The organism is Nocardiopsis rhodophaea (genome assembly GCF_039530945.1).
Classification (GTDB): Bacteria; Actinomycetota; Actinomycetes; order Streptosporangiales; family Streptosporangiaceae; genus Nocardiopsis_C; species Nocardiopsis_C rhodophaea.
The window spans coordinates 113702-163477 of sequence record NZ_BAAAPC010000016.1; the positions used below are offsets into that span (position 1 = coordinate 113702).

A 49776-nucleotide genomic window follows, 5' to 3' on the forward strand; every position below is an offset into this window, starting at 1 on the left:
TGCACCGATGCGGACACGTACCGCGGCAGCGGTGTGCACGCCACGGGGGCCACGGGGGTCGTCGAGGCGACCGCGCGCGAGTGGAACGGCCAGCCGGCGTCGGCCGTGGTGACGCTTCCGCCCCTGGCGACGGTGTGGCTGGTGCCCGACTGACGGACCGCATCACCACCGTGGGAAGGCCGGGCAGCGCGCCCGGCCTTCGACTTTCGTGGCCTCCCCACAGCCGAAAGGCGGACCCTCCCCACCTGTGCCAACCACCCGATCGGCCGATGTCGGACCGCCCCTGATCTCCCTAATCTCGCAGGGTTCGTCCACAGACCAATGCCGACACAGGGCGAGGTCACAACGCGAGGGAGAAGGAAAGCCGCATGAGTCATCGGGAAGGCGGGAGCGTCCCCGAAAGCCGGGGGAAGCCCCGGATCGACGCGCTAGACGTGCTGCGCGGGTTCGCGCTGTGCGGCATCCTGCTGGTCAACATCGGACCCATCACAGAGATGGGCTACGAGGCGACCAAGGCCCTGGGGCCCGACGACCCCCGGCCTCCAGTGCACCCGGCCGAGAACATCCTGCACATGTTCGTCGACGGCCGGTTCATGCCGATCTTCGCGTTCCTCTTCGGCATCGGCTTCGCCCTGTTCCTGGAGTCGGCCGACTCCCGTGCGGACCACCCCCGGCTGCTGCTGGTGCGCCGCCTGGTGATGCTGGCGGCCCTGGGCGGGCTGCACATGCTCCTCTACCCGGGCGAGGTGCTCCTCAGCTACGCGATCGTCGGACTGGTGGTCCTGCTCCCCGCGACGTACCTCCCCCGCTGGGCGGTGCTGATCGGCGGTGTCGCCGGATCCATCGCGGGGGTGACACTGGTCCACGGCGGCCCGCTCTTGATTCCCGGACTTTTCCTGCTCGGCCTCGGCGTCGCCCGCTACGGCATCCCCCAGACCCTCGACCAGCGCACCGGCCAGGTGGCCATCGCGTTCGCGCTGTTCGCGGCCGCGTCGGTGGCCGCCGTGGTCTGGCAGCTCAGCGACGGACTGACCAACACCGGTTTCACCACCTCCAGCGTTGTCGCCGGACTGCTGATGGCCGCCGCCTATGTCACCGCGATGTGCCTGCTGATGCGCACCCCGCTGCAACGCGCCCTGCACGCCGCCTTCGCCCCGCTGGGCCGGATGGCGCTGACCAACTACCTGAGCGCGACACTGGTCGTCCTGTTAGCGGGCTGGCTGCTCGACTTCTCCTCGCACGACCAGTACGGCGCGCTCTTCGCCCTGGCCGCCGGGCTGCTGACCGCGCAGTGGGCGTTCAGCACACTATGGCTCCGGCGCTTCCGCTACGGCCCCCTGGAGTGGGCGTGGCGCTGCGTGACCTGGTGGGAGATTGTTCCACTCCGCCGTCAGCCTGAGCGCACCATCGGCATGGCCGCCTGATTCGACAGCGCAGGAGAGCACCGCACCCACCGGGGATGTGGTGCTCCTCCGGCAGGTGCGGCGACCCGCCGCCTGCCCGGTTCCTTCCACGGCCGGAATCAGCTCGCCGGAGCCTCCGTGTCCGCAGCGGTTTTCGTCCCTGACACGGACCGCCCGCTATCGGAATCCGGTTCCGTCGGTTCCGTGACCTCCGCGGATGCCGCGTGGTCGGGAGGATCCGCGGCGTCCGTGGACTCCGCGTCGACGTCCAGCCGAGCGGTCTCTTCGGGTCGTGCCTCCACGCCCGACTCAGCGGGGGCGTTCAGCCCCAGGCGGAGCAGGATGGTCTCGGACAACCCGGCGATGGTGCCACCGGTGTGCAGCAGCTCCAACGGCGGGATGTCGAAGCTGTACTTCTGTTTCACCATGGTCAGCAACTCGGCGGTCATGAGCGAGTCCATTCCGTACTCGTCGAGGCGCCGGTACGGATCGAGGCGATCGGCATCCATGTGCAGCACGTCGGCGAGGTGCATGGTCAAGCGCTCGATCATCCAGGCACGGGCCTCGGCAGGGGGAAGCTTGCCCAGCTCCGCCGCGATGGCCTCCTTCGTGGTCGCGCCGTCAGTGGCGTCGCCACCGAAGACAGGCCCGAAACGCGGGGACGCGAGAGACGGGAACACACTCCGGGCCCTCGGTTTGTCGCTGCGATGGACCACGACAACCTCGGCGGTGTGATCCCCACCCACCAGACCGTCGAGAACGCGCAGCGCTTCGGCCGAGGTGATCGAGTCCATGCCCATCCGGTCTGCCACCGGGACGAGGCCGTGGCGGGCGACGTATCCCACATCGCTGATGTGGCCCCACGCCATCGCCCATCCCGTGCGCCCCGCCCTCCGGCGGTTCCGGATGAGCGCTTCGGTGTACAGGTTGGCCCCGGCGTAGTTGGACTGGCGGATCTGGCCGACACTGGCGGACTGCGACGAGTACGTGCAGAACATGTCGAGATCGTGATGCCGGGTCAGGTCGTCCAGAACGCTGAGTCCGCCCATCTTGGGACGCAGCACCGCACTGAAGCGGTCATCGGTCAGCTTGGCGAAGGCGGCGTCGTCCACATCCATGGCGGCGTGCACCACGGCGCGCAACGGGTACCCGCCCTCCCCGATGCGCCGCAGCACATCCGCCATGGCGTCGGCGTCGGAGCAGTCGGCGGCGTAGGCCGTCGCCTGGACGCCCTGCTCGGCGAGGTCGGCGAGCAGCTGAGGCGCCTCAGGCGCCCTAGCGCCGCGACGGGAAACGAGCGCGAGGTGGCGCGCCCCACGTTGGGCCAGGTGCCGAGCGGTGGCGGCACCGAAACCGCCGAGCCCTCCGGTGACCAGGTAGGTACCGCCGGGGTCCAGGCGGGGCGGGTCCGCGGGGCACGGGCGTACGGGAGTGGGCAGGCCTTCGTCGTCGAAGGTCACGATGACCTTGCCGATGTGCCGCGAGTGCTGCAGGAGGTCGAACGCCTCCCGCACCTGTATTGCGGGGTAGGTGGTGTGGGGGAGGGGGCGGAACCGGCCGTCGTTCAGCCCTTCGACCACCTCAGACCATACGCGGCGGGCGATATCGGGGCTGTTGAACAGCGCGTTGAGGTCGACACCGCAGAAGGTGAGGCTGTTGTGGAAGGTGCGCAGCGGCAGCGAGCCGCCCGCCATGATGTCGCGCTTGCCGAGCTCGATGAACCGGCCTCCGGGCTTGAGGAGGTCGAGTCCACGACCGATGGCCTCGCCGGACAGGGAGTTGAGCACGACGTCCACTCCCTGTCCTCCGGTCAGTTCCATGACGTCTGGGACGAAGTTCAGGTCGCGGGAGTCCAGGATGTCGTCTATCCCCAGGGCGCTCAGGAAGTCGCGCTTGACCTCGCTCCCGGCGGTGGCGATGACCCGCGCTCCCCGATGGCGCGCGTACTGGAGAGCGGCCAGGCCGACACCTCCGGCGCCTCCGTGCACCAGGACCGTCTCCCCCGGGCCGAGCTGGGCAAGCTCGCCCAACGCGTACTGCACCGTGGTGAACACGACCGGCACGGTGGCGGCCTCGGCGAAGGTCATGTGATCGGGCAGGTGGCCGACGACCTGTGCGGCGGTCTGGGTGTGGGACGCGAGTGAACGCGGAGCCACGGCGAGCACGCGGTCACCGGCCTTCACATCGTCAACGCCGTCCCCGACCGCTACGACCACTCCGGCGCATTCCAGGCCCAGGCCCTGCTCGGTGAACGTGCCTTCGATGGCTTCGGCCGGGAGCAGCCCGGTGGCCTGCATGATGTCACGGTAGTTTAGGGCGGCGGCTCGAACCTCGATGCACACCATTTCGGGGGCAGGCTCGGGGATGTCGGACTCAATCCACTCCGTCCGATAGCTCAGCCCTATGTCGCGCACGTTGATCTTGTAGGCGTCGACCGCCGCCGCCGTGAGCATGAGGGGGTCCTCGGTCTCACGCGGGACGAACCGTCCGCCGCGCGTGAGGACGATCTCGTCCTCGGCGGACTCCGTGGACAGCTCGGCCGCGAGCCGACAAGCGTCGGCCGCGGTGTCGCCGGTGCGTTCCAGACTGATGCGGGTGATCGGCAGGTCAGGGCACTCGTTGACCAGCGAGCGGGTCATCCCCCAGACGGCGGCATCACCGGGGACATCGGGCTTCTCCGGGGTGGGGAGGGCCCCGCTGGGTCGAGTGACCAGGACCAGACGGCGTATCCGGCTCCCCTCGTCCGTGGCGCGACCGACGAGGAGCCGACGCAGCAGCGCCGCCCTCTGGGTGGCTCGCCGCACGCCATCCTCTCCGTGGTCCGGCTCCCCCAGGATGAGCGTGATGGAGATTTCCCTGTCCCGACCGTCGGGAGGGTCGGTCCCCGCCCTAGTCTCGGCGGTGCCGGCGACAACGCTCGACCTGCGGCCTCGCGCCTCTTCGAGCTCCGCCACCGCCCGTGCCAGCGGAAGCTCCCCCTCACGCTCCGCAACGAGGAGGTGGTGGCACGTATCCGTGTCCGCCGCCGGGTCCTCCCCGTCCGTCTCGGGAGCTGGCAGGGCACCGACCGACGCGACGGTCGTCTGCCCGTGGGTCGACGCGAGGATGATCGAGAAGTCGTCGTGCGCATGCGCGTCCTCGCTGCCGGTCTGGACGACATGCTCGAAACCGCACCAGCGCAGCAGTTCGAGCCACTGTTCCCGGGAGAGGAACTTTCCGTCAGGGCGGAGATCGGTGTCGGCGGCGTCCCAGAAACTCTCCAGGATGCCGAATATCGCCGCCCCCAGAACGTTGTTGTGAAACTCGGCGGCCAGGAGGTGTCCGCCGGGGGCGAGGAGGGACGCCACCCTGGGCATCGCCGCCGCCATGTCGCTCGCGGTGTGCAGGGAGTTGGCGGCCAGGACGATGTCGTATCCGCCGCGGGTGAAGCCCTGATCCGCGGGGTCCGTGTCCAGATCCAGGAGACGGTAGTCGACGAAGTCGTAGTCCGCGAGGCGCTTGTCCGCCTCGGTAAGGAAGAAGGGCGAGATGTCGGTGAACGTGTACCGGGTGAGCTCTGGCGGGAAGAGGGGCAGTACTGCCTGGGTCAAGCCTCCCGTCCCCGCTCCAACCTCGAGTACGCGCAGCGGCCGGTCGGTCGGCCAGTCGGCCATGATCTGCTCCAGCAGCGCCCGGGCCACCCGCTGGCAGAATCGCATGTGGGGCGAGGTCGCGTAGATCTGACGCACCAGCTCACCCGTGTTCTCGTTGGCGAGCATCTCCAGCGGGTCGCGTTCCCCGCGTAGGAGCTCCGGGAGACGGTGCGTGTGATGGAGGATCACCGCCATCTCGTTGGTGAACGACGACAGGTCGTGAACGACGTCGTGGCCGGGTGGCAGTTCTGGGAGGACACGCGCGGGAATCCGGTACCCGCCGCCGGGGACCGGCTCCAGCAGGTCCGCTGACTGGAGCGCCCGCACTATCGTCTCCTGGAAACGCACGAGGTGGCCTGATACCCGACTGGGCGTGTCCTCCCCGTCGACGCGATCGGCTGCTTCCGGCCCCATGGCCAGCATCACCTTGGCCAGGTGCCGCGCGACGAGCGTCGGAAAGCGCTCCGTGAACCGGGCGTAGTCCTGAGCTCCCCAGGTCCGTCGTACCTCGTCGATGCGCCGAGCCGCACGGTCGACGATGCGATCCGGCGCGGGCAGCGGTGACGGGGCGGCGGGCTGGTCGAGGCGGGGGGCAGAGCGCATGACGGTACGCTGCAACGTCAGTGGCCGCCGCTGCTGGACGGCCAACCGCCGCTCTCGCACCCCGTACAGCTCCACGGTGACGGCACCGTGCGCGTCGGTCACCGTGATGTCCCAGCACAGCTCGTGTGGCACGCGTGTGCGGTCACGGGCCCAGATCCACCCCTGTCGGGTCGGGGCGCGCCAGGCTTTCACGGCACCCATCGCAGCGGGCAGAAAGACATCCCCCGTCTTGAGGAGCATTTCCGCCAACGGAATGACGGACTGCAGTGCTCCGTCCAAGACAGCCGGGTGCACCAGCAGGCGGTCGTCCAGGTCGTCGGTCCGGTAGGCGGCGATGACCTCGCCTTCACCCACCCACAGATCCTGGAGGACCCGGAAGCCGGGGCCGTATTGCAGCCCCACGTCGTCGAGCCATTCGTAGTGCTCGGTGCCGCCGACGTGACGGGGATACCGGGCGCGGACCCCGGCCACGTCCACCGGACGGGGTGCCTGTCCCAACAGGCGACGCACCCGGCCGCGGGCGTGGGCGCGCGGTTCCTTTCCCGACTGGTCGACGCTGGTGATGTGGGTGAGGCCGTCATCAGGGGAAACCGATGTCTGGACGCGCACCCTGGTCGCCTCGGGCCACGGGATCACGAGCGGCCGTACGAACTCCCAGGCGTGTGCTTCCACCGGATACCCGAGCGCTCGGCGCCCGGCGCTCAGCGCCATCTCAATGTAGGCGGTCGCGGGGACGACAACGCTTCCGGCGAGTTTGTGGTCGGCGATCCACGGGACCATCGCCGGCTCGATCGGCCCCTCCCAGGAGGGGGTGGCGGCGGGCAGCCGCGCGCCCAGCAGCGGGTGGTCGATGGGACCGGGCGGTGGTGGGGCCCAGTCGTGTGGGGCGCCATTCCAGTGGCGTTCGCGCTGCCAGGGGTAGGCGGGGAGGGTGACGACCTTTCCCGGACGGGGGAAGAAGGCGGTCCAGTCGACCTCGGCCCCCGCCCCGATGAGTGCGGTGACGGCGGTGTCAACGGCCTCTCTGCCGCCGGTGTCACGGCGCAGGGTGGCGACGAGCGGAGGGCGCTGTGGTGCGGCATGGAGGAGCCGCCGCAGGTAGGGGAGGAGGATCGGGTGCGGACCGATCTCCGCGAAGACATCGATGCCCGAGTCGCGCAGCCGCTGGGCGGCCGAGGCGAAGAGGACCGGCTCGCGAACGCCGCGCCACCAGTGCTCCGGGGTCAGCTCGGTGCCCTCGATCAGGTCACCGGTGATGGTTGAGGCCAGCGGGATGTTCCCCGGTTCCGGGGACAGTCCGTCGAGCGCTTGGAGCAGCGGCTCGCGGACCGGGTCCATGGCCGCGCTGTGGAAGCCGTAGTTCAGGTCGAGCCGCCGGGTGAACACGCCGCGCCGGTTCAGTTGATCGGCAACGGTCGTGATTCGGTCATCCGGCCCGACCAGGGTCAGGTCGTGGTCGCTATTGACCCCGGCGACCTCCACGTCGGGGTGGGTTTCCGTCAGCTCCCGAACATCATGGGGGGAAAGATCGACGGCGAGCATCCGGCCGCTGCTCGCAGTGGGCGCCTGGGCCGCGCTTCGGGCGGCCACGATCCGCGCCGCCTGGCCGAGGCTGAGCATGCCCGCGGCCCACGCGGCGGAGGTCTCGCCCACGCTGTGTCCGATGGCGGCGGCGGGACGGATGCCGTAGGCGGCCAGGACGCGGGTCAGGCCCACCTGCACGGCGAACAGCAGCGGCTGGGCGACCTCGGTCCGGTCCAGCCGCCATTCTTCGCGCGCCAGCCCCATCTCCTCGACCACCGACCACCCGAGGTGCGGCATCAGCTCGGCGTCGGCCTCGGCCACCGCCGCGGCGAACACGGGATCGGACGCCAGCAGGTCAGCACCCATGCCCACCCACTGCGCGCCATTACCGCTGAAGACGAACGCGACCCTCCCGACGACCGCGGCGGCGGGAGCATCGGCGACGGGAGCGCTCCTCAGCCGTGCGGCCGCCTCCGCACCGTCGCGGGCGAGCACCACCGACCTGAGGGAGTGCTTTCCACGACGGACACACGAGGTGTAGGCGATGTCGTAGAACTCCCGCGCTCCGGCGGCGTCCACGCGCGCCGCCATGGCCTCGGCGGCTTGGGCGAGGGCCTCGGGGGTGCGTGCCGAGACGACAACTGGCCGTCGGGGGCGCGTGTCCGGCTCGCTGTCGGGCGCCTCTGACTCCCCCGCCACCGCCCTTGGGGCCGTGTTCGGCCGATCCGCATCGGGCAGGGGGGCGACGTCAGCGTTTCCCGCGGGCTCCGTGCTTCCCCGCCCTACCGCGGTGGGAATATTGACCGGATCTTCCCGGTGGGCTGGTGCGGCGTCGCCGGGTAGGGCGCCGACGATAACGTGCGCGTTGGCGCCGCCGAACCCGAAGGAGTTGACGCCCGCTAGGCGACGTTGGGTCGTGAGCGGCTCGACGGCGCTCGGCTCGACGGCCGGAATCAGGCCCAGCCCGTGGAAGTCGATGTCCGGATTGAGCGGGGTGGCGTGCAGTGAGGCGGGAACGCGTCCGTGTCGGAGCACGAGGAGCGCTTTGAAGAGCCCAGCCATACCCGAGGCGGGTTCGAGATGGCCCATGTTGGACTTGATCGAACCGATCGGCAGCGGCCCGGAGCGGTGTCGTCCCAGCACACGACCGATGGACCGACACTCGGCGGGGTCTCCCACGATGGTTCCGGTGCCGTGCGCCTCCACGTAGACGAGGTCGTCGGGCGTCACACCGGCACGGGCGTAGACCGTGCGGAGCAGGTCCTCCTGTGCCTCGGTGTTGGGGAGCGCCAGGCCCATGGTGCGCCCGTCGCTGTTGGCACCCCACCCCAGCAGTACGCCGTGGATGCGGTCGCCATCGGCGCGCGCCTCGGCCATGCGCTTGAGCACAACTACGCCGCCGCCTTCGGCACGGACGAATCCGTCGGCGTCGGCGGAGAACGCCGCGCACCGGCCTTTGCGCGAAAGCATAGCGGCCTGCGAAAACGCCACATAGAGGGAGGGGCTGAGCAGGACGTTGACCCCGCCCGCCAGCGCCAGCCCGCCGTCGGCCGCCACCTGGCGACAGGCGCGATCCAGGGCCACCAGCGAGGAGGAGCAGGCGGTGTCCACGGCCATACTGGGGCCACGCAGGTCGAACGCGTGGGAGACACGGTTGGCCGCGATCGAGTGCGCCCCGCCTGACGCGGTGTAGGCGTTGATGGTGTGCGGAGACGCCATCTGCAGCCCGCCGTAGGAGGAATCGGAGATGCCCACGAACACGCCCGTGTCGGTCCCGGCGATGTGGTCGGGGTCGATGGCGGCGTCATCGAGGGCCTCGGCCGTCATCTCCAGCAGCAGCCGGTGCTGCGGGTCCATCTGGGCGGCCTCCTTCGGGGAGATCCCGAAGTACTCCGCGTCGAAGCAGGCGATGTCGTCGAGGAAAGCGCCCGCGGCCGTATAGCTCCGGCCGACCCGCGGCATCGCCTCGTCCACGAACCGCTCCACCTCGAACCGGTCGTCGGGCACCTTGCCGACCAGGTCGCGGCCCGCGTCCAGGGCCGCCCACAGCGCGTCGAGGTCGTTGATACCGCCGGGCAACCGACACCCGACTCCGACGACCGCCACCGCCTGGTTTCCAACGCCGTTCTCGTCCGCGCCCATGGCCTCCCCCTCACGTAGCCCGACTTGTGACGGCCCGGTTCCGAACGACCACCGCGACCAGGATCGCCGTGCGCAATTCCAAAGTTACGCACCGGACATCCCCACCCGCAGTCCTTCTGGCAAGCCCTCGGGTGCCCCCGCTCCATCGCACCTGGTCACGGCGGCGCCCGACGGAAAGACCGGCGCGCAAGTGCGCCATACCGGACGCACCGCAACCCCCGCCGAAACCGCGAAAGTCACCCGCAGGCCGGGATCACTACATAAGGTGACTATCCGTGTACGTGAGGGCGTTCCCATCAGCCGGAGGCGGTCATCTCTCCGCTTGCCCTCGGCGGTATCAGGGGGCGAAACCGCCGCTGGGACCCCGATATCTGCGACATCAACGGAGGAGGAGCGGGGAGCCGACCGTCGGGTGAGCGCACCGGGAAGGAGGGGCCATGTTCACCGCGTGGAGCGCCCTGGTGTACCGCCTTCGATGGGAGATCATCTCCTTCACGTTCACCATGGCGGTCATCAACGGCATCTGGGGTGCCGGGGTCGCGCCCCACCTCTCCGCCGGAGGACTGGTCCCCGCAGGCACCGAATCCGACTGGGTCGCCGAGGTCACCCACCAGCAGCTCGCGGCCATCGGCGACACCGTCCTCCTCTACCAAGGGACGGACAACGGCTACGGCGATCCCGCGTTCGACGCCGCCGTGCGGTCCAGCGTCCGCGCGCTACCGCGCGACGCGGCCCCCGACACCCACACACCGTGGAACACCCCGAAGGAACGGGCCGACAGGCTCGTGTCACGAGACGGGCGATCAATCGCCGTGGTGGTACGGCTCGCGGGAGACAACGACACCGAACGCCACGCCTCGCTCCGCCGCGTCCGCCACAGTGTTGAGACACCCACCCTGCGACGCGAGGGCGTTCACGTCAGCGTCACCGGCCCGACCGCGATTCGGGCCGAGTTCCGCGAGCTGGCCATGAGCGACCTGGCCCGGGCCGAGCTGGTCGCCTTCCCGCTCCTGCTCGCTGCGCTGGTGTGGGTGTTCGGCAGCGTCACGGCCGCCACGCTGCTGGTGGCGGTCGGCGCGGTCACGGCGGCCTGCTCCACCGCGATCCTGCGCCTGATGGCCGCGTTCACCGAGGTCACCACCTTTGCACTGAACGTGGTCGTCATGCTCGGCCTTGCCCTGACCCTCGACTACGCGCTGTTCATGGTCAGCCGGTTCCGGGAGGAGCTGGCCGCCGGCCGCGAGGTCCCCGGCGCCCTGGCCGCCATGATGCGCACCGCCGGGCGCACCATCCTCGTCTCCGGGCTCATCGTCACCATCTGCGCCAGCGGGCTGCTGGTGTTCGACCTCGGGGCGCTGAGGTCGCTCGGGCTGGGCGGCGTCGCCGCCACGTTCCTGGCCATGACCGCAGCGCTCACGGTACTGCCCGCCCTGCTCGCCGTCATCGGTCGCGGTATCGACCGGTTCCCCGTCGGGCGCCGCAAGGCGCAGGTCCCCGGAACCGCCGCCACCGGCGTGTGGGCGCGTCTGGCCCGCGGCGTCATGGCGCGACCACTGGGGTGGCTAGCCGCGAGCACCGCCGTACTCGTCGCGCTGGGGCTCCCCTTCGCCGAAGCGCGGTTCACGACGACGGGCCCCGAAGTGCTCCCCGCGCACGCCGAGTCCCGAGCGGCCTACGAGGCACTGAAGGCGGACCTGCCCGAGATCACTCTGCCCGACGCACTCGTCGTGGTCACCCGCCTGCCGAGGTTCAGTGCGGACGAAACGCTCAACGCCTACGTCGAACAGGTGGAGGCGCTGCCGGGCGTACGGGAGGGGCGGGTGCTGGGCCGCGACCGCGGTCTGGGCGTCGTAGCCGTCGACTTCGCCGCCGAACCCAAGAGCGACGCGGCACGCGATGTGGTGCGGGAGCTCCGCGCCCTCGCGCCGCCACGCGGCGCCGTCACGGCCGTCGGCGGTCAGACAGCCGAGTTGATCGACACCCTGTCCTCGGTGCGCGGCGACCTGCCGGTGATGTTGGGGACGGTGGTCGGGGTGACGCTGGCCCTGCTCTTCATCGCGTTCGGATCGGTCCTGCTGCCCGTCAAGGCCGTGCTGGTGGGCGCGCTGTCGCTGACCGCGTGCTTCGGCGTGGTGGTCTGGGGCTTCCAGGACGGCCACCTGGCCGGTCCCCTGGCTTTCACCGCGCCTCCGGGAATCGACCCCAGCGCCGTCGTGCTGATCGCCGTGATCGCCTTCGCCCTGTCCATGGACTACGAGGTGTTCCTGCTCGGACGCGTTCGCGAGGAGTGGCTGCGGTCCGGCGACAACACCGCCGCCGTCGCCGCCGGGATGCAGCGTACCGCCGGTCTCATCACCCGTGCCGCGCTGCTCATGGCCATCGTGATCGGCGCGCTGGCCACGGCCGAAGCGGTCCTGGTCAAGATGATCGCCGTCGCCCTGCTCGTCGCGATCTTCCTGGACGCCAGCCTGGTGCGGGTGATCCTCGTCCCCGCGGCGATGCGCCTCCTGGGCCGCGCCAACTGGTGGCTGCCCCGCCCCTTCTCGGCCCTGCACCGCAGGATCGACGTGCTGGAGCCGCGGCCCGCCTCGTCCTCGCCCCCGGAACCGGAGGAACCTGACCGGCCCCGGATCTGACCCGCTGTCCCGCACAGGACGCGGAGGCCCGTCAGCGCTTGTACTTCTTGGTGTTCATGGACTTGGCGACCTCGTCGTACAGGGCGGCGTACTGGCTGTCGACGGACCAGACGTACACGGCGATGTCGCTGAGGGGCAGGGACCACAGCCGGACCTCGAAGGTGTCGTTGTTCTTGCAGGTCACGGTCCAGACCCGGTGGTCGGCCTTGAGCCCGTCGGCGAGCGTGACGGTGCCGTTGCCCTCCCAGCCCCGGAGCTTTTGGTCATCGACCTCGACACCGCCGTCCTCCCAGGTGGTCAGGGACCGGCAGGCCGTGGGGTCGGGGGCCCACCCGTCGTCGGAGTTGTACTTCTGGTCCTTGGTCGGCCACTGGCCGGGGGATTTCTTGGCGACCTTCGGGATCACCTTGATGGCGCCGTAGCCGCAGCGGGCCTGGCCGGGCGGGCGCATGCACAGGGAGCCGTCGGACTCCTCGGTCGCCCAGCCGTCAGGGACGTCGATGGTGATCTTCTGGATCTCGGCCTTGGAGAACCCCGTGGGGGCCGGTGCCTCGGCGGCGGGCACGACCCCGCTGTAGGTCGCGTCGGCCTTGGGCGCGTCCTGGTCGGCGCCGCCCGAGGAATCGCCGCCGGAGCATCCGGTCGCGACCAGCGTCAACGCTGCGACGGCCGCCGCGAGGGCCGGGAGCGAAAAGACCCTGGAGTGCGTGCGGCCGGACGTGTCGGACATGCGGTTCCCTCTCTTGCCGCCGGGGGTGACCTTCCGACGATATCGGGAAGACGGAGGACACCGTCGACGGCGCCATCGCCCGCGCACCACCCCAGCTACTAGCCTGTGGACATGCCCGATGTAGCGAAGCTGCTCGCCCCCGTAGCTCAGATCCGCCAGCGGCGCACCGCCCCGCTGGTCCTCGAACTCGACCTCACCGACGGCATCACCGACGAGGTCCCGGCCGACCCACTCGGCCGCATCCTGGCGAAGCGGCGGCAGCGGCTCACCGATGTGGTCGAGGGGATCCGGCGCGGCGCCCTCGATCCCCGTGTCAAGGCGCTGATCGCCAAGGTCGACGGCAGGCCGCTGGGCTTCGCCCAGGTCCAGGAGCTGCGCACCGCCGTGCGCGCGTTCCGGAACGCGGGCAAGACCGCGGTCGTCTGGAGCGAGTCGCTCGGCGAGCTGGGCCCCGGAACGGTCCCCTACTACCTCGCCGCCGCCTTCGACGAGATCGCGCTGCTGCCCACCGGCACCGTGGGGCTGACCGGTTTGAGCATCCGGACCACGTTCGTGCGCGACGCCATTGACAAGCTCGGCGTCGAGTACGAGGTGGGCGCGCGGCACGAGTACAAGAACGCTGTCAACATGTTCACCGAGCGCGGGTACACCGAACCGCACCGCGAGGCCACCGGCCGGATCGTCGCGTCACTGAGCGACCAGGTCGTCGAGGGGATCGCCGAGGGCCGCGGTATGACCCAGGAGCGGGTCCGCGAGCTGATCGGGCGCGGCCCGTTCCCCGCGTCCGAGGCGCTGGAGAGCGGGCTTGTCGACCGTCTCGCCTACCGCGACGAGATCATCGAGGATCTGCTCGGGCGCTTCGCCTCCGGCGGACCCAAGGGCGACGGGGAAGGCGCGGGCGACACCGGCCGCCCGAGGCTGCAGTTCGTCCCGCGCTATCAGCACCGCCAGGTGCTGGCCGAGCGTGTCCCGGCCGTGCGGCGCGAAGGCTTCATCGCGCTGATCAGCGCCACGGGCGCGGTGCAGACCGGGCGCAGCCGCCGTTCCCCGATGGGCGGCGGCAGCGGTATGGGGTCCGACACCATCGCGGCCGCGTTCCGTGCCGCGCGCCGTGATCCGCAGGTGAAGGCGGTGGTGTTCCGGGTGGACAGCCGCGGCGGGTCGCCCGTGGCCTCCGACATCATCCGCCGTGAGTGCAAGCTGACCAGCGAGTCCGGCACCCCGGTCATCGCGTCGATGGGCGATGTCGCCGGTTCGGGCGGCTACTACGTCACGCTGGGCGCCGACGCGATCGTGGCCCACCCGGGGACGATCACCGGGTCTATCGGCGTCTTCGTCGGCAAGCCGGTGCTCAAGGGCCTGATGGGGCGCATCGGTGTCAGTACCGACGCGATCGACGGGGGCCAGCATTCCGGCATGTTCGCCACCGACCGCGGGTTCACCGAATCGGAGTGGGAGCGCGTCAACACGCTGCTCGACACCATCTACGACGACTTCACCGGGAAGGTGGCCGAGGCGCGCGGCATGTCCCGGGAGCGGGTCCACGAGGTGGCCCGAGGGCGTGTGTGGACCGGGCGGGACGCCTACGAGCGCGGCCTGGTCGACGCGCTGGGCGGGCTGGACAGGGCGGTCCGCATGGCCCGCGCGAAGGCCGGGCTCGGCGTGTCGGCACCGCTGCGCCTGTACCCGCAGCCCAACCCGCTGGACCAGCTGGTGCCCGCGGAGTCTAGTGAGGACAAGAGCGAGGCCGGGGAGGCCCGGCTGAGCATGTGGGGGCCGCTGGCGCAGGTCGCGGAGCGCCTCGGCCTGCCCGCTGGAGGCCCGCTGGTCATGCCCGAGGTGTGGGAGATCCGGTGAACCCCGGTGAGTTCCTGGAGACGATGGCCCGCTTGCCCACCGGCGTGACGGTCGTGACGGTGTCCGACGAGCTCGACGACATCGGCAGCACGGTGAGCGCCTTCGCGTCCATCTCCGCCGAGCCGCCCATCGTCATGCTCAGCGTGATCCGGACGAGTTACCTGTGCGAGGTCATCGACCTGCGCGGGAGGTTCGCGGTGAACGTGCTCGGCGAGCGCCACCGGGCGATCGCCGGGCGGTTCGCGGCCGAGGGGCGCCCCTCGGCCCGGCTGCTGGTGGCCGCCGAGGCCCACCACCGGGGGGAGCACAGCGGAGCGCTGATCCTCGACTCGGCGATCGCCGCCCTGGAGTGCTCGGTGAGCCAGCGGGTGGAGGCCGGGGACCACATCGTCTACCTGGCCGAAGTGGAGGGGCTGCCGGACGTGGAGGGCGCCAGGGCAGGGACATCTCCGCTGATCAGGTACGGCGGACGCTACCGCGGTCTGCGGTAGGCGAAACTCTCTAGAGAGGTTGCTCCCCGCACCTTGGGGAGAGCCTTTTCCCGCCCAACCGCTAGTTTCTCCCGCGCCATGTCCGCTGTGCAATGGAAGCATGGACGGCTTCTACACGGTTCTCGGGATCCTCGTGGTCGGGTTGATCCTGGCCATGATCCTGTGAACGCATCCCCATGCCCCGATCCCGCTACCAGGACCCCACACCTGTCTCTGCTACCTCCGCTATCTCCACACCTACCACCCGACCTGCCCCCCGACCTACCTCCACATCCCGGCCGTCCGCCGGCTGCGCGAGGCCCGGTGGACGGCCGTCCACGACGCGAGGGCCGCCGGGGCCGCCGCGCCGAACACGTGCCGACGCTCCGCGTCAGGCGAGTCCGGCGGAGTCCAGCCAGTCCGCGGCGACATCGGCCGCGTTCTCGTGGTCGATGCTCACGCGCTCGTTGAGTTCGCTCAGCGTCTCGGTGGTGAGCTTCGCCGACACGGCGTTGAGCGCGGCGCGCGCCTTGTCGTCGACGGCATCGCTGTTGACCAGCGGGGTGACGTTCTGCGTGCCGAACAGGCCCTCGGGGTCGTCCAGCGGCACAAAGTCGTTCTTGACGATCGCCGGGTCGGTGGTGAACAGGTTAGCGGCCTGCACGTCCCCGTTCTTCAGCGCCTGCGGCAGCAGGGAGGCGTCCAGCGCCCGGAACTTCTTGAACTCCACGCCGTAGGTCGCGTTCAGTCCGGGGACGCCTTGGGGGCGCGTCTCGAATTCGGGGGGTCCGCCCAGCGTCATGTCCCCGGCGACCTTCTTCAGGTCGTTGAGGCTCGTCAACCCCTTCTTCTCGGCGGTCTCCCTGGTGACCGACACCGAGTCCTTGTTCTCGGCCGGGGCCGCGTCGAGGATCTCCAGCCCCTCGGGCAGGCGTTCCTCCACCGCCTTGTTGGTCTGCTCGGTGTCCGTGGCCTTGGCGTCCGGGTCGAGGTAGTAGAGGATGGCGCCGTTGTACTCGGGGAACACCGACAGGTTGCCCTCCGCGATCTGGTCGTAGTAGACCTCGCGGCTGCCGATGTTGAGCTGGGTGCCGACCTCCATGCCCTTGGCCTCCAGCGCCTTGGCGTAGATGTGGGCGAGCAGGGTGCTCTCCGGGAAGTCGGCGGACCCGACCACGATCTTCCCGCTTCCCCCGCTGCCTTGGTCCGCGCCGTCGCCGCTGTAGGGGTCGCTGCCGCCGCAGGCGGCGAGGAGCGGGAGCAGGGCGAGCCCCACGATCGCGAATCGCATCGGTCTACGCATGTCGTGCCTATCTTTCTCTTCCGTCGCGCGGTTGATGGGGATCGGGTTGGGGTGAAGGGTGCGGTGGAGGTCAACGTCCGGCCGGCGTGCCACGGCGCAACGCCGGTGCGACGAGGACCCGCCCCAGCACGCCGAACAGCGCCGTCACGATCAGCGCCAGGACGACCACCAGCAGCGAGCCGCCCAGCATCATCGGCAGGTCCTGTCGGGCCTGCCCGTCGACGATGAAGCGGCCGAGCCCGCCGATGCCGACATAGGCGGCGATCGTGGCGGTGGAGATGACCTGAACGGCCGCGGTGCGCAGCCCGAGCAGGATCAGCGGCAGCGCGACCGGGAGTTCGAGGCGGAACAGCACCTCCGTGCCCCGCATGCCCATGCCCTGGGCGGCGTCCTTGAGTTGCGGGTCGACGTTGCGCACGCCCTCGTAGGTGTTGACCAGGATCGGCGGCACGGCGAGTGCGACCAGGGCGACCATGACCGGCAGGAGCCCGATCCCGACGAGCAGCACGACGAGGAAGAGCACCCCGATGGTGGGCAGGGCGCGGGCGAAGTTGGCCAGGCTGGCGAGGAGGAACCCGCCGCGGCCGGTGTGCCCGGTGAGCAGCCCGAGGGGGACGGCGATGGCCGCCGACAGCAGCAGCGCGAGGCCGGAGTAGCCGACGTGCTCGGCGAAGCGGACCGGGATGCCGCTGGACCCGACCCACTGCTCGGGCTGGGCCAGCCACTCCAGGATCCACATGATGACGTTCATCGGCCCTCCTCCCCGCGCGTTCCGCCCGCGGGACGGTCCCGTCCCGGAGCTGCCGGTCCCGGCGTGTCGGTTCCCGCTCCCGCCCCCGCGGGGGCCGCCGCCACCGCCGCGGTGCCGGTCCCCGCCGCCTGATCGGCGGGGACTTGCTGGATCCGCGTCCGGCCGCGCGCGGCTCGCCGGCCCCGTTCGCCGCTGCCACCGCGCCGCGTCCACGGGGTCAGCAGGTACTGCAGCAGCACCAGAAGGGCGTCGGTGAGGAAGGCCAGCGCCACCGACAGCACGACACCGACGATGATCGGGGCCGGGAACTGGCGCTTGAACCCCTCACTGAGGATGAGCTGGCCGAGCCCGCCCAGGCCGACCAGGGAGGCCACGCTCACCATGCTGATCGTGGCGACCGCCGCGACCCGCAGTCCCGCGATGACGACGGGGATGGCGATACGCAGCTCGACCTGGAGCAGGCGGCGCAGCGGCCCGAAGCCCATGGCGACGGCGGCCTGGCGCACGTGGTCGGGCACCTGGTTCAGGCCGTCGACGACGTTGGGCACCAGGATCGTCAGCGTGTAAAGGGTCAGCGGGATGATCGCCGTCCACAGGCTGAAGCCGGTGTAGGGAAGCATCAGGAAGAACAGCGCGATCGACGGGATCGCGTACAGGACGTTCACGCCCGTCAGCACCGGTGGGTACAGGCGGCGCCACCGCGCACTGGCGACGCCGATCGGCAGGGCGAGCGCCAGGCCGAGCAGGATCGGCGCGTACGACAGCAGCGTGTGCTCGACCAGCCGGGGCCAGACGATCGTGGCGAAATTGTCGCAGGTCCAGGTGAGCACCGACGGCCCCTCGGCCTCCTCCGAGGCCAGGGAGCGCACCGCGGTGCACAGGCCGTCGGTCACGGCGCACCCCGATTCGCCGTGGACTCCGTGCCCTCCGCGGACGCGGCGGTGGTCCCCCCGCCGGTCCCGCCACTGTCGGGCTCGCCCACCGACCAGATGGCCGAGCCCAGATCGGTCTGCGCGACGACACCGACGACCGTCCCGTCCTCGCTCACGCCGACCGCGCGGCCGGCGGGCGAGAGGACGGCGGCGTCCAGGGCGGCGCGCAGCGAGTCGGTGGGGACGGTGAACACGTGCCCGTAGGCGACCAGCTCCAGGTCGCCGAGCTTCCGGTCTCCCTCGGTGCCGTCGAGGAGCACGGCCGAGACCCAGCCGAGCGGGTGCCGCTCGGCGTCGACGACCAGCAGCCACGGCTCGTCCAGCGTCCGTGCCAGCGACCGCGCCGCCCCCGCCGACATGTCGGCGCCGACGACCACGTCGCCGCGGAGCGAGAGTTTCCCGGCCGGGAAGAAGGAGAGCCGCCGCACGCCCCGGTCGTAGCCGATGAAGGACTCGACGAACTCGTCGGCGGGGTCGGCGAGCAGGCGTTCGGGGCGGTCCATCTGGGCGAGGCGGCCGCCGGGGCGGAACACGGCGATGGCGTCGCCGAGCTTGACAGCCTCGTCGATGTCGTGGGTGACGAAGACGATGGTCTTGTGCAGTTCGGACTGGAGCCGGAGCAGCTCTTCCTGGAGGCTGGCCCGGACGACGGGGTCCACCGCGCTGAACGGCTCGTCCATCAGCAGGATGGGCGGGTCGGCCGCCAGGGCGCGGGCCACGCCGACGCGCTGCTGCTGCCCGCCGGAGAGCTGGTGCGGGTAGCGCTTGGCCTGACCCGATTCGAGGCCCACCAGCTCCATCAGCTCAGCGGCCCGCGCCCGCGCCTCGCGTTTGGGCTGCCCGATCAGCAGCGGCACGGTGGCGATGTTGTCCACGATGGTGCGGTGGGGGAAGAGGCCCGCCTGCTGGATGACGTAGCCGATCGACCGGCGCAGCATGGCGGGGTCGCGGGAGCGCACGTCGTCGCCGTCGATCGAGACGACCCCGCCGGTGGGGTCCACCATGCGGTTGATCATGCGCAGGGCGGTGGTCTTGCCGCTGCCGGAGGACCCGACGAGCACGGTGGTCCGACCGGCGGGGACGGTCATGTCGAGGTCGTCGACGGCGACGGTTCCGTCCGGATAGCGCTTGGAAACGCCCTCGAAGGTGATCATTGTGGGTGGCCGCGTCTCTCATCCGGGCGGTGACGCCCCTGGTGGTTCATGGGCATGGCAGGGGCCGGTGCCCCTGGGAGGCGGATCGGGTCGCAATCTTCCCGGGAAAGGAGGCGGCAAACAAGCACCGGCGAACAGCGGCGCCGTTCGCCCTGTCGACCGTGTTCACGGTGATCAGCCCTGGTCGGCGATCCATCCGGGCAGTTCGTCCAAGCCGTTGAGTACGACGTCGGCGCGTTTGGCGTCCGACCGTTCGGCGTGCAGGTAGCCCAGCATGCCGCGACGAATCAGCGCCGCGCGCATCCCCGCTTCCTGCGCCGGGATGACGTCGTTGTCGATGCGGTCCCCGACGTAGAGGATCTCGTTGTGGTCGACCCCGGCCACCTCACCGACGCGGGTGAAGAAGGCGGGGTCGGGCTTGGCCACACCCCAGGCGTCGGAGACGTGGATCTGGTCGACCGGCAGGTCCATGGCCGCCAGGGCGGGGGCGGCCGACAGCGGCTGGTTTCCGGCGATGAGGACGCCCAGGCCCATGCCGCGCAGGGCGGCGAGGGCGGGACGGACGTCGGGGTACAGGTCGTCGGAGTCGAAGCTCTCGCGCAGTGAGTCGGGTTCCTCGGCACGCCAGGCGGCGGATTCGGCCTCAAGGTCGAACCCGGGCTTGACCACGCGGAACACGTCCATGAGCTCGCGTCCCTGGGCGAGCATGCCGCCCATGAGACCGAAGAAGGCCAGGCGGGGAACACCGAGCCGGTCGGCCCAGCGGGCGAAGATGCGTGTCTCGTCGATCAGGGTCTCGCCGACGTCGAACACCACACTGCGAATCGTCACGAAATGGACGCTAACACGTCCCCGACTGCGGTTTCTTCCGGCACCTGCGCACGCGGAATGGGACATCACACAGCGTGCGGCCGGCACCCGCCGCGCGTTCCCGTCGTCGCCGCCGCCACGCGCCTCGTGCGCGCCCGTCGGGCGGCGGGGAGAAAAGGACGCGCCCCGTCAAGCGCGCGCCGGGGGGCGCAGGACGGCGAAGGCGTCGGTGATCTCCAGCTGCCGGGCCCGGAAGCGGAACATCGCGGCCGGGCGCCCGCCGGAGCGGCCCGACGGCACGGACTCGCCGGTCTCCTCGATCTGGCCGCGGCGCAGGAGCACCCGGCGCAGGTTGGTGGCGGCGACGTCGTGGCCCAGCGCGGCCCGGTAGTAGCGGGACAGCTCCGACATGGTGAACTCCGGCGGGGCCAGCGCGAACCCGATGTTGGTGTAGGAGAGCTTGGCGCGCAGCCGGCGGCGGCCGGAGGCGACGATCGCGGCGTGGTCGAAGCCCATCAGCGGCAGGTCGGAGGCGGTGTGCCAGGCTGTGTCGGCGGGGATGACCGGGTCGATGTCGGCCGGAACCAGGCCCAGGTAGGCGGTGGCCAGCGTGCGCCCCTGGGGGTGGCGGTCGGGCGCGCCGCGGGTCTCCAGCTGCTCCAGGTGTGTGAGTTCGCGCACATCCACTTTCTGAGCGAGCTGGCGCCGGATGGATTCGTCCAGACCCTCGGCGTGGCCGAGCTCGCCGCCGGGCAGCACCCAGTGATGCTCGAAGGGCGGGCGGCCGCGGCGCCACAGCAGGACACTCAGCCGGTCCTGCCGGATCTGGAAGACGACGGCGAGCACCTCGTGGGCGGCGACGCCCGGCCCGTGCGGCGATTGCGGCCTCGGGTGTGTCATCGGCCGCTCCGCGCCTCCCCCGTCGTGCCCCGGCTCGTCCTTCTCGTTGATGTCCGCCTCCGCCCCGGTCCCGCGCATAGGTCACATGTTAGGCTTTGTCGAGTTTTAGCCTAGTAGGCACAAACTTGGCGTGGTCGTCACGACACGCCCCGAAACACGACGCCCGGCCCCTCTGACCGGCGTCCCCCGTCCGAACGGAAGTGCAAGGACATGGCAACGGTCACCGCCACCGCGGACAACATGACCAGGGCGGCATGGGCCGAGGAGGTCCGCCGCCTCGCGAAGGAGCGCGACGCGGTCATCCTCGCGCACAACTACCAGCGGCCGGAAATCCAGGACGTCGCCGACCACACCGGCGACTCCCTCGCGCTGTCCCGTCTCGCGGCGTCGGCGGAGGCGAGCACGATCGTGTTCTGCGGCGTCCACTTCATGGCCGAGACCGCCAAGATCCTCGCACCGGAGAAGACGGTCCTTATCCCCGACCCCGCGGCCGGATGCTCACTGGCCGACACCATCACGGCCGAGGACGTCCGGTCCTGGCGCGCCGAGCACCCCGGCGCCGTCGTCGTCGCCTATGTCAACACCAGCGCGGCGGTCAAGGCGGAGACCGACATCTGCTGCACGTCGTCCAACGCCGCCGACGTCATCCGGTCCATTCCGGAAGATAAGGAGATCCTGTTCCTGCCGGACCAGTTTTTGGGCGCGCACGTCAAGCGGATCACCGGGCGGGACAACATCCACGTGTGGATGGGCGAGTGCCACGTGCACGCCGGAATCGACGGCGGCACCCTGCGCGAACGGGCCGCGGCCGAGCCCGACGCCGAGCTGTACGTGCACCCGGAGTGCGGATGTGCCACCTCCGCCCTGTACCTGGTGGGCAGCGGGGCCGTTCCCGAGGAGCGCGTCAAGGTGCTCTCCACGGGCGGCATGCTCAGCGCCGCGGAGAACACCACGGCGGACAAGGTCCTCATCGCCACGGAGACCGGCATGCTGCACCAGCTGCGCGCGGCCAACTCCACGACGACCTTCGAGCCGGTCAACCCGCGCGCCGAGTGCCACTACATGAAGATGATCACCGCCGACAAGCTGCTCGCCTCGCTGCGTGACGGCAGCGGCGAGATCAAGGTGGACGAGGAGACCTCCGCCAAGGCCCGCCGCTCGGTGGAGCGGATGATCGCGATCGGTTCCCCCTCGCGCGGCGGCGAGTAGCGGTCCGGCACCTGACGCCATAGCGGGGGTCCGGAATTCGGCATCTGGCCTCCGAACCCCCGCCCGTCGCCTTTTCTCGTCGAGTGACAGATCTCTTACCGTCCCGCCACAGGTCGGGCATGCGGCGGACAGCGCCGTTCCCGCGTCGTTAGCGTCATCCGGACAACTCAGGCGCTATTTCCTGGTCTCAAATTCAGGGGTCCGCCGGGGACGGTGTCGCACTCAAGGAGGGGAAGTGACGACGCGAAGCGAGGCCGAGCAGCGACGGGGAGAGGGGTCCGATCCGGACTTCGCTGTGTTGCTGCGCGAGGGGCGCGGATTCGACCGCTGCTATGACACCTTCGCCCCGCGGCTCTACCGCTACTGCTGGTCGCTTGTGGAGCCCGCGCACTGGACGCACGGCGAGAAGAACACGGACGCCGACGGCGGCACTGCCGAGGAGCCCGCGGCCACGGCCGTGCGGCAGACGTTCCTCGCCGCGGCCGAGCTCATCGACGAACTGGGCGACCGCACCCTCTTTCGGCCGTGGCTGTTCTCCCTGGCACGGGCCGCGAGCCAGCGGCAGGGGTTCGCCACCCGCTCGCCCCTCGCCGACCTGGCCACGGTCCCGGTCGAGCGCCCGGCCGTGGAGGTGGCCCGCCGCCTGCCCCCCAGCCACCGCGAGCTGCTCGAACTGCACCTGCGGCACGCGCTCCCCGTCTCCGAGATCGCCAAGGTGCTCAGCCTCGACACCGACATCGCGGGGGAGCTGTGCCGCGCGGCCGTCCGCCGGGCCGCCGACGTCCTGTCCGAGTTCGCCAAGGCGCCGGGATCCGTCGTCGACATGGTCCTGTCCGCCGACGCCATGGCCACTGGCTCCACCGACACCCCGGCGGCCAACATCAGTGACGCCTCGCGGGGCAGATCCGCCCAGAGCGGCGGAGACAGACCCGCCTGGACACCGTCCGACGTCGCCCGGCTCCTAGCCGTACTCGAACCGCCCGGTCCCCCCGCGGACCTGCGCGAAGAGATCCTGGAGGCGTGCACCAGCGAGGAGCGGGCGGAACGGCGACGCCGGGCCGCCGCCGAACTTCGCCCGCTGACCACCGACGGCTTCCCCCAGCACCGCGAGCGGGCCGAGCCCAAGGCCGCGGCGTCCTCCTCCGGCACGCCCGCCCCCGCCGCGGCCTCCGCTTCCTCCGGGGCGCGCACGCCAAGCGGCACGACGGCGGGACGCCGCACCGCGGCCCACCGCCCCGCCGCGCGACGGCGCAAAGGAAACGAGAAGCGCGGGCAGGAGGCACCGAAAGGGGCCTCCGCCCGGAAGGCCGCGAAGCCGGGGGCACCACGTGACACCGCGCGCGGATCCGCGCAGCGCCGCGAACCCCGGAAGCTTCCCCGCGACCGGATCACCACCCGCGACGTCGATCGGATCTCGGCCACCGAACCGGTCGCCAAGCCGACCCGGCCGCCACGCAAGGAGGACGGCCGTTCCCCCAACGCCCGCAAGGACAAAAGAGCGCCGGAGAACAAGCGGCGCCGCTGGCCCGCGTCCGCCATCTCCGGCCTGGTCACCGTGGCCGCTTCGGTCCTGCTGTCGGCGAGCGCCGTCTTCATGAACGGCGACCCCGGCGACACCATCACCGACCCGGGTCCCCCCGGCCTGCCGTCACCGGCACCGCTGACCGATGAGCTGACCGCCGAGGACGACCCCGGCGTCGGCGGCACGATCAGCGGCACGGGCGGCGGCAGGGCCGCGGGTCCCGCGCCGGGCGGCTCGGGAGGCGGCGCGCCGCAGGGCAACCCGGCAGGGCCGGCCGTCGGCGCGGACAGCGGTACCGAGGCCGCCGACCAGCGGGAAGGTGGCGCGAAACGCGGTGACGACCGAACGGATCCGGACCCCACGGCCTCGCCCAGCGTCTCCGCCAGCCCGAGCCCTCCCGAAGACGGGACCCCGACGAAGGAGGACAGCGGCAAGGGCGGCGACGGTGACGACGGCTCCGGCGGCGGCACTATGGCGAAGTTCTTCGACGACCTGAGGAACTTCCTGGGCTGACCGGTGTGCCCGCGGCACGATGGCGCAACCGTCACCGCCGGGTACGTCGCGCGGACCGTGACCGGCCGCCCGCGTTCCCGCGGCCGCGGCCCGCTCGACACGGCGTCGGCATGGGGCGGCTACTCCCTCGCCGCAGTGGGGGCCAGCCCAATCAGGACGCGCGTTCCAGCACACTCGCGGTCGCGAGCGCGCCGCCGGCGCACATCGTCACCAGTGCGGTCGCGGCGCCGCGGCGTTCGAGTTCGTGGAGGGCGGTCGTGACGAGCCGGGCGCCGGTGGCGCCCACGGGATGGCCCAGGGCGATGGCCCCGCCGTTGACGTTCACCCGGTCCGGGTCCGGGCGGTGCTGCCGGCACCACGACAGGACGACGGCGGCGAACGCCTCGTTCACCTCGACGAGGTCGATGTCGCCCAGCGTCATGCCCGCGGCCGCCAGTGCCTGCGCGGTCGCGCGGATCGGGCCGTCGAGGTGGTAGTGGGGCTCCGCCCCGGTCAGGACCTGGGCGCGAAGCCGTGCGCGGGCGGGCAGGCCCCTGGAACGCGCACGCTCCTCGCTGGTCAGCAGCACCGCGGCGGCGCCGTCGGAGATCTGGGCGGACGTACCGGCCGTGTGCAGCGCTTTGTCGGCGACGGGGCGCAGGGCGGCCAGGCCCTCGGAGGTGGTCGGGCGCAGGCCCTCGTCGCGCGTGATGGTGCCGTCTCCATCGGCGCGCGGGGGTGAGCCGCCATGGTCGGCGGACGGCTCCGCGGCCGCCGCGAGGGGTACCGGCACGATCTCGCGGTCGAAGCGCCCCTCGTCCCATGCCGTCAGGGCGCGGCCCTGGGAGCGGACCCCCCAGTCGTCGAGGTCGCGGCGGGTCAGTCCGCGGCGGTGGGCGATGCGTTCGGCGGCGGTGAACTGGTCGGGAAGGTCGAGGGACCAGTCAGGGGGGCGGGGGTCGTCGGGGTAGACGCTGCGGCCCAGCGGGACGCGGCTCATCGCCTCGACTCCGCAGGCGACCGCGGTGTCGGCGGCGCCGGCCTGGATCAGCGCCGCCGCGATGTGCAGGGCCTGCTGGCTGGAGCCGCATTGCGCGTCGAGCGTGGTGACCCCGACCTGCCAGGGCAGTCCGGCGTACAGCCAGGCGTGGCGGCCGATATGGTTCCCCTGCTCGCCGCCCTGGGTGACACATCCGGCGACGACCTGGCCGACCTCATGCGGGTCGATCCCCGCCCGCTCCACCACGGCGCGCTGCACGTGGGCCAGCAGGGCCATGGGCTTGATCTCGGATAACGCGCCGCGCCGCTTGCCGATGGGGGTCCGGACCGCTTCGACGATGACGGGGGTCGCCATGCCGCCTCCTGGCGCCGCGTGCCGCTGGGTAAAGTGCGCGCTCGAAGAGCAGACTATAACGCGTTCTATTTTTGGGGGGAAGGGGTGGGAACCCGGCATAGCGGCGTGAAAGCCCACACGCGGTGTTCACGTATCGCCCGCCCGAGCGACGGGTTTCGGGTGATCCACAACACCCGCGCGCCGGAGGCGCACGGGCCGACGGGCACCGCTCAGAAGCCCGCGAGCAGGGGTTCCGCCGCGACTTCCAGGCGCTGCTGCACCTGCTCCATGTCGCGGTGCCCCTTGAGGATCTCCAGCAGTTCGAAGATCCAGATACTCGCCAGCGACCCGACGAGGACGTAGTCGTCGGCGTCGCGGTCGGGCGGCGCGCTTTCCTCATTCCCGGCGACCGGAGTCCCCGTGGCCACCCGGTAGAGCAGGTCGGTGATGCGCGCGCCCAGCTCGGTCTTGACCTCCGCCATGATCAGCGAGCGAACCAGCGCGTCGGCCAGCTCCGGTTCGCGCATCAGGCCCCGAGTGGCGCGCATCAGCACGTCAACGGCGCGCCCCGCGGCGGTCTCGGCGTTCGGCGGGCGACGGCTGATGCTGGTCTCCAAGAGGTCCAGCTCCTCGGTGACCACCGCGACGACCAGATCCATCTTCGATGGAAAGTAGCGGTAGAGCGTGCCCAGCGCGACACCGGCGCGTTCGGCCACCGTCCGCATCTGCATGGCTTCGACGCCGCCGCGCAGCGCCAGGGCTGCCGCCGTCTGAACGATCCGCTTGCGGCGCTGGTTCTGATTCCGCATCCGCATCCCAATCGGCGCCTGGACCGCCACGGCGTTACTCCCATCATCGTCGTCGCGGGCGCATCCGCCCCGCGTGGACCCTGGCACGACCGCACCGGCCGTGTCGGCCACTCCCCCGTCACCCGGACGCCATCCGCTAACGCCCGGCCGGACTTCTATGAGAACACGTTATCCAAGGATCACCTAGGACTTCATCATTAGACAACTGTGGATAAGGCCTCATCGGGCGATGTCCACGGCGGTAAAGAGACCGGAAACACACACCATCCAGGCCTCTGGCGCGTCTTAATAGAATCTGTTCTACTGAGTGGGCAGGGTTGGGCATCGACGGCGACCAGCGGAGTGCACCGTGGACTACTCCCTCGACCGCGACCAGCAGGACCTGCGCGCACTGGCGGCCGACGTCCTCGCGCGCGCGACCCAGAGCGGGGCGCGGGACGCCCCCGCCGAGGCACCGTTCGACACGGCGACCTGGAAGGCCATGGCACAGGCCGGACTGCTGGGGACCGCCGTCGGAGAAGACCAGGGAGGGACCGGGCCGGGCCCGGTCGAGGTGGCCGTGGTGCTGCGGGAGGTCGGGGCCCGCACGTCCCGGGTCCCCGCCTTCGCCACGCTCGCACTCGGGGCGCTGCCGGTGGCACTGTGCGGCACGCCGGACCAGCGCGCGGCACTCGCCCCCGTCGTGACCGGCGACCACATCCTGGCGGCACCCCTGGGCGCGCCGGGCCGCGCCGACGGTGCCATCACCGATCCGGCGACGACCGCCCGCCGCCAGGGCAGCGACTACCTCCTGCACGGCGTGACGACGTCCGTCCCGTACGCCACCGCGGCGCACACCCTCCTGATTCCGGCGCGGCTGGACGACGGCGGGGTCGGCGTCCTCCTCGTCCCCGGCGACGCCCCCGGACTCAGCCGCCCCCCGCAGCCCGCGGGAACACCCGACCCGGCCTACGGAACCGGCCTGGACGGCGTGCGGGTCCCGGTCACCGCTCTGCTCGGCGGGGATACCACCGGTGCGGCAGCGCGCACCCTGCACCGCTGTGCCCTGGCCGGACTCGCCGCGACCGTCTCCGGCGCCCTCACCGGTGCGCTGGAGCTCACCACCGAGCACGTCAAGACCCGGCGCCAGTTCGGCCGCGCCCTGGCCGAACTCCAGGCCGTCACCATGAAGGTCGGCGACATCTACGTGGCGGCCCGCGCCCTGGACGCGGCGATGTGGGCCGGGGTCTGGCGGCTGGCCACGAGCGGAGCGCCGAACCGGCGCGCGGGCGCGGGCATCGACGCGCCATCCGCCGCAGCGACGGCGGCGGAGGACGACACCGACCACGTGCTGGCCGCCGCCGCCCTCCTCATCACCGACCAGGTCCTGGACGCCTTCTACACCGCGCAGCACCTGCACGGCGGCCTCGGGGTGGACGTCACGTACCCCCTGCATCGACATTTCTCCATCGGAAAGTGGGCCTCGGCGGTTCTCGGCGGGCCGGAGACGCAGCTCGACGCGCTCGGCCGCCTGGCGGCCCTCGGCGCTCCCGTCCACGTCCACCCCGTCCACGCCCGCGACTAAGGACCCCTGGAGCCCCCACATGTTCATCGATCTCACCGGGGAGCAGCGCGAACTCCGGGACCACCTGCGCGCCTACCTCTCCACCGTCATGACCCCGCAGGAGCGCGCGCACCCCACCGACCCGGCCGTCTACAAGCGGGTCATCCGCCGCATGGGAAGCGACGGCATGCTCGGCTGGGGCTGGCCCTCCGAGTACGGCGGCCGCGGGTTCGGCGCCGTGGAACAGCAGATCTTCGTCAACGAGGTGACCCGCGCCGAAGTGCCCTACCCGCTGGTCACCCTGCAGACCGTCGGCCCGGCCCTGCTCCACCACGGCACGCCCGAGCAGAAGCGGCGCTTCCTGCCGGGCATCCTGTCCGGCGAGACCCACTTCGCCATCGGCTACACCGAGCCCGAGGCCGGAACCGACCTGGCGTCGCTGCGCACCACCGCCGTGCGCACCGACTCCGGCGACTTCCTCGTCAACGGGCAGAAGATCTACACATCCGGAGCCCACCTCGCCGACCACATCTGGCTGGCCGCACGCACCGACCCCGGCGCCCCCAAGCACAAGGGCATCTCGATCCTGATCGCCGATACGGCCGCGCCCGGCTTCTCCTGGACCCCCATCGTCACCGCCGACGGCCACCACCACACCAACACCACCTATTACTCCGATGTGCACGTGCCCGCCGACCGTCTCGTCGGCGAGCTGAACCGCGGCTGGCGGCTCATCACCGACCAGCTCAACCACGAGCGGCTCACGCTCGGCCCCTCCGGCAACATCGGGCACCTCTACGACCGGTTCCTGGACTGGGCGCGGTCGACGCCCCTCCCCGGCAGCGCGGACGGCCGACCGCTGGTCGACGAGCCGGCCGTGCGGCGCGCCCTCGGCCGCGTCTACGCATATCTGCGCGTCAACGAGCTGCTGAACTGGCAGGTCGCATCGACCATCGACACCGGCTGGCTCGGCGCCGCCGACGCGTCGGCGAACAAGATCTATGGATCGGAACGGCTGCAGGAGGTGCCGCGGATCATCGCCGACACCGTGTCGCGCTACGGCGACCCCGCCGACCCCCGGACCCGGGACCTGCTCGCCCGCCTCGACTCCGCCGCCAAGGGAGCCCTGGTGATGACATTCGGCGGCGGCGTCAACGAGGTGCAGCGCGAACTGATCGCCACCCTCGGCCTGGGCCTCCCCCGCGCGCCGCGCTAGGCGCGCGCCAGCGGAAAGGACATTCTCCCCGTGACCGTTGACAGCACAGTGGACACAGTGGACGACGCGTTCCACGCCCGACTGCTGGAGCTGGCCGCCGCCGCCCGCGAACGCGGGGAGGTGGACGGCGGCACGGCACCGGACCCGGTCAATACGCCCATGGTCCGCCACTGGGTGCGGGCGATGGGCGATGCAAACCCCGTCTACCTGGACGAACAGGCCGCGTGCCGGGCGGGGCACGACGGTCTCGTGGCGCCCCCCGCCATGCTCCAGGTGTGGACGATGCGCGGATACCGGGACCCCGCGGAGAGCAACGGGCCGGACGACGGCGCCGAGCGCCCCGAGAGCGCGGTCGATGATCTCCTCGCCTGCTTCGCGGCGGGCGGTTACGCGGGCGTGGTCGCGACCAACTGCGAACAGAGCTACGACCGCTATCTGCGCCCGGGGGAGCGGCTCCGGCTGACGACACGCTTCGGCGACCTGACCGGGCCCAAGCGGACCGCCCTGGGTACCGGATACTTCCTCACCTGGCACACGACCTGGTACAGCGGGGACGAGCGCGTCGGGCGGATGCTCTTCCGAGTGCTGAAGTTCCAGCCACCGAAACGCGAGGCGGCCAAGGACCGTCCCGCCACGGCCACCCGCCCCGCCGCCCCCGACTCGACCGACTCCACCGGCTCCCGTGTCTCGGCGTCCGCCGCCGAGCCGGCGGGCTATCCCCTGCGGCCCGCCCGCAACGTCGACACCCACTTCTTCTGGGACGGGGCCCTCGTCGGCGAGCTCCGCATCCAGCGGTGCGCCGACTGCGGCCGCCTGCGCCACCCGCCCGGCCCGATGTGCCCGTCCTGCCACTCCACCGCCCGGGAGCACGTCGTGGCCGCGGGTACCGGGCGGGTCTTCAGCCACGTCGTTCACCACCATCCGACCGTGCCCGGCCGGACATCGCCCTACGTGGTGGCGGTCGTGGAGCTCCCCGAAGGGGTGCGGATGGTCGGCAACATCCTGGGCATCGCTCCCGAGCGCGTCCACGCGGGGATGCCGGTCCGGGTGGACTTCGAACGGGTCGACGAGGACCTGGTCCTGCCCCAGTGGCGGCCTTTGGAGAACTCCGCCGGACCGGAGGATCCCTCCGCGAGCACGCTGCCCACCCTGGAACTGGCGATGACGCGGACGTCGATCATCGCCCAGGCCCTGGCCACCCGCGACTTCCAGGACATCCACCACGACCCCGACCGGGCGCGCGCCCAAGGGTCGCCCGACATCTTCATGAACATCCTGACCACGCAGGGACTCGTGGAGCGCTGCGTCACCGACTGGGCCGGGCCCGCGGCGCGCGTGCGCTCCATCGCCATCCGGCTCGGCGTGCCCAACCACGCCGGGGACACCTTCTCCCTCGCCGGGGCGGTGACCGAACGGGAAGGGGCGCGGGCGACCGTGGCCATACGCGGGACTAACACCATCGGGACCCACGTCACGGGGACGGTCGTCGTCGACATGCCCGACGCGGGCGATCCGGCCGTGGACGACGCCGGGGAGGAAAGCTGATGTCCCTGGCGCGCGCGGCCTCGATCGCCGGTATCGGTGCCACGGAGTTCTCCAAGGACTCCGGCCGGAGCGAGCTGCGGCTGGCCGCGGAGGCGGCGGTCGCCGCGCTGGACGACGCCGGTCTGCGCCCCGCCGACGTCGACGGCATGGTCACCTTCACCCAGGACGCCAATGCCGAGATCGCCGTCGCCCGGGAGATCGGCGCGGGGGCGCTGCGCTTCTTCAGCCGGGTGGACTACGGCGGCGGCGCTGCGTGCGGCACGGTCGCGCAGGCCGCCATGGCGGTGGCCACCGGTCAGGCCGAGGTCGTCGTGGCCTACCGGGCGTTCAACGAGCGCAGCGGGCGGCGCTTCGGTCAGGTCACCCCGAAGGCGCTGCGCGCACCGACGTCGCAGGGGCTGGAGATGAGCTGGCACGTGCCCTTCGGTCTGCTCACCCCGGCCGGGTGGGTGGCCATGTCCGCCCGCCGCTACATGGACGTCTACGGCGCCACGAGCGAGGACTTCGGCCGCGTCGCGGTGGCGGCGCGAAGGCACGCCGCGACCAACCCGAACGCCTGGTTCCACGGTCGCCCGATCACGCTGGAGGACCACCAGGCGTCGCGCTGGGTGGTGGAGCCGCTGCGGCTGTTCGACTGCTGCCAGGAAAGCGACGGGGGTGTCGCGGTGGTGGTCACGAGTACCCAGCGCGCCCGCCACCTGCGGCAGCCGCCCGCGGTCATCGCCGCGGCGGCGCAGGGGTCGGCGCCGGATCAGATGATGATGACGTCGTACTACTCGTCCTGCTCCACGTACAGCTCCACCAACTCCACGTACGGCTCCACCGGCCCGGCCGACGACATGGCGGGGCTTCCGGCGATGGGGATCGTCGCCGAGGGGCTGTGGCGCGGCTCCGGGCTCACGCCGGGCGATATCCAGACGGCGGTGCTCTACGACCACTTCACCCCCTTCGTCCTGGTCCAGTTGGAGGAACTGGGCTTCTGCGGACGCGGGGAGGCCCGCGACTTCGTCGCCGAGGGCGGCGTGGAGATCGGCGGCCGACTGCCGATCAACACCCACGGCGGGCAGCTGGGCGAGGCCTACATCCACGGGATGAACGGCATCGCCGAGGCGGTGCGCCAGGTACGCGGAACGGCGGCCAACCAGGTGGAGGAGGTGGCCAACGTGCTGGTCACAGCGGGGACAGGGGTGCCGACGAGTGGCCTGATCCTGAGCCGCGACTAACGCACCCGGAGGTGGCGTCCGCCGATTACCCCGGGGCTGCCGCTTCTCTCTGACCGGCCGGTACGTACTCTAGAATCCGATTCGGTTTAAATCCGGACACCACACGAGTGAGCACGGACCCGGCGGACGCCCGCACTCGGCGGGCGAGGAGAGGGGCGAGAACATGCGGGAGACGCCACCGGTGGAGGACCTCGGCGGAGGGATCTGGAGCATTGGGGTGCCGATCCCGGACAACCCCCTGGGCTACACCCTGGTCTACGCGCTGGAGAGTCCGAGCGGGCCTGTCCTGGTGGACGCCGGGTGGGAGCACGAGGAGTCGTGGCGGGCGCTGAGCGCCGGTCTGGAGCAGATGGGGTCGAGCGTCGCCGACGTGCACGGCGTGGTCGTCACCCACTTCCACCCCGACCACACCGGGCTGGCCGGACGCGTGCGCGAAGCGTCGGGGGCCTGGGTCGCGATGCACCAGGCCGACATCGACCTGCTGCGGCACATCGATTCCCTGGGCGCCAGCGGACAGCGCGAACTGGAGGTGCGCCAGCTCCGCCTGGCCGGGGCCACCGAAGAGGAAGTGGACCTGTGGGCGCGGCTGGACCCACGCCTGGACCCGCCGCAGATGCCCGACCGCCCGCTGGTGGACGGGGAGCTCGTCGACGTGCCCGGCCGCAAGCTGCGGGTGGTGTGGACGCCCGGTCACTCCCCCGGCCACATCTGCCTGCACCTGGAGGACGGCGACCACCTGTTCACCGGCGACCATGTCCTGCCCGGCATCACGCCGCACATCGGGCTGTTCCCCTTCGACGAGGAGCACGACCCCCTCAGCACGTTCCTGGACTCCCTGGCCGGGCTGAGCGAGCTGGGCGCCACGCAGGTGCTGCCCGCGCACGAGCACCGGTTCACCGGGGTCGGCCCGCGCGCGGCCGAGATCATCGCGCACCACGAGGAGAAGCTGGGCCTCCTTGCCAAAGCGCTGGGCGAGGACCCCGCGACGCTGTGGGAGCTGGCCTCGGCGCTGCCGTGGCGCCGCCCTTGGGCCGACATGCACGCCCTGGCCCGGCGGATGGCAGCCTCGGAGACCGCGGCCCACCTGCGCACCCTGGAGCGAAGAGAACAGGCGGTCCGGCACACCCGGCCGGAGGGCGTCCTGGAGTGGACGGCGTCCAGCATCACCCCGGCCACCAGGGGGTGAGAAGGAGGGGAGCGGGTCGCACCCGTTCGCCCGGCGTTCCCCTCCTCATTCGAACCCCTCCTTTTCGCGACTCTTGTTTCCGAGACCCTTCTTTCCGAACCTCCCCCGGAGACGCATACTAGAACGCGTTCTACCCAACGACCGGCCAGGCGGGAGCTCGCAGATGAGCACAACCGGACCCACCGACCCCTGTCCCACCCCCTCCCACCAGCCGGACCGGTCCCACCGGGCCGGCCAGGGCGGCGCGGACACCAGCCTCGACGGCAGGGTGGCCGTCATCACCGGCGCCGGGCAGGGCCTGGGCCGCGCCCACGCCCAGGCGCTGGCCGCGCTCGGCGCGCGTCTCGTCCTCAACGACCTCGGCGGCGAGGTGGAGGAGGTCGCCGCCGGAATCCGGGCGGAGGGAGGACAGGCCACGGCGCTTACCGGCGACACCGCCGACATCGGGCACGGCCGGGAGCTGGTCGACGCCGCCGTCGAGGGCTACGGACGGCTCGACATCCTGGTGAACAACGCCGGGATCACCCGGGACCGGATGCTGTTCAACATGTCCGAGGAGGAGTGGGACGCGGTCGTCCGGGTCCACCTCAAGGGGCACTTCAGCACATCACGCGCCGCCGCCTCCTATTGGCGGGCCCGGGCCAAGAGCGACGGCGGCCCGGTCTACGGCCGCATCCTCAACACCGCCTCGGAGTCCTTCCTCCTCGGCTCACCGGGCCAGCCCAACTACGCGGCCGCCAAGGCCGGAATCGCGGCCCTGACCACCGCCTCCGCCCAGGGGCTCGGCCGCTACGGCGTCACCGCCAACGCGATCTGCCCCCGCGCCCGCACCGCGATGACGTCCGACGTGTTCGGCCCCGCCCCCGACGCCGGACCGGACCCGCTGGCCCCGGAACACGTCACGCCACTCGTGGCCTACCTCGCCTCCCCCGCCGCCGCCCACGTGAGCGGACAGGTGTTCGTCGTGCACGGCGGGGTCATCGGCGTCATGTCCCCGCCCTCGGTCGCCGCGACCCTGCGCGCCGACGGCTGCTGGACCTCGGCCGACCAGGTGGCGCGGGCCTTCACCGGAGCCGATCTCCCCGCCCACGGCTTCGTGGCCACCGACGTGCTGGAACTGACGTGAGTCGCGCGGGTCGACCGGTTCCCCACCCGGCCGCCATGAATCCGGCGGCCCCGGCGCGGGCGCCCTGTCGGCGGCACCACATTCCGCCCGCGGTCGCCGGGCGCACGGGCCACCGACCATCGGGGTTTTGTCCCGTCATAAGATCCACGTACTGAATATCCGCTAGTGACGGCCAGGTATTAAACTGGCCGGTAACATCGCGAGCGCCCCAGCTCCGGCCCGAACGACCCGCCCTTGAGGGGTGGCGGGGGTCAACGGCGGTTGGCCGCTGGGAAGCGGGCTGTCGACGAGGCCGGCCCCGAGCGAAACGGACCGCCGCGGGGGTGCCCCCGAGAAAGGCGGGTCCACGAGCGACGAACGAGGTGAACTGTTGACCGTGCCGGCCGGAACCGCGTCGCCGACGCTCGCTCCGCAGCACCTCGCCTCCGGCGCGCGACCGGGAGTTCCGCGAGCGACAGCTCTCCACACTCACCCCGCACCCCTGCCGATGGGTTGGACCTATGCCGCATCCTGAACGTCCCCTGCGCGTCGCCCTGCTCTCCTACCGCAGCAAACCGCACTGCGGTGGGCAGGGCGTCTACATACGCCACCTCTCCCGCGAGCTCGCCGCGCTCGGCCACCGCGTCACCGTCTTCTCCGGCCAGCCCTATCCCGAACTCGACGAGGGCGTCATCCTGGAGAAGCTCCCGAGCCTGGACCTCTACAACGACGCCGACCCGTTCAAGGCGCCCCCGATCACCCAGTGGCGCGACTGGATCGACATCCTGGAAGTCGGCACGATGTGGACCGCCGGGTTCCCCGAGCCGCTCACCTTCTCCCTGCGCGCCCACCGCGAGCTGCGCCGCCGGCGCTCCGAGTTCGACGTCGTGCACGACAACCAGACCCTCGGCTACGGACTGCTTGGGCTGCAGGCGAACGGCTTCCCCCTGGTCACGACCATCCACCACCCCATCACCGTGGACCGCCGCATCGAGGTCGAGCAGGCCACCGGGTGGCAGCGCCTGTCCAAGCGGCGCTGGTACAGCTTCGTCGGGATGCAGGGCCGCGTGGCCCGCCGCCTCCAGCCCATCCTCGTCCCCTCGCAGTCCTCCGCTGACGACATCGTCCGCGAGTTCGGCGTCCGCCACTCCGCCATCGGCGTCGTGCCCCTCGGCGTCGACACCCGCTACTTCCACCCGCGCCCCGAGGTCGACCGCGTTCCCGGCCGCCTCGTCTGCGTGGCCAGCGCCGACAGCCCCCTCAAAGGCGTCGCCACACTTCTGCGGGCCGCCGCCAAGCTCGCCACCGAGCGCGAGGTCTCGGTGACCATCGTCAGCAAGCCCAAGCCGGGCGGCCCCACCGACCAGCTCGTCGACGAGCTCAGCCTGCGCGACCAGGTCACCTTCGTCAGCGGGATCGACGACACCGAACTCGCCGGGCTCATCTCCAGTGCCCAGGTCGCCGTCGTCCCCTCCCTCTACGAGGGCTTCTCGCTCCCCGCTGTCGAGGCGATGGCCTGCGGGACGCCGCTGGTGGCCAGCCGCGCCGGGGCGATCCCCGAAGTCGTCGGGGACGACGGCGACGCCGCGCGGCTCATCACCCCCGGCGACCCCGAGGAGCTGGCCTCCGCCATCGGCGCGCTTCTGGACGACGACGCGGAGCGCACGCGCATGGGCGCCGCCGCCTGGCAGCGCGTCCAGGAACGGTTCACCTGGCGGGCGGTCGCCAAGGCCACCGCCCACCGCTACGCCCAGACGATCGAGGACGCCCAGGCCCGCCCCAACGGCCTGACCTCACGCCTGTGACCAGCACGACCCGAAGGAGCCCGCCCTGATCACCGTCGACTTCACCCTGTTCCCCGTCGGACCGGGGAACCGCGTCCTCGACCTCGGCTGCGGTGGCGGCCGACACGCGTTCGAGGTCTACCGCCGCGGCGCCGACGTCGTGGCCTTCGACCAGAACGAGAACGATCTCGCCGACGTCGCCACCATGTTCGCCGCCATGCGCGCCGAGGGCGAGGCCCCCGCCGGGACTGAGGCCGAGACGGTCAAGGGCGACGCGCTCGACATGCCGTTCGACGACGGCACGTTCGACCGGGTCATCGCGTCCGAGATCTTCGAGCACATCCCGCACGACACGCTCGGCATGAAGGAGCTGTACCGGGTGCTCACGCCCGGCGGGATCGCCGCTGTCACCGTCCCCAGCTGGCTCCCCGAGCGCGTCTGCTGGGCGCTGTCCGAGGACTACCACACCAACGAGGGCGGCCACATCCGCATCTACACCCGCGCCGAACTGGAGGCCAAGCTCAAGGCCACCGGCTTCCAGGTCGGCCCCCACCACCACGCGCACGCGCTGCACGCGCCCTACTGGTGGATCAAATGCGCGGTGGGCACCGACAACAACGACCACCCGCTGGCCAAGGCGTACCACAAGCTCCTGGTCTGGGACATGATGGAGGCCCCGGCGGTCACGCGCGTCACCGAGCGCCTGCTCAACCCGGTCATCGGCAAGAGCGTCGTCGTGTACCTGCGCAAGCCGCTCGACACCGAGCGCGAATCCGACGGCGCCTCCCCCGCGGCCTCCGCGGCCCACGGCGCGACGATTCGGGACCACGCATGAGTGATGCCTCGCCCGGGCTACCCGCTGTGCCCGGCGTGCTCGACGCCGCCGACATCGCCCGCTCCGCCGGGTACCTGCTGTCCACCCAGACACCCGAGGGCGCCATCCCCTGGTTCCCCGGCGGGCACCTGGACGTGTGGGACCACGTGGAGTGCGCCATGGCGCTGTCCGCCACCGGCCACCTGGAGGCCGCGCGCCGCGCCTACGCCTGGCTGGCCGGTGTCCAGGACATCGACGGCTCCTGGCCGGCCAAGCTCCGCCACGGCGAGGCCGTCAACCCGATCCGCGAGGCAAACCACGCCGCCTACCCGGCGGTTGGCGTCTGGCACCACCTCCTCATCACCGGCGACGAGGCGTTCGCCCAGAAGATGTGGCCGGTGGTCCGCGGCGGCATCGAGTTCGTTCTGGGCCTGCGCACCGAGCGCGGCGAGATCCAGTGGGCGCGCGACCCCGGGGGACAGCCCGGCGACCACGCGCTGCTCACCGCGTGCGCCAGCATCCACCAGGCGCTGCGGTGCGCCGCCGCCCTGGGCGACCGGCTCGGACGGCCGCAGCCCGACTGGGAGCTGGCAGCGGCCCACCTCGGCCACCTCGTCGCCGAGCACGAGTCGGTGTTCGCCGACCGCAGCCGCTACTCGATGGACTGGTACTACCCCATCCTGGGCGGGGCCGTGCGCGGCGCCGCGGCCAAGGAGCGCGTCAACGAGCGCTGGGACACGTTCGTGGTTCCCGGGTTGGGCATCCGGTGCGTGAGCGACGAACCCTGGGTCACCGGTGCCGAGACCTCCGAGCTGGTGCTGGCGCTGGCGGCGATGGGAGAGACGGAGCTGGGAACACGTCTCCTCGCCGACATCCAGCACCTGCGCGACCCGGACGACGGCGCCTACTGGACGGGCTACCAGTACGTCGAGGACGAGAACTGGCCGGTGGAGCGCAGCACCTGGACGGCCGCCGCGGTGATCCTCGCGGCCGACGCCCTGTGCGGCGCCACTCCGGGCGCCCGCGTGTTCACCGCCCCCGAGCTACCAGCGGAGACGGGCCCCGTCTTTCCCGAGTCCTGCGGATGCGCGGCGCTGGTGCGGTAAGGCGCTGAAGCGCGGCCGGTTCGGGTCCGGCCGCGCTCACCGACCACCCCCACGCAAAAAACGGTGGCCGGGTCCCCATCCTCCAGGGACCCGGCCACCGCCTTTTTCACGTGCCCAGGGCGGCATGCTCATTGGTCTGGTTGGTGCCCCCGCGGTAGGGAAGCCGGACGCCCATGCTGAGGCCCTCCTCAGCGAATGCGGCCCTCCGGCTCACCTCCGACACGATCGCTCCGTGCCGGACCGCGCCACGGCTACCAGTTTCAACCAGGGCCCACGGTCCCTCCGCCGCCCGGCTGCGGAATGTCGCCGCCCTCGTTGCCGTCTCCGCCGCCGAGGTCGTCGCCGCCACTGCCGCCGCCCGGGTCGGGCTCCTGCCCGCCGCCAGTGCCGTCTCCCCCCGAGGGCGGGGGCGTGTCACCGCCGCCGTCACCGTTGCCATTGCCGCCGCCGTTACCGGTCCCGTTACCCGTCCCCCCGTTGTCCGGCGGAAGCTGCGGCTGCGGGTCGGGCTGCTGCTGGCCCTGGTTCTGCGGCGGGCTGTCCCCCTGGGGCTCGGGGTTGGGCGCCCAGTTCTCGATGGTGCCGTCGCCGCTGCGCCCGGGGAAGGACTCGATGTCCTCGTTCTCCATGGCCCGGGTCATGAACTTCTGCCAGATGGACGCGGAGAGCGAACCGCCCTGGACCACTCCCCAGCCGGGAACGACGACGGACTTGTTGTCCGTGCTGTAGACCGTCATCGCCGTCGCGAGCTGCGGCGTGTACCCCACAAACCACGTGGCCACGTTCTTGTCCGTCGTACCGGTCTTGCCGGCCGCGGGGCGGCCCAGAGCGGCGTTACTGCCGGTACCGCCGTTGACCACCGTCTCCAGCGCGTAGGTGACATCGTTGGCGACATGCTCCGGGAACGCCTGGTTCCGCTTGACCTCCGGACGCTCGTTCTCGCCGTCCTTGTTCTGGATCTCGCGGACGACGTGCGCCTCGATGTACTCACCGCCGTTGGCGAACGTCGCGAAACCGTTCGCCTGGTCAATGGGACGGAGGCTGGAGATGCCCAGGGGGAACGAGGCGGCCGCCTTCTGCTTGTCGGTCATCCTGCTGGCCGGGATACCGGCGGCTTCCGCGGCGGCCGCCGTCTTGTCCCCGCCGACCTGCTTGTTCAGCCGGGCGTAGGCGGTGTTACTCGACTTCGCGGTGGCCTGGGCCAAGGTGAGCGGCCCATAGCTGCGGCCACCGGCGTTCTCGATCCTCTGATTGCCCGGGAGATCCATCGGCGAGCTTCCGTCCACCACACTGTCGACGCTGTAGCCCTCCTGGAGCGCCGCCGCCAGCGTGTAGGGCTTGAACGCCGAACCGGCCTGCGCGCTGCCGCTGAACGCGCTGTCGTACTGGTTTTGGATGAAGTCCTTGCCGCCGTAGAACGCCTTGACCTCGCCAGTGGACGGCTCGACGGAGGCCATTCCCGCCCGGATATGGTCCGGCAGGGAGTCCATGCCCGAGGTGGACTCCACGGCCTCCTTCGCCTCCTTCATGAGGTCTTCGTCGAACGTCGTGACGATCTTGTAGCCGCCGCGGTTGATGAGGTCCTCGTTGTAGCCGAGCTTCTCCAGTTCCCGCATGGCCTGCTGGAACATGTAGCCCTTGTAACCGCTGAGGTCGCTCTGCGGCGTCTGCTCGTCCGGCGTGGGGAACTCGGCCTTGTCGGCCTCGGCCTGGGTGATGCCGGTTTCGGGGTCCTCGCTGTTCAGCTCGACCATCCCGTTGATCACGTACTGCCAGCGGGACTCCATGCTCGGCGTGTAGTCCTCATCGGCCTGGCCGAACAGACTGGGCTGCTGGATGGCGGCGGCCAGGAACGCCGCCTCCGAGGCGTTCAGCTCACCGACGTCCTTGTGGAAGTACGCCTGGGCGGCGGCCTGGATGCCGTAAGCCTGGCGACCGAAGTAGATGGTGTTGAGGTACTGCTCCATCACCCACTTCTTGTCCTTGGACTGGTCGACCTTGAGCGAGATGACGATCTCCTTGACCTTTCGGGTGATCGTTTTGTCCTTGCTCACACCGTCGTAGTAGCCCCGGACCATCTGCTGGGTGATGGTGGACCCGCCCTGGACCTGCTGGCCGGTGACCGTCGACCACACGGCGCGCAGCGTTCCGGTGACCGAGACGCCCGGCTCCGTCCAGAACCCCCGGTCCTCGGCGGAGATGGCCGCGTCCTGTACCACCTCGGGGATCTCGTCGTACGTCAGCGGCTCGCGGTCCGTCCCGCGGTAGGCGAACTCGGTCTCGCCATCGGCGTAGTAGAAGGTGGATCCCTGTTCGGTGGCGGCGGCCTTGGTGCCGTCGGGGACGGGGATGGTCGCGTAGGCGACGCCGAAGCCGATCACCCCGAGCAGCACGCAGAGACCGACGCCGATGAAGGTGCCCAGGGTGAGGCGCAGCCACAACGGCTTCTTCGGCTTGCCGCCGCCCTTCATCGCGGAATTCTTCTTGGCCTTCTTGGCCTTCTTGGCCTTGGTGGCGGTCGCGATCCCGCCAGCGGCGGCCGCGGCCGGGGAGTCACCGTCGGCGGGGTCGGCGCCGCTGCCGGACGCACCGGGGATGTCGAAGGTCGCGGTCGTTTTCGACGCCTGAGCGTCGTTCGTCGCGTCGGGGGTGGGGGTGGGGGTGCCAGCGTCGGCAGGTGTACCGGACGAAGCCGCGGCGGCGCCCGCCGCGCTCGCTGCCGCCGCGCCGAGCCCCGCGGCAGCGGCAGGAGCGGTGACGTCGGTTTCCGTCTTCTCCGGGTCCGATCCATCGGACCCGCCCGATGCTACGGAGGCGTCCTCGTCGGCGGATGCGGCGGGGTCCTCAGCACCGTCGACGTCACTGGAGGCGGGGGACCCCTCCGAGCCAGCCTTGGGCGTGGAGGCCATCGCCGCGGCCGCGTCTGGGTCGTCGTCATCATCGTCGTCCCAGACCGGTGTGAAGGCGGCCGTGCCTTCCGGATCCCAGACGGAGTCGTTCTCGGCCTTCTCGTCGGCGTCGGTGATTCCGTCGTCGTCTAGCGGAGAGGAGGCGGAGGAATCGTCGGCGCCGTCGCCAACGGAGGTGGGATCAACGGCCGTCACGACGGTGACGATGGTGTCGTCATCCGTGTCGTCTGGCTCGTCGACGTCGTCGTTGCTGTCGGCGCCGCCGCCCGCGGCCCGTTCCGCGTCGGCATTGGCGTCAGCGCCGTTGCCAGCACCGTCGCCTGCTTCGGGGATCGACGCGGCGGGCTCGTCGCTCACACCGATCCTGCCGTCGGCGTCGAGACTGTAGCCCTGCTCGGCGAGGGTACGCGCGACCCGGTCACGGAAGAAGCTTCCGCTGTCCTTGAATGCGCTGGGAGAGGAGGGATCGTCCTCTTCGGCGTCATCGTCCCCCGCGTTCTGGTCACTGTCACTGGACGGGTCGAACCAGCCGAAGCTTTCAGACGTGTCTTCGACGCCGGGCTCCCCCGCTGAGTCAGACGTCGTAGTTTCGGTCACCCCGTTGGCGCGGCCCTCATCGTTCACCTCGGCGTCCGCCTCCGGAGAGGCGGCGCCGACCTCATCCGGATCGGAGGCCCCAGGCTGGTCGGTGCCGACGTCGACAATGTCGTCGCTGTCCTCCGCGTTGTCAGCGTTATCCGTGTGTGTGTTGGGCGTTGAGTCCTGGGGTTCGATACCGTCCATGGCCGCAGCTTCGTCGTTCTCGGGCGTGTCAGCTTCAGGGCGCGGCTCGTTCTCGCCGCCGCCATATGTGCTCTCACTCAGTTGGTGGCCCCCTGGCACTCTCGATCCCCCAGCATGCGACATCGTTCACACGTAACTACGCGTGCATGGGTCGAATCGGTTCCACGAAAATCTGGATCGGTACCGGCGTTGCGGGGGATACCGCCGCTACCCTCCCGGAACACGATACCTTTCTCCGCCTACCACAAAGCCGTCCAAGAGCGTCGTAGGCGGGGTTCTCATCGCCCTCTTAGATGCAAGGTCCTGCGCCCGAAAACCCCACAGGCGGGGGAGACGTCAGGTGTACGGCTCCCCCACATCCGTGAGCGCCTGCCTGCCACGTGGGCCGGATCCGGGGAGCGGCCGCCGACTGAGCAGTGTGTGCCATATCACTCCACCCCCGCGCAGGGGGGACTCACCCCGCCACTGCCAGTCAGCGGACCTGCGCCTTGCCCGAGAACTGAGCCGGGGTTCCACAGTCAAGCGAGAAACGGTTGAGGCCGTACGCGGCCTCAACCTCCATGTGGAACCCGACCAGCTTGTCGCGTTCCTCTGCCCGAATAGCGCTGGCAAGCCCCGCCAAAGAACGTGACATCAATATGGCGCGGAGGTAAGGCGACACCGGGATACCGACCTCCTACGCGACGTATCGAACCTCGCGCGCCAGGTCCGACAGCCACAGCGGGGCGTTCGGATGATGCGTAATCCCGCTCAGTGCGCTGCGGAGCCGCCTCCGGTTACGGCCTGAACTCACCACATCGAACATGGGTGGGATGCTGGCTAGCTCCGCCTCGCAGTCACGCCATGCTTGTACCGCTGTGTACGCCATCACGAGCGACACGCGATAGTAGAGGGCTCCCCGACCGTTCGGTCGGACGGCAGCAGCCAGCTCGGCAGCGCGCTGCAACTTCGGCAGAGCGGCGCCCGCGTCCCCCAGCCTTAGCAGCGCTTCGCCTTCATGGCCGGACAGCTCGCACTCGTTCACCCACCATGTCCACGCAGGATCGCGAGTCCTGATCGATTCCGCCATAGCCCCCCGTGCGGCGTCCAACTCGGCGAGGGACCGGCGACGATCATCAGCGCGAGCAAGTGCGCGTCCCTTGCGGATCCGTGCCAGCAATGCGACGCGTGGGGGAATCCGTGGTTGATCGAGAAGTTCATCGGCGATGCGCAGGGACTCCCCAGGTCGGCCGGCTTCCAGGTCCATCATGGCGAGGTTCGTCAACGCGAATCGCTCCATGGACCGGTCTCCGGCATGCCGGGCCAGCATGTGCGCTTCGAGCGTCGCAGCTCGGCATGCGTCGTGCCGGTTCGCGTCGAATAGCAGCCAACCCGCCAGCTCGGCCACCTCAGCGACTGTCACCAGGTAGTCCCGCTGGTGCTGTTCGGGAATCACTCCATTGTCCAGCTGGCGTTGTCCCGTCTTCCATACGCGAACGGCAGCCGGGGCGATTTCGTCACCCCCGTAGCGGCCATCGTGGGCTACGAAGTACCGCACAGTGTCACGCATGTGCGCGATCTCGCCCTCAACGCCGGGGGGCTCCTCGGATAAGACCGTTGTAGGTTTCTCTGCTGCCGCAATCAGCTCACCGTTCGCTTCAAGCAGCTGGTCCAGAGCCGCAGCGAGTTGAGGCGATGGCTGCTGCTTCCCGTTGAGCGTGCGCGACAGATATCCGACGTCGTACTTCAACTCGCGAGCTGCTGAGCGCATGGACATGCCGCGCACTTCTAGCGCGGCGCGTGCACGCGCTGAGAAGTCGGTCATTGGGGGCTCCGAGGGGTGTTGACCGCGTTGACTTTCAGCTTAGTCAACACTCGTCAACTCCCACCGGGAGATCCGTGCGGCTAAGCATGGACAGACGAGACCCCGGCGAGTCGTGGTGGGACAGGACTCCCGGGGCGCGGCCACCAGCTACGAGGGAGCTAGTGACATGTCCATCCTGCCATCACGGCGGAGCCGCCGTATCCGCCCCTACGTCGTGGTCCTGGAACAGTGGCGCGCGATCGAAGGCCACCGCTTCCAGCAGTTCGCCGCTCTGGCCGGTGCGGAGGTGGCCCGGTGACCGCCACTGTTCGCGTCGTCCTCGGCGACATCACCGTGATCTGCGACCCGCAGTCTTCGCCCCTGCTGCGCTACACCGTGCGCGGACTCGGCGGCCGGATCGTGCGCCTGCGTGCCCCGCGCGGGGAGGTCTACCGCGCTCTCATCCGTGAGTGCGGGCTCGCCCGCGCCGACGCCGCCCGGCTTCTGAACCAGCTGGACGGGGGCGCGCGATGACGACCTATTTCGAGGTCCACCAGGCCGCCACCATGACCGAACTGCGGGAATGGGCCACCACTCACGACGTGGCGCTCACTCGCGGGGGATACACCCTTGACGGCCACGTCATCTACAGCGCGACGTGCGGTCCCGTCACGATCGTCGTCGTCAGCTCGGAGAGGGACCCCGGTCCGATCGTGTGGCGGTCGCCCTTCGAGTAGCCCGAGCCCCGCGCGCCTCCTACGCCGACCGACCGCGTGAGGCGCGCGGACCTCCCCCAAGGGTCGGCGACGGCACCTACTGAGACGACGAGCTGCCAAAGACCTGACCACTCGCGGGGTGTCGTCAAACGCCATTGCTGTCCGACGGCACCCCTACCAGACATCACCCTCACGCCAGTCACAGGTCAGTTCGCCCGACAGGTCCAGCGGAACCGCAAGAGGGAAGACGTAGACGCAATCGTCCTCCTCCTCAGTACGCATGACGCCCGAGGGGGTGAGAGCCGAGGTCGGGCCCTGCCACCGCTTCCAGCCGCGCGCCGCGTAGAACTCCGCAGCCGCATCGGTGGCGGCCAGCGCGCCCAGATCGTAGGCGCCGCGAATCACCTGTTCCAGCGCCTCCATCATCGCCGCGGCGTGACCGCGCCGACGCCGGTCCGCGCGCACTCCGACACCCTCGACATAGCCCGTGCGCAGTGCCTGCCCCCCGTGCAGCAGTCGGCGCTGGACCACGGACGCATGCCCAACCAGCTCGGCGCCCTCCCACACCAGGGCATGCGTTCCGCCCAGGCAGTGCTCCCAGTCGTGCCCGGTCAGCTCCCCATGGAAGACGTCCTTCAGGAGGGCCCGCGCGGCAGTGAGGGCGGCGGGATCCAAGTCCGCGGTGTGGGCGGTGCGCAGCTCCGTCATGCGGTACATCGTGCCATTTCCCCCGGTCTCATCCACGGAAAGGCACTATTTCCGCACCATCGTCCGCTTTCGAGAAGGGAGACGCGCCGACAGCGAGAAAGCCACCGTGGCGACGACAGCCGCCACCGCGACGACGATGACCGCGGTCTGGTGGGCCTGGACCCAGCCGGACAACTCTGCGGCCAGGCGTTCGCCCCCGAACGACGTACTGCCCGGCCGTCCGGTGGCGGCCGGAAGCCAGTAGTAGGCAAGGTAGAGGCCGCTGGCCATGAGGACGGCGCCACTCACGCGGGCGGTGTAGCGGGCCAGGCCGGTGATACGTCGGGTGAGCGCGCTTCCGGCCGAAGACACCGACACCGCCAGCAGCATCAGCAACACAGCCGATCCGGCGACGTAGGCGGCCAGCACCCCCAGCAGCCCAATGACGCTGGAGGCGGCGGTGGCCTGGGCAATGACGGCCAGCAGCACGCCAAAAGTGCAGGCCATCGACGCGGCCGCATATGCGGCGCCGAACACCATCAGTCGTCCGGCGCCTGCGGGGGACGGCAGCGCGGCGCGCCAGGCGGTGCGGGCCACGGCTGGGGGGTGAGGACTTCATTGCTTGCGGAAGTCCTCACGGGGCAGAGTGGGGCGGGGCGGGCGGCAGTCGGCGTCACCGCCGGTGTGGCGGCGCGCCAAGATGAGCCAGACCGTGGCGGTGAGCGCGAGCAGGGCGCCGCCGATGAGGTAGGGGTTAACCAGGAGGGCGCCGACCAGGCCGAGACCCCCAGCGGCGATCAGAACGGGGGCAGCGCAGCACAGCACCATGGCCGCGGCGATACCGATGAACCCCACATAGGACCGCATGGTCGGTCCCTCCCTTCTCAGTGCTGGTGGGCGTCGATGCGGTCACAGCAGGCCAGGGCGGCACGGTTGTCGGCGGCCAGGGCGTGGGCGAGCACGACGAGGTCGGCCACACGCGGGTCAGCCACCCTGTAGTAGGCGCGGCGGCCCTCGCGGCGCGCGGCGACGTATCCGCAGTCGGCCAGGCACGCCAGGTGGGTGGAGACTCGCCCCTGCGACAGACCGACATGCTCGACGCACTCGGTGACGGTGTGCTCGGCGTGCAGGAGGAACTCCAGCAGCCGCAGCCGGGTGGGGTCGCCTAGCGCGCGGAAGAATTTGGCGACCGTATCGGGCCCTGCCTCGTGGTCAGGCAACAGTGCCTGCCGCACGGCCAGAGCCTGATCGGGCGCATTCGCCATGTCGTCGTTCAACGCGGTGGCACGCTCCTCCGGACGGCTCACGTATTTGCTTTAGCGAATACTATGCTGGCAGGATACATCCGCCAAAGCAAATACAAGCAGGGCAGTGCAGTGCCGTGATCGGTGCTGCGAGGAGGAATCGGCCATGTTTGATCTCGCGGTCATAGGGTCGGGCGGCGCGGCGTTCGCCGCCGCGATCGCCGCGCGGCGCAAGGACCGGTCCGTCGTGATGGTGGAGCGCTCCACGGTCGGTGGGACGTGTGTCAACACCGGGTGCGTGCCCTCCAAGGCGCTGCTGGCCGCCGCCGAGGCCCGACACGTCGCCCTGGAGGCGGGCCGGTTCCCCGGCATACGGGCCGACGCCGAGGACGTGGACCTCGCCGAGCTGATCGGCGGCAAGAACGCCCTGGTGGACGACATGCGCTCTGGCAAGTACGTCGACCTGGCCAAGGAATACGGCTTCGACATCGTGGCCGGCCACGCGCGCTTCGCTGATGACGGCGCCGACCCGGTACTGGATGTGACACTCTCCGACGGCGGAACGCGGCGCATTGAGGCCGCCCACTACGTCATCGCCACCGGCTCGGCACCATGGGCACCGCCCATCGACGGGCTCGCTGACGCCGGATACCTGACCTCCACGACCGCCATGGAGCTGACGGAACTGCCCGGCTCGCTGCTGGTGGTGGGCGGTAACTACATCGGCCTGGAACAGGCCCAGCTCTTCTCCCGCCTCGGGGTGCACGTCACGGTGGTGGAGATGATGGACCACCTCGCCCCCACTGAGGAGCCCGAGGCCGGTGCGGCTATCACCGAGGTATTCGCCGACGAAGGCATCGCGGTGCGCACCCGCGCCACCGTCAACGAGATCCGGCGTGCGGGCGGCCGCGTCGCGGCCACAGTCGACGGCGAACAGCTGAGCTTCGACGAGGTACTGGTGGCCACTGGACGCCGCCCGGTCACCGGCGACCTGAATCTGGAGGCCATCGGGGCCGCGACCGGCACGCGCGGCGAGGTCATAGTCGACGCCCACCTGCGCACCGCCAACCCCCGCGTGTGGGCCGCCGGAGACGTGGCCGGCCAGGCCCAGTTCGTCTACGTCGCCGGAGCCCAGGGGGCCATGGTCGCCGACAACGCCTTGGAAGGCGCGCAACGCTCCCTGGACTACTCCGCCCTGCCGCGGGTGACCTTCACCAGCCCCGCCATCGCCGCCGTCGGCATGACCGACGCCGACGCCGAGCGTCAGGGCTTGGAGTGCGAATGCCGCGTCCTCGGCCTGGAGAACGTCCCGCGCGCGATCGTCAACCGCGATACCCGCGGTCTGGTCAAGATCGTCGCTGAGCGTGGCAGCGGCCGCGTGCTCGGTGCCACGGCAGTGGCCGGAGGGGCGGGGGACGTGATCGCCGCAGCCGTCTACGCCGTTCAGGAGGGCATGACCGTCGACCAGGTGGCCCGGACGTGGTGCCCGTATCTGACCATGGCCGAGGGGTTCAAGCTGGCCGCCCAGACGTTTACCCGTGATGTGGCCAAGCTGTCCTGCTGCGCCTCCTGAGCCCACCGGCCAAAGAAGGAGCCACAGAAATGACCACAGACATCGACACCCTGACCGCCCGCCTCGCACGCACCCTCGACAGCCTCGACGGGGACAGGGCCTCCGTGCAGCTGTTGCAGCCGCTGCTGCGGCTACTTGCCCGCGGCGAACCCGTGTCGATCGAGGCACTCGCCGCAGCCACGGGTCACACCGTCGACAAGGTGCGCGAGACCCTCGCAAAGCAGCCCGATACTGAATACGACGCTGTCGGCCGGATCATCGGCTACGGCGTGACCATGAAGCCCACTCCTCACCGGTTCGAGGTCGGCGGCCGCACCCTGTACACCTGGTGCGCCCTGGACACCCTGGTCTTCCCCGCCGTGATCGGAGTCCCCGCCGATGTGACCTCACCCTGCCGCGCCACCGGCGAGCCGGTACACCTCACGGTCGAGCCGGACCACATTACTGGACTCGAACCCAGCGCTGCGGTGATTTCCCTGGTCACGCCGGACCAGTGCACCTCAGTCCGGACCGCCTTCTGCGACCAGGTCCACTTCTTCACCTCCCGGGACACGGCCACCGAATGGCTTAGTGACCATCCTGGGGGCACCGTGATGGACGTCAGAGACGCCTTCACTGTCGGTCAGCGTCTCATCCAGCCTCCTTTGGGCGGGGCCGAGGAGTCCGCCTGCTGCTGAACCCCGGCCGGGCCGGGAGGATCACGGCTGGGCGCTAGCATCCTGTGGCCAGCTGCGGTTACTCATCACGAGCAGCACTGAGAGCGCAGGGGTGCCGGTCCCGCACAGGCACGTCAGAGTTCGCATCGAGAAGGCGGCCTTCGCTCCGGTATCGCTCCCGTTGAGGAATCCTTGTGCCCCATGTCCTCCTTGCCCTGATCGGACACTGCACGGCTGCAACCGCCCACCACCGTCCAGCGCCGCCCCCATCGATCCGCACGCCCGCTGAGGTGGACCCGCGCCTCTTTCTGAGAGCCGGGCCCCACCTCCCAACCTCGCGGCGAAAAAGGACGGGGTCCCCGCGGATCAGCTGTGAAACCCCACCCGCTCTCCATGATCCGTCGGGTTTTGCTCGTTGATCGACTGGCCAGCATGTTGGCCGCGCGAAGTTCGGATCAGCTCTGGGCTGTGGGCATGCTGCTACCCCGCCGGGCTTCCCGCCCGGCGGGTCATCTATTCAGCTTCGCGCGCTCCGATCGATCAACACCAATCCGGATCGCCGGACCCCTCACCCGGTCCGCCCTCCGCGGCCGGAGGGCGGGCGCCCCGGCCCGGCCGCTTGCGCTGCTCGGACCCGGGCTGCCCCGACGCCCGCGGGGGTGGTGGCTTGGGCTTCTGGCCGGGCCGGGGCCCCCAGCCCCGCTCCCGCGCCCGACGGTGCTCTTTCTCCAAATTATGGAACCGGCACAACGGCTGAGCGTTATCCAGATCCGACCGGCCCCCGTCCCACCACGCGACCTTGTGATCCACCTGGCACCACGCAATCGGCCGATCACACCCGCCCTGCCACGCGCACCTCTGGCGCTGCGCCATCAACGCCGCCCGCACCGCCGGGCTAAACAACCGCCGCGAGCGCCCCACATCCAACGGCGCCCCACTGGCCGGGTCGAGCACCACCCGCCGCAGCGCGCAATCGCCCGCCTGCGCCCGCACCGCCGAGGCCGGCCACAAGGTGCCATACTCACTCACCGCCGGGGACGCCCCGCTCTGGCCTTGGAGCAGGTCCAGGCCCACCACCACCGCCACCGGGGCGGCGCCCGCTGTGCGGCGCGGGGCCTGGCCGGGCGCAAGCTCTACCACGCTCTGGCACATCTCGATGAGCGCGTCATGCGTGCGCTGATAGCAGGTGCGCTCGTCCCCGTGCTTGCCCGGCGGGGCCAGGAACGCATCCAGGGCGTTGCGCAGCACGTCCCCGCTGGCCTCATCGCCCCAGGCCTCCAGATGGAAGGAGTCATCCATCCCCCGGGTCAAGCGGGCTCCCCGGCCCGCGTAGCGGTCCTGGTACTCCTTTTCCTGGCGGGCCGGATCCAGCGTGTAGCGCAACCGCCGCCCGGCCTGGTCCAGCCCCCGCACCGTCACCGCGGGCTGTGCGGCCAGCCCCAGCAGCGGCCCCTCCGCAGCATGCACAAACCCCGCCGCCTCCGGCCACACCCCCACCGACCGGCACGCCAGCCCCTCATTCACCCAGTGGCTGATGCGCTCCAGCTCGGCCAGGGAGATCTCACCGTGGGCGTGCGCCTGCTCGGACTCCTCCAGGTGCGGGCTGCGGTGGGCCAGTTCCGCTATCTGGCGCGCCTCGCCCGGAGACCGGTCGGCGACATGCTGCAACCAGTGCGACAACCGGAACTGGC

Annotated in this window: 38 protein-coding genes (1 of these 38 running past the window's edge); 21 read left to right on the forward strand and 17 right to left on the reverse strand. The window is 70.8% G+C overall.

Annotated elements, in window-relative coordinates; genetic code table 11:
* On the forward strand, positions 1-153 hold the final stretch of the coding sequence (glgB, locus tag ABD259_RS18150; RefSeq protein WP_344106440.1) for a 1,4-alpha-glucan branching protein GlgB. 2064 nt of this gene lie to the left of the window's left edge; 153 of the gene's 2217 nt are visible here — the last part of the coding sequence; its start codon lies beyond the left edge, outside the window; its stop codon occupies positions 151-153.
* Positions 154-368: 215 nt separating this feature from the next.
* Positions 369-1424: a DUF418 domain-containing protein gene (locus tag ABD259_RS18155; protein ID WP_344106438.1), complete on the forward strand. Its 1056-nt coding sequence runs from the start codon at positions 369-371 to the stop codon at positions 1422-1424.
* 98 nt (positions 1425-1522) lie between these two features.
* Here ABD259_RS18155 and ABD259_RS18160 read toward each other — a convergent pair whose 3' ends face one another.
* Positions 1523-9304: an SDR family NAD(P)-dependent oxidoreductase gene (locus ABD259_RS18160; RefSeq protein ID WP_344164103.1), complete on the reverse strand. Its 7782-nt coding sequence runs from the start codon at positions 9302-9304 to the stop codon at positions 1523-1525.
* Between the two features lie 437 nt (positions 9305-9741).
* Here ABD259_RS18160 and ABD259_RS18165 point away from each other — a divergent pair, with 437 nt between their 5' ends.
* Complete coding sequence (locus tag ABD259_RS18165) at positions 9742-11940, forward strand: MMPL family transporter (protein ID WP_344106434.1); 2199 nt, start codon at positions 9742-9744, stop codon at positions 11938-11940.
* A gap of 31 nt (positions 11941-11971) precedes the next feature.
* Here ABD259_RS18165 and ABD259_RS18170 read toward each other — a convergent pair whose 3' ends face one another.
* Complete coding sequence (locus tag ABD259_RS18170; RefSeq protein ID WP_344164106.1) at positions 11972-12670, reverse strand: hypothetical protein; 699 nt, start codon at positions 12668-12670, stop codon at positions 11972-11974.
* Positions 12671-12781: 111 nt separating this feature from the next.
* On the opposite strand from ABD259_RS18170, the gene sppA reads away from it, so the two are divergent.
* Together sppA and ABD259_RS18180 are read left to right on the forward strand one after the other, a co-directional pair.
* Positions 12782-14527 (forward strand): signal peptide peptidase SppA, encoded by a 1746-nt coding sequence (sppA, locus tag ABD259_RS18175; RefSeq protein ID WP_344106430.1) that lies wholly within the window; start codon positions 12782-12784, stop codon positions 14525-14527.
* A 23-nt stretch (positions 14528-14550) separates the two neighbouring features.
* Positions 14551-15018 carry a flavin reductase family protein gene (locus tag ABD259_RS18180; RefSeq protein ID WP_344106537.1) on the forward strand — a complete coding sequence of 156 codons (468 nt, stop codon included), beginning with the start codon at positions 14551-14553 and terminating at the stop codon, positions 15016-15018.
* A 370-nt stretch (positions 15019-15388) separates the two neighbouring features.
* Here the strand turns inward: ABD259_RS18180 and ABD259_RS18185 are convergent, their stop codons facing one another.
* The 6 genes from ABD259_RS18185 to ABD259_RS18210 all read right to left on the reverse strand — a co-directional run bounded on the left by ABD259_RS18185 (position 15389) and on the right by ABD259_RS18210 (position 20847).
* Positions 15389-16300, reverse strand: coding sequence for an ABC transporter substrate-binding protein (locus ABD259_RS18185; protein WP_344106428.1), 912 nt, complete (start codon positions 16298-16300; stop codon positions 15389-15391).
* Between the two features lie 70 nt (positions 16301-16370).
* A complete protein-coding gene (locus ABD259_RS18190) occupies positions 16371-17051 on the reverse strand; it encodes an ABC transporter permease (RefSeq protein ID WP_344106426.1) in 681 nt (226 codons plus the stop codon).
* The gene (locus ABD259_RS18195; protein ID WP_344106535.1) at positions 17048-17881 is read right to left on the reverse strand and encodes an ABC transporter permease; all 834 of its coding nucleotides are present in this window, start codon (positions 17879-17881) and stop codon (positions 17048-17050) included. Before ABD259_RS18195 ends, ABD259_RS18190 begins: the two co-directional genes overlap by 4 nt.
* A gap of 59 nt (positions 17882-17940) precedes the next feature.
* Positions 17941-19137, reverse strand: coding sequence for an ATP-binding cassette domain-containing protein (locus ABD259_RS18200; protein WP_344106424.1), 1197 nt, complete (start codon positions 19135-19137; stop codon positions 17941-17943).
* A gap of 174 nt (positions 19138-19311) precedes the next feature.
* Positions 19312-19953: an HAD family hydrolase gene (locus ABD259_RS18205; RefSeq protein ID WP_412759439.1), complete on the reverse strand. Its 642-nt coding sequence runs from the start codon at positions 19951-19953 to the stop codon at positions 19312-19314.
* 183 nt (positions 19954-20136) lie between these two features.
* Entirely contained in the window at positions 20137-20847 is a 711-nt protein-coding gene (locus tag ABD259_RS18210; protein ID WP_344164151.1) for an NUDIX hydrolase, read from the reverse strand.
* Positions 20848-21057: 210 nt separating this feature from the next.
* Here ABD259_RS18210 and nadA point away from each other — a divergent pair, with 210 nt between their 5' ends.
* Both nadA and ABD259_RS18220 read left to right on the forward strand, forming a co-directional pair.
* Positions 21058-22056: a quinolinate synthase NadA gene (gene nadA / locus ABD259_RS18215; protein ID WP_344164109.1), complete on the forward strand. Its 999-nt coding sequence runs from the start codon at positions 21058-21060 to the stop codon at positions 22054-22056.
* 235 nt (positions 22057-22291) lie between these two features.
* Positions 22292-24091 carry an RNA polymerase sigma factor gene (locus tag ABD259_RS18220; protein WP_344164112.1) on the forward strand — a complete coding sequence of 600 codons (1800 nt, stop codon included), beginning with the start codon at positions 22292-22294 and terminating at the stop codon, positions 24089-24091.
* Positions 24092-24242: 151 nt separating this feature from the next.
* Here ABD259_RS18220 and ABD259_RS18225 read toward each other — a convergent pair whose 3' ends face one another.
* Together ABD259_RS18225 and ABD259_RS18230 are read right to left on the reverse strand one after the other, a co-directional pair.
* On the reverse strand, positions 24243-25424 hold the full coding sequence (locus tag ABD259_RS18225) for a steroid 3-ketoacyl-CoA thiolase (protein ID WP_344164114.1): 1182 nt from the start codon (positions 25422-25424) through the stop codon (positions 24243-24245).
* 209 nt (positions 25425-25633) lie between these two features.
* Positions 25634-26218 carry a TetR family transcriptional regulator gene (locus ABD259_RS18230; RefSeq protein WP_344106412.1) on the reverse strand — a complete coding sequence of 195 codons (585 nt, stop codon included), beginning with the start codon at positions 26216-26218 and terminating at the stop codon, positions 25634-25636.
* A gap of 343 nt (positions 26219-26561) precedes the next feature.
* Between ABD259_RS18230 and ABD259_RS18235 the strand changes: the two genes are divergently transcribed.
* The 9 genes from ABD259_RS18235 (at position 26562) to ABD259_RS18275 (ending at position 37734) form a co-directional block, all read left to right on the forward strand.
* Positions 26562-27776, forward strand: a complete 1215-nt coding sequence (locus tag ABD259_RS18235) for an acyl-CoA dehydrogenase family protein (RefSeq protein ID WP_344106410.1) — start codon at positions 26562-26564, stop codon at positions 27774-27776.
* Between the two features lie 19 nt (positions 27777-27795).
* A complete protein-coding gene (locus tag ABD259_RS18240) occupies positions 27796-28971 on the forward strand; it encodes an acyl-CoA dehydrogenase family protein (RefSeq protein WP_344106407.1) in 1176 nt (391 codons plus the stop codon).
* A gap of 30 nt (positions 28972-29001) precedes the next feature.
* Positions 29002-30516, forward strand: a complete 1515-nt coding sequence (locus tag ABD259_RS18245; protein ID WP_344164117.1) for an OB-fold domain-containing protein — start codon at positions 29002-29004, stop codon at positions 30514-30516.
* Positions 30516-31739 (forward strand): lipid-transfer protein, encoded by a 1224-nt coding sequence (locus ABD259_RS18250; RefSeq protein ID WP_344164120.1) that lies wholly within the window; start codon positions 30516-30518, stop codon positions 31737-31739. Before ABD259_RS18245 ends, ABD259_RS18250 begins: the two co-directional genes overlap by 1 nt.
* A 163-nt stretch (positions 31740-31902) precedes the next feature.
* The gene (locus ABD259_RS18255) at positions 31903-32925 is read left to right on the forward strand and encodes an MBL fold metallo-hydrolase (RefSeq protein WP_344164123.1); all 1023 of its coding nucleotides are present in this window, start codon (positions 31903-31905) and stop codon (positions 32923-32925) included.
* Between the two features lie 163 nt (positions 32926-33088).
* On the forward strand, positions 33089-34051 hold the full coding sequence (locus tag ABD259_RS18260) for an SDR family NAD(P)-dependent oxidoreductase (RefSeq protein ID WP_344106398.1): 963 nt from the start codon (positions 33089-33091) through the stop codon (positions 34049-34051).
* Positions 34052-34551: 500 nt separating this feature from the next.
* Positions 34552-35835, forward strand: coding sequence for a glycosyltransferase family 4 protein (locus ABD259_RS18265; protein WP_344106396.1), 1284 nt, complete (start codon positions 34552-34554; stop codon positions 35833-35835).
* A gap of 25 nt (positions 35836-35860) precedes the next feature.
* On the forward strand, positions 35861-36649 hold the full coding sequence (locus tag ABD259_RS18270; RefSeq protein ID WP_344106531.1) for a class I SAM-dependent methyltransferase: 789 nt from the start codon (positions 35861-35863) through the stop codon (positions 36647-36649).
* Entirely contained in the window at positions 36646-37734 is a 1089-nt protein-coding gene (locus tag ABD259_RS18275) for a prenyltransferase (protein WP_344164125.1), read from the forward strand. Before ABD259_RS18270 ends, ABD259_RS18275 begins: the two co-directional genes overlap by 4 nt.
* A gap of 260 nt (positions 37735-37994) precedes the next feature.
* Here ABD259_RS18275 and ABD259_RS18280 read toward each other — a convergent pair whose 3' ends face one another.
* Entirely contained in the window at positions 37995-41426 is a 3432-nt protein-coding gene (locus ABD259_RS18280; RefSeq protein WP_344164127.1) for a transglycosylase domain-containing protein, read from the reverse strand.
* 676 nt (positions 41427-42102) lie between these two features.
* Complete coding sequence (locus tag ABD259_RS18285) at positions 42103-43230, reverse strand: helix-turn-helix domain-containing protein (RefSeq protein ID WP_344106389.1); 1128 nt, start codon at positions 43228-43230, stop codon at positions 42103-42105.
* Between the two features lie 166 nt (positions 43231-43396).
* Here ABD259_RS18285 and ABD259_RS18290 point away from each other — a divergent pair, with 166 nt between their 5' ends.
* The 3 genes from ABD259_RS18290 to ABD259_RS18300 are packed head-to-tail and all read left to right on the forward strand — an operon-like array spanning position 43397 to position 43946.
* Positions 43397-43528 carry a hypothetical protein gene (locus ABD259_RS18290; protein WP_344106386.1) on the forward strand — a complete coding sequence of 44 codons (132 nt, stop codon included), beginning with the start codon at positions 43397-43399 and terminating at the stop codon, positions 43526-43528.
* Complete coding sequence (locus tag ABD259_RS18295; RefSeq protein ID WP_344106383.1) at positions 43525-43743, forward strand: hypothetical protein; 219 nt, start codon at positions 43525-43527, stop codon at positions 43741-43743. Before ABD259_RS18290 ends, ABD259_RS18295 begins: the two co-directional genes overlap by 4 nt.
* Positions 43740-43946, forward strand: a complete 207-nt coding sequence (locus ABD259_RS18300) for a hypothetical protein (protein WP_344106381.1) — start codon at positions 43740-43742, stop codon at positions 43944-43946. The genes ABD259_RS18295 and ABD259_RS18300 overlap by 4 nt, the downstream gene beginning before the upstream one ends.
* Positions 43947-44099: 153 nt before the next feature.
* Here ABD259_RS18300 and ABD259_RS18305 read toward each other — a convergent pair whose 3' ends face one another.
* The 4 genes from ABD259_RS18305 to ABD259_RS18320 are packed head-to-tail and all read right to left on the reverse strand — an operon-like array spanning position 44100 to position 45919.
* Positions 44100-44642: a GNAT family N-acetyltransferase gene (locus tag ABD259_RS18305; protein WP_412759438.1), complete on the reverse strand. Its 543-nt coding sequence runs from the start codon at positions 44640-44642 to the stop codon at positions 44100-44102.
* Positions 44643-44678: 36 nt separating this feature from the next.
* Entirely contained in the window at positions 44679-45209 is a 531-nt protein-coding gene (locus ABD259_RS18310; RefSeq protein ID WP_344106377.1) for a hypothetical protein, read from the reverse strand.
* A gap of 18 nt (positions 45210-45227) precedes the next feature.
* Positions 45228-45479, reverse strand: coding sequence for a hypothetical protein (locus ABD259_RS18315; protein WP_344164130.1), 252 nt, complete (start codon positions 45477-45479; stop codon positions 45228-45230).
* 17 nt (positions 45480-45496) lie between these two features.
* Positions 45497-45919, reverse strand: coding sequence for an ArsR/SmtB family transcription factor (locus ABD259_RS18320; protein WP_344164133.1), 423 nt, complete (start codon positions 45917-45919; stop codon positions 45497-45499).
* 103 nt (positions 45920-46022) lie between these two features.
* Between ABD259_RS18320 and merA the strand changes: the two genes are divergently transcribed.
* Together merA and merB are read left to right on the forward strand one after the other, a co-directional pair.
* Positions 46023-47429, forward strand: coding sequence for a mercury(II) reductase (gene merA, locus ABD259_RS18325; protein WP_344164136.1), 1407 nt, complete (start codon positions 46023-46025; stop codon positions 47427-47429).
* A gap of 29 nt (positions 47430-47458) precedes the next feature.
* The gene (gene merB, locus ABD259_RS18330; protein WP_344164139.1) at positions 47459-48106 is read left to right on the forward strand and encodes an organomercurial lyase MerB; all 648 of its coding nucleotides are present in this window, start codon (positions 47459-47461) and stop codon (positions 48104-48106) included.
* A 519-nt stretch (positions 48107-48625) separates the two neighbouring features.
* Here the strand turns inward: merB and ABD259_RS18335 are convergent.
* The coding region (locus ABD259_RS18335) for an HNH endonuclease (RefSeq protein ID WP_344164142.1) at positions 48626-49776 on the reverse strand (1151 nt) is incomplete at its 5' end.

What these genes read in the sequence shown, in the direction of transcription:
- ABD259_RS18185 (WP_344106428.1), bottom strand. Translation starts at nt 16,300, where the DNA reads ATGCGTAGACCGATGCGATTCGCGATCGTGGGGCTCGCCCTGCTCCCG.
- ABD259_RS18240 (WP_344106407.1), top strand. Translation starts at nt 27,796, where the DNA reads ATGTTCATCGATCTCACCGGGGAGCAGCGCGAACTCCGGGACCACCTG.
- ABD259_RS18160 (WP_344164103.1), bottom strand. Translation starts at nt 9,304, where the DNA reads ATGGGCGCGGACGAGAACGGCGTTGGAAACCAGGCGGTGGCGGTCGTC.
- ABD259_RS18170 (WP_344164106.1), bottom strand. Translation starts at nt 12,670, where the DNA reads ATGTCCGACACGTCCGGCCGCACGCACTCCAGGGTCTTTTCGCTCCCG.
- ABD259_RS18315 (WP_344164130.1), bottom strand. Translation starts at nt 45,479, where the DNA reads ATGCGGTCCTATGTGGGGTTCATCGGTATCGCCGCGGCCATGGTGCTG.
- ABD259_RS18230 (WP_344106412.1), bottom strand. Translation starts at nt 26,218, where the DNA reads ATGCGGATGCGGAATCAGAACCAGCGCCGCAAGCGGATCGTTCAGACG.
- sppA (WP_344106430.1), top strand. Translation starts at nt 12,782, where the DNA reads ATGCCCGATGTAGCGAAGCTGCTCGCCCCCGTAGCTCAGATCCGCCAG.
- ABD259_RS18200 (WP_344106424.1), bottom strand. Translation starts at nt 19,137, where the DNA reads ATGATCACCTTCGAGGGCGTTTCCAAGCGCTATCCGGACGGAACCGTC.
- ABD259_RS18255 (WP_344164123.1), top strand. Translation starts at nt 31,903, where the DNA reads ATGCGGGAGACGCCACCGGTGGAGGACCTCGGCGGAGGGATCTGGAGC.
- ABD259_RS18190 (WP_344106426.1), bottom strand. Translation starts at nt 17,051, where the DNA reads ATGAACGTCATCATGTGGATCCTGGAGTGGCTGGCCCAGCCCGAGCAG.
- ABD259_RS18275 (WP_344164125.1), top strand. Translation starts at nt 36,646, where the DNA reads ATGAGTGATGCCTCGCCCGGGCTACCCGCTGTGCCCGGCGTGCTCGAC.
- merB (WP_344164139.1), top strand. Translation starts at nt 47,459, where the DNA reads ATGACCACAGACATCGACACCCTGACCGCCCGCCTCGCACGCACCCTC.
- ABD259_RS18305 (WP_412759438.1), bottom strand. Translation starts at nt 44,642, where the DNA reads ATGTACCGCATGACGGAGCTGCGCACCGCCCACACCGCGGACTTGGAT.
- ABD259_RS18280 (WP_344164127.1), bottom strand. Translation starts at nt 41,426, where the DNA reads ATGGACGGTATCGAACCCCAGGACTCAACGCCCAACACACACACGGAT.
- ABD259_RS18225 (WP_344164114.1), bottom strand. Translation starts at nt 25,424, where the DNA reads ATGGCGACCCCCGTCATCGTCGAAGCGGTCCGGACCCCCATCGGCAAG.
- ABD259_RS18210 (WP_344164151.1), bottom strand. Translation starts at nt 20,847, where the DNA reads ATGACACACCCGAGGCCGCAATCGCCGCACGGGCCGGGCGTCGCCGCC.
- ABD259_RS18180 (WP_344106537.1), top strand. Translation starts at nt 14,551, where the DNA reads ATGGCCCGCTTGCCCACCGGCGTGACGGTCGTGACGGTGTCCGACGAG.
- ABD259_RS18165 (WP_344106434.1), top strand. Translation starts at nt 9,742, where the DNA reads ATGTTCACCGCGTGGAGCGCCCTGGTGTACCGCCTTCGATGGGAGATC.
- ABD259_RS18290 (WP_344106386.1), top strand. Translation starts at nt 43,397, where the DNA reads ATGTCCATCCTGCCATCACGGCGGAGCCGCCGTATCCGCCCCTACGTC.
- ABD259_RS18250 (WP_344164120.1), top strand. Translation starts at nt 30,516, where the DNA reads ATGTCCCTGGCGCGCGCGGCCTCGATCGCCGGTATCGGTGCCACGGAG.
- ABD259_RS18155 (WP_344106438.1), top strand. Translation starts at nt 369, where the DNA reads ATGAGTCATCGGGAAGGCGGGAGCGTCCCCGAAAGCCGGGGGAAGCCC.
- ABD259_RS18300 (WP_344106381.1), top strand. Translation starts at nt 43,740, where the DNA reads ATGACGACCTATTTCGAGGTCCACCAGGCCGCCACCATGACCGAACTG.
- ABD259_RS18285 (WP_344106389.1), bottom strand. Translation starts at nt 43,230, where the DNA reads ATGACCGACTTCTCAGCGCGTGCACGCGCCGCGCTAGAAGTGCGCGGC.
- nadA (WP_344164109.1), top strand. Translation starts at nt 21,058, where the DNA reads ATGGCAACGGTCACCGCCACCGCGGACAACATGACCAGGGCGGCATGG.
- ABD259_RS18265 (WP_344106396.1), top strand. Translation starts at nt 34,552, where the DNA reads ATGCCGCATCCTGAACGTCCCCTGCGCGTCGCCCTGCTCTCCTACCGC.
- ABD259_RS18260 (WP_344106398.1), top strand. Translation starts at nt 33,089, where the DNA reads ATGAGCACAACCGGACCCACCGACCCCTGTCCCACCCCCTCCCACCAG.
- merA (WP_344164136.1), top strand. Translation starts at nt 46,023, where the DNA reads ATGTTTGATCTCGCGGTCATAGGGTCGGGCGGCGCGGCGTTCGCCGCC.